The sequence below is a fragment of the Pseudoalteromonas sp. APAL1 genome, from assembly GCF_021532475.1.
In the GTDB taxonomy this organism is placed as follows: Bacteria; Pseudomonadota; Gammaproteobacteria; order Enterobacterales; family Alteromonadaceae; genus Pseudoalteromonas; species Pseudoalteromonas lipolytica_C.
Window position 1 is genome coordinate 1 of record NZ_JAKGAW010000010.1, and the last position, 57,671, is coordinate 57,671.

The following is a 57,671-nucleotide window of genomic DNA, read 5'->3' on the forward strand; positions in this document are numbered from 1 at the left end:
CCATTTAAAATGGTGGGTCATGATGGACTTGAACCATCGACCAATGGATTAAAAGTCCCCTGCTCTACCAACTGAGCTAATGACCCGCTCTGGTATTTAGTGCGTAAATCCGCCGATATAAGACCATTCGAAGACTGGTGGGTCATGATGGACTTGAACCATCGACCAATGGATTAAAAGTCCACTGCTCTACCAACTGAGCTAATGACCCGCTCTGTCGCTTAATGAAAGCTGCGTATATCCGCCGATTTGAATAATACCATAAAATGGTGGGTCATGATGGACTTGAACCATCGACCAATGGATTAAAAGTCCACTGCTCTACCAACTGAGCTAATGACCCGCTCTGGTATATTAGTGCGTAAATCCGCCGATATGACCATTCAAAGAATGGTGGGTCATGATGGACTTGAACCATCGACCAATGGATTAAAAGTCCACTGCTCTACCAACTGAGCTAATGACCCGCTCTGCTGCTTATTAAAAGCTACGTAAATCCGCCGATATAGAACCATTCAAAGAATGGTGGGTCATGATGGACTTGAACCATCGACCAATGGATTAAAAGTCCACTGCTCTACCAACTGAGCTAATGACCCGCTCTGATGCTTATAAAAGCTATACGTAAATCCGTCGATTAAAGATTACCATTCTAATAGAATGGTGGGTCATGATGGACTTGAACCATCGACCAATGGATTAAAAGTCCACTGCTCTACCAACTGAGCTAATGACCCGCTCTTTTTTCCGCAATTCGGCTGTTGTTACCAATCGCCTGCTGCGGGCGCTTATAATACTTATTTAAATGCTGAGTGCAACAGAAAATATCTCTTTTTTTAAGTTTTTATGTCTAGATGCCTAATTTTAGACCGCTTAAGTCAAAAAGCAGTCTAATCAGGTCAAATCTACATTTGCGACAGACGTTCTGTGGCTAATTTTGCAGCAGTCGTACTTGGGTACTGATTAATTAAATCATTAAAGGTTTTAAGTGCTTGCTCGCTTAAACCTTGATCAGCTAATAAGTTTCCTAACTTTAGCATCGCATCTGGGCGCTTGTTAGAATTAGGATACTCATTGACTACTTTTTTAAAGTGTTCAGTCGCACCCGCTTGATCATTTTGTATTGTTAACAACTGACCTAACCAATAATGTGCATTAGATGCATATACTGAATTAGGATAAGTCGTTAAGAATGTTTGAAACTCAGGAATCGCTTGCTCATAACGTTTATCTTTCATGATTAACGCTACAGCGCGCTCATAAGCCTCGTTTTCTGATAAGTCTGAACTAATCGCTTGCGTAGCCCCTACATCGGTATAGCTGTTTGTAGGTTGAGCTGGCGTAGCAGGTTGGCTATATGCTTGGCTTACACGGTTCTCGATTTCTTGGTACAACTCGCGTTGGCGCTGAAGTACTTTTTCAAGCTTATAGCTTTGCTCTTCCGTAATACCACGAACTTGGCTTACTTCGTCTTGTAATATATTAAGCTGCTGCTGAAGCTCAGCTTGTAATAAATTACGTGACTTCATCATGTTTTCTAACGCGACTAAACGCTTCTCAATGCTCGATTGTGAGCTTGCAGCTTCTGAAACAGGAGCGGGAGCAGCCCATAACTGGGTGCTCCCGCTTAAGATCATTGCTGCCAAAATAATTTTCGGCTTCATAATGACTCTTTATTAGTAAACTAATACTGCGCGACGGTTTTTCGCGAACGCTTCTTCAGTGCGAGACTTAACCATTGGCTTTTCTTCACCATAGCTCACTACTGACATTTGGCTAGCAGAAACACCTAAGCTTTGTAAATATTTTTCTACTGCTTGACCACGGTGCTCACCTAACGCGATGTTGTACTCAGGTGTACCGCGCTCATCTGCGTGACCTTCGATTAGTACTTTAACTGATGGGTTTTGTACTAAGAATTCAGCGTGTGCTTGTAAAAGCTCAGCATATTTGCTTTGAATTTTTGCATTATCAAAACCGAAGTAAATGATTTGCTCTTGACGTAACGCTTCGTATTTTTGACGAAGTGCTTCTTCAGCTTGCTGCTCTGGAGTAAGTGTTGCAACTTCAACTGTATCATTGTTGTTTGATTGCTCAACCATACCTTGGTTAGATTGGTTTGCAGCACCTTCATCAAGATCAGAAGAAGAGCTACATGCTGCTAATGTCATCACTGGCACAGCAATTAGCAGGCCTTTTAAAGTTTTATTAAGTTGCATTTAATTGATTCCTATATTGAGTAAACCAGTAAAATTACTGTAAATAAGGCGACCAAGCCGGTGCCTTAACTTGTCCGTCTAGTACAGGCAAACGTGCTTTAAAGCGACCATCCATAGAAACTAACGCTAATACCTGTTTATTATTATGAAGCGTGCTATAGATAATCATCGAACCGTTTGGCGCGATACTTGGCGATTCATCTAGGCGTGTTCTCGTTAACACTTGGAACGCACCAGTAGCTAGCTCTTTTTTAGCAAGATGGTATCGACCGTTTGTTCGATTCACCATCACTAATTCTTTTCCGTCAGGTGAAATAGAACCTGCTAAATTCATATCACCATCAAACGTCATTCTTTTAGCTCTGCCTGTTTTTAAATTTAACTTATAAATCTGGGCATTACCACCCCTTTCAGACGTAAACACAATATCTTCACCATTTGGGAACCAAGAAGGCTCTGTATCGATGCTGCGGTGATTTGTTAGGCGTGTTTCTTTACGCGTAGCAAGGTCTAAAAGGTATACTTCGGTTGCACCATTGCGGTCTTTCGAAAGTACTAAAAGTAGCTTTTTACCATCTGGTGAAAACTGTGGTGCACCATTGATACCTTGATGGCTTGTGATTAACTCGCGCTTACCAGTGTAAAGATCTTGGATGTAAATTTGGCTTTGACGATTCTCAAAAGTTACATACGCAAGTTTAGTCCCATCTGGTGACCACGCTGGTGACATAAGAGGTTCTTTAGAGCGAAGTAGAACTTGTTCATTATAACCGTCGTAATCTGCAACAACGAGCTGATAAGGTTTTGGCTCATCATCACGCACGATAACGTAAGCAATTTTTGTTAAAAATGCGCCTTTTTCGCCAGTTAGTGCTTCGTAAACCACATCACTAATGCGGTGTGCATAACGGCGAAAACCGGTTTCAGAAATCACACTTTCACGGGCGTCTAAAATATGATCTTGGCTTTGCATTAATTTGCCATTAGCCATCATTTTTGTTTGTCCGCCGGTGATTTGCCCACGAATAACATCAATAAGTTCATATTTTACAAGGTAGCGGCCACCTGGCTGTTGCTCTACTTGACCAACAAGCACAGCCTCAACGCCTTGGTTAACCCATGCGCCATAGTCAACATCAGCATCTTTGCCCGGTAACTGCGGCATGTTTGTTACATCGATTGGCTTAAACTTACCACTGCGCATTAAATCAGCTGCAATCACTTTATTTAATTCTTCAGGGATAGGACCAACACCTTGATATTTAAAAGGCACAACCGCAATTGGGCGAGCGCCATCGATACCATCGGTAATTACAATTTCTAAGGCAGCACTGGCAATGCCATGAAAGCCCAGTAATACAATAAAAAACGCAGTTTTTATCTGGTTAAACATATCATTCCTTTAAAATTTAGGTGCTATGGTTAAGTTTATATTTTTTAGTTGCTCAAATACGTCACGATCAGGTGATACTGGTAATGTATCTGCCATACGCACTGCGCGCATTGCAGCTTCACACACTAAGGTATCACCACCAAGCGATTTTACTTGAGTCACAAGGCCATTAAAACCAAGACGTATATTAAGGCGACACTCTTTGCCTTTCATCTTCTCATCTTTTAAGAAGTTTTGCTGAATGCGTGCCATTATTAACGCTTTGTATTTTTCAACTTCGCCTAGAACTTGTTGTTGACGTACCTTGTTACGTGCAGCTTGCTCTGCTGCTAACTGTTCTTGCAGCATTTGTTCTTGTAAAGCTTGTTGACGCTTACGTTCAGCTTCTTCAGCTTTACGTTTACGCTCAGCTTCTGCTTCAGCTGCTTTACGCTTACGCTCTTCTTCTGCTTTCTTTAACGCTTCTTCTTCAGCTTTACGTTTATCAGCGGCTGCTTTTGCTGCAGCTTCAGCCTCTTGCTTTTGCTTTTCAGCTTGTTTGGCTTTTGCACGTTCTTTCTCTTGAATTTCGCGTGCTTTTTTCGCTTGTGCTTCAGCTTCTGCTTTTTCTTTTTCCTTAGCACGACGCTGTTGCTCTAGCTTTTTAAGACGACGGTCTTCAGCTTCTCTTTGCTTACGCGCTTCATTAGCTCGACGCTCTAGCTCTTGAATACGTTTAGCTTCGGCTTGTTTTTTTGCTTCTTCTTGCTTTTTAAGCTCTGCAATTTTCTGCTCAACCTGTTGTTGATCAACGGTAACAGCAGACACTGCTTTTTCTGGTGCAGGTAACGCTGGATTAAGGTTTACTTCCATGACTTTAGGAGCTGGCATATGAAAGTTTGCACTCGCTACTAAAAAACCAACGATAGCAAGGTGCAAAATAACCGATTTTATTATTGATGCACGCATACTACTCCTCGAATGATTCAGTCATTAAACCAACAGACGGAACACCCGCGTTTTTCAAAAAGTCCATTAATAGCAATACTTCTTGATAAGAAACACGGCCAGAGCCTTTAATCATAACCGGAGTATCTGGATTTTTCTGCAGCTGTAGCTTTATAACCGCCGCCACATCAAGGGCCTCCATCGGCGCTTCAGGGTCAGTACCAATACTGACATAATATTTACCTTCGGCATCAATTGAAGCAATGATCGGTGGTGTATCTTTGGTATCAACAAGATCAGACTCTTCCATTTTCGGTAAGTCGACTTTTACACCATGGGTGATAAGTGGTGCTGTTGCCATAAATATGATTAGCAGTACTAACATTACATCAATGTAAGGTACTACGTTTATCTCCCCTACAGGGCGACGTTTCTTACGCTGATACATTCGCTTTAGCCTCTATTTGTGTAGCTGCTTGGCGGTGTAAAATATTAGCAAACTCTTCCATGAAGTTAATGTAATTACTTTCAAGCTTTTCTACTTTGTTTGCAAAACGGTTGTAAGCGATAACAGCTGGAATTGCCGCAAATAAGCCCATCGCTGTAGCGATGAGTGCTTCTGCAATACCCGGTGCAACCATTTGTAACGTAGCTTGCTTAACTTCGCCTAACGCGATAAACGCATTCATGATACCCCACACCGTACCAAATAGGCCGATATATGGGCTAATTGAACCTACTGTTGCTAAAAATGAAAGACTTGATTCTAGTTTTTCTACTTCGCGAGACAAAGCAACGCGCATAGAACGATGCGTTCCTTCCATCACAATACTTGCGCTTTGAATTGAATTTTTCTTATGGCGAGCAAATTCTTTAAAACCTGCGACGAAAAGTGCCTCAACACCAGAAGCGCCTCCAGGACGGGCTGACACTTCATTATATAGTTTACTTAAATCAACGCCTGACCAAAACTTTTGCTCAAAACGCTTTGCGCCATTAAGTGCATCAGAAATCGCTTTTTTACGTTGAAAAATAATTGCCCATGACATTACCGACATACCGACTAATGCCAACATTACTAGCTGGACAAGTACACTGGCTTCTAGAATAAGATCTAAAAAGTTAAGCCCTGATCCCACGTTAAACTCCTAAAATAGATTTCTATATAATTTGTTATATTTTTTACATGCGCACTGTTTGACCATAAATGAGGCCAAAAGTTGTGCCTAGTGTATATAGTCAGTTATAAACTGACAACGCTCTTGCTGTGAATTAGCGGCAATTAACGGTAAAAAGCAAATTGCTTAGCTATTTTTTAGTCATATTAAGTTTCACTCGTCTTTTTGTGCATATTTTTACCTTAATAAAAAGTCATTACAAAAATCCTAAAAAGCTAATAAAACCTCAAAAAATAGCGCTTTTATTCAAAAAACACGCATAAACACCCAAAAGCAGTTTTGCAAATCTACTACAGAATACTTAAACTAATCCTGAATGAAGTTCATAAAATTTTTAAAACCCACTTTATTCATGAGCTTAAATATAAAAACACCAAAAAGTGAACAAAAAGCACACAAATTAAATTTTCACTCACATTAGTTTTTTTTATCTGAAAATAAAATTTTTCTAGTTTGAAGAAAAATCCTTCATTGCGTATTATTTACCTATACCGAGCTAGCAACCTCATGAAAGAGTCTTTCATTAAGCTCAGTTTTTTGCATTATGATGTTTCGTATTGCTCCAGGTTAATTTGCACAGGATAAAACCTCGTTCAAATTGACCATAGTTTCCAAGATTACTTCCTTCAACTTGTTGTTTGCCCGCATCCTTATGCGGGCTTTTTTTTGCCTGAGCAAACGTCAACGAGAATACCTACAGCTAACTTAACAGCATGTGAATTACAGATGTTAAAATGATACTAAGCGGTAAGCGGTAAGCGGTAAGCGGTAAGCGGTAAGCGGTAAGCGGTAAGCGGTAAAACCTATCTTGCTAATAAATAAAACCAAGTTACCTAAATTAAAAAAGCAGCCCTTTTGAGCTGCTCGAAACTTATAAATAAAAAGCTTGTAACTAAGCTTTAGGTTTGATTATTTATCGGGTGTTAAACCAAAGTGAAGGTAGGCAATATCCGAGACAAGTCGTCCGCGTGGAGTGCGTTGAATAAAACCTTGCTGTATTAAAAAAGGCTCTATTACATCTTCTATGGTTTCTTTTTCTTCGCCTATGGCAGCAGCGAGGTTATCAAGACCAACTGGGCCACCCATAAATTTTTCGATAATAGCAAGCAAGTATTTACGGTCCATATAATCAAAGCCACTTTTATCAACATCAATCATATCGAGTGCTTGCTCAGCCACCGAAGCATTTACTTTACCGTCTGAGCGTACTTGGGTGTAATCACGCACACGGCGCAACAAACGATTTGCAATACGAGGGGTACCACGCGAGCGCTTGGCTATTTCTGCCGCGCCTTCATCACACATGGTTAAATTTAAAAAGCTGGCAGAGCGAGCAACAATTTTTGATAAGTCTTCAACAGAATAAAACTCTAAGCGCTGTACAATACCAAAACGGTCTCTTAGCGGTGAGGTAAGTGATCCTGCCCGTGTTGTTGCGCCTATTAATGTAAATGGCGGTAAGTCGAGTTTTATTGAGCGCGCTGCAGGGCCTTCACCAATCATAATATCCAGCTGATAATCTTCCATCGCCGGATATAAAATCTCTTCAACTTGTGGACTTAGCCGATGTATTTCATCAATAAAAAGTACATCACCTTCTTCAAGGTTTGTTAAAAGTGCAGCAAGGTCCCCTGCCTTTTCGAGTACAGGGCCAGACGTCGTTTTAATATTTACGTTAAGCTCGTTAGCAACAATGTTAGCAAGAGTCGTTTTACCAAGACCCGGAGGACCGAATATTAATAAGTGATCGAGTGCTTCACCACGGTGCCGTGCGGCCTCAATAAAAATTTCCATTTGTTGCTTAACATGCGGCTGGCCTGTGTAATCGTTAAGAAGCTTTGGCCGTATAGCACGGTCAACACTGTCTTCGTTACTTTGCTCAGATGCATCAATTAAGCGATCTGCTTCAATCATGGTTTACTCACAACATTGATTTTAGAGCTTCTTTAATTAGAACCTCGGTCGTCATATCTGGTTTATTAACTGCTTTAACCGCTTTTTGTGCTTGCGGTAATTTGTAACCTAACGCTTCAAGCGCTGAAACAGCATCATCGGCAGCATTATTTGCCACAAGTGTATTATTACTTGCAGGCTCAATAACCGCATTATCGCTAAATGGCGTAAATAAGTCATTACCCCAATTTTTAAATCTGTCTTTCATTTCAAGCACTAAACGCTCAGCGGTTTTTTTACCAACCCCCGGCAGTTTAACCAAAGTGGTCGCATCTTCATTATTTACACACGTTACAAATTGCTGCGCCGACATTCCCGATAAAATGGCAAGGCCAAGTTTAGGGCCAACACCATTGGCTTTTAATAGCTCTCTAAATAAAGCGCGTTCGGTTTTATTGTTAAAACCAAATAATAGCTGGGCATCTTCACGAACTACAAAGTGGGTATAAATAATCGCTTGTTCACCCACTGCCGGTAAATCATAAAAACAGGTCATTGGCATTTGTACTTCGTAGCCTACACCACTTACTTCAATAAGAATTTCTGGTGGCTGTTTTTCAACTAGTAAGCCATTTAATCGACCAATCATATTACTTCCTTAATCTTCCTCTTACGGTTTTGCTAGCGCTTCCCGCAAGTTTTATTAAATTTTGTTCTGAGTGAGCATGACAAATAGCAATAGCCAAGGCATCAGCAGCATCGGCTTGCGGAGTGCCCGGTAATTTTAATATGTTTTTAACCATATGCTGTACTTGCGACTTATCGGCTCCACCATTACCCACAACTGCTTGCTTAATTTGTCGTGCCGAATACTCATAAACTGGCAGCTCAGCCATTGAAGCACCAACAATTGCTGCACCTCGGGCTTGGCCTAGTTTAAGTGCCGAGTCTGGATTATGTGCCATGAACACTTTTTCGATAGCAAAGCTATCTGGAGAGAATTGTTCTACCAACTGGCTAATACCTTGGTAAATCATTTTTAAGCGCACCGGAAAATCGTGGTCGGCTAATTTAATGCAACCACTTCCTAAATAGGTAAACTTTGCACCTTGATGGGCAATCACACCATACCCTGTTAATCGTGAACCAGGATCAATTCCTAAAATAATCGCCAACTAACTGACCCGTCTATTATCATTATTATCTGCAGTTAATAATGCCAGAGCACTGTATAAATTACCAGTAACCAATTGCAATTCATAAAAATGCCCGCAATTGCGAGCATTTTTCACACAGCTTTCTCTTATGCCAACGAGCGCAATAAGCCTTGAGTATTTTTGCGCATTGTTCTGGCTATCATTAAATAACCCAAACATGCCACAAATAAGCCCCCTACCGCAGGGCCAATTAACCAAATATGCGGATGCAGTTTGCCTGCTAATTCAAACATCTGCCTTTGTACTATTAATAATGCAACATCACTAACAATGGCAGCGACTAAGCCTGCTGTGACCCCTAATAGTAAAAACTCATATAAGGTGGCATTTTTAATTAAGCGCCCTTTAGCACCTAAGGTTCGCAAAATAACAATCTCTTGCATACGCTCGCCTAAACTTGCTTGTACCTGTGAAATAAGCACTAGAGCACCACAGGCAACAACAATTGCCAACACAAACCCTATCGCTAACGATACTTGCTCTATGGTTGAGCGGATTTGCTTTATAAAGCTTTCAACATCAATCACATTAACCGTTGGGTACTGGCGCATTAGCTCATTAAACTCGCGCTTTTTATCTGCTTTTACATTTACCGATGAAATATAAGTAGCAGGGAAACTCGCCAATACATCAGGACTTAGAATAATAAAGAAGTTCGGCTTTAATGTTGTCCAATTAACCTTGCGCACACTGGTGATTTTGGCATCAAACGATTGTGCACCAATCAAAAAGGTTAATGTGTCACCTAATTTAACATCAAGGCGTTCAAGCATAGACTCTTCAACTGAAGCTTCAGCGACAGAATCTTTTGTGAACCATGTGCCGTCAATAAGCTCATTTTGACTTGGTAAATCTTCACGCCAAGTTAGGTTTAGCTCACGACCAATACCGGAACGGGCTTCTTCATCTTTCTTTTCATTGTCTTCTTGTGAGACTTCACGAGCTACCAACTCGCCATTAACGGCGTTTACGCGGCCACGGACAACCGGGTAAAAGTCAGAGGTTGGCATATCACGCTCTGCTAAAAAGCTCGTAATTGGCTCTAGTTCTTGCTCTGTTATATTCACTAAAAATGAATTGGGCGCATCAACCGGCAATTGCGATTGCCAGTCAGAGATCATGTCATTTTTAAGTACAATTAAAAACAGCAACAGTTTGATAGCCAAAGCAAAACTAATCAATTGCACAGCATTCACATTGGCGCGTTTTTGGATAGACGCAATCGCCAAAGACCAGCTATTACCAGGGCTTAAACCGAGCTTTCGACCGCCACCAAATATAACCTTTGATAAACCAAACAACACAGCAATTAAAAACGCTGTAGAGAGAAACAAAATAGCGCTTATTTTAATATTATTACTAAATAACCACATCAGTAAAAACACGGTAAGTGCAGACATAGCAAGGTGTATTTTACTGACCAATAAACGATCGCCTAAGTTACGACGCAGTACGCGCAGCGGCGGAATATCAAATAAATCGAGTAATGGTTTAATCGAGAACATAATTGCACAAATTAAACCTGTGCTAATTGCAATAATCCACGGTTTAGCCGATGCACTAGGAAGTACTGAGCCCATGCTTTGTGCTAGATAATCTGTTGCAATGGCTTGCAATCCATAACCAATCAGCAAACCAACGAGCACTGACATTGAACAAACAAGGCTCAAATGAAGTAGATATATTTTACGGATCATAGCGCGGCTACCGCCGAGTGTTTTCATCATGGCAACAGGGTCGTATTGGCGTTCACAATAGCGCTTTGCCGATACCGCGATAGCCACAGCAGCTAATATAATGCCAAGTAAGCCTGCTAATAATAAGTAGCTTTCGGCGCGGTTTAAGCTATTAGAAATAGGCGATTGACGGTCTTTAACGCCATACCAACGCTGGTTTTCTTTCATTTGAGGTTTTAACCAGCTATAAAAATTTTCGAGATCGCTTTCGTCCCCAGCATACAACTGGCGGTAAAACACTCGACTACCCGGCTGAATAACCTGAGTTTTTGCAATATCGTCTTCGTTAATTAAAATACGTTGGCTACTAGAAAACACATTAAACGGTGCATCGGGCTCTTCAGCTACAACATGACTGGCAACAAAAGTGGCGGCTCCTAACTCTACTTTATCGCCAACTTTAATATTAAGCGCATAGAACACCGACTCACTGAGCCAAACTTCACCGCGAGCTGGAATGTCTTCAGTTACCTGAGGCTCAGCAGTTAAGCTAGATTTTATCTTTAGCTCGCCTTTTAATGGATAAGTGTTTGATACCGCTTTAACCGAACCCAACTGCATTTCGTCACCAGCAAATAGCATGGTATCGAAATAGGTTATTTTTGCGGTGCGAATGTTATCTTGGGCGGCTTTATCTAAAAACTCAGCAGGTAAAGCATGGTTACTTGCTAAGACACGATCTGCAGCAATAAAGGCACTGCTTTTTTGCTCAATACTTTGACCGATACGGTCAGTAACCATAGATAAAGTTAAAACAGTCAGTACAGCTAAAGCTATGGCTGCACTGATCACTGTTAACTCACCGCGCTTAAACTCACGTGAAAACAGTTTTAGTGCTAATTTAGCCCACATTCGCTTGCACTCCTTCGCTTTCTTTTACTGTTACTAATTGCCCTGCTTCAATATGTAATATTTGCTGGCATTTTTGCGCAAGCTGCTCATCATGGGTTACTAAAATAAGTGTCGTACCGTGTTCTTGATTAAGTTCAAATAATAACGACTCAATGAGCTTACCGTTTTTACTATCAAGGTTGGCTGAAGGTTCATCGGCAAATAAAATTTTAGGTGTACCAATAAATGCACGAGCTATCGCTACACGTTGCTGCTCACCGCCCGACAATTGCGACGGGTAATGGCCAACACGATGACTTAGCCCTACTTTTTCAAGTAGCTCAAGTGCTTGTTGTTTAGCATTTTTGCTTCCAGCAAGTTCAGCCGGTAGCATCACGTTTTCTAGAGCTGTTAAACTTTGCACGAGCATGAAAGATTGAAATACAAATCCCACTTTCTCTGCGCGAAGTGCAGCACGTGCTTCCTCATCTAATTCGTGTAATGCAGCACCATCTAAATGAATACTGCCATTGGTTGATTGGTCAAGGCCGGCTAATAAACTTAATAAAGTAGACTTACCCGAACCAGATGTGCCCACTACCGCAACCGAATCTCCTGACTTGACATTAAAGCTGATGTCACTGAGGATGGTGAGGTCGCCCTCAACCGTGGTGACCGTTTTAGAAAGTCCTTTAACTTGAATAATGTTTAATTGAGAAAGCGCTGACATATGATGCATCCAATCCTACGTTTTATATTCGTTTTACTGTTAGTAATCAAACCACTTACGGCAGCAGCTGACAACACAATTTTAATTTTAGGTGACAGTTTAAGCGCCGCTTATGGCCTTAAACAAGAGCAAGGCTGGGTTAAATTGTTACAAGATAAGTACGATGAAAAAGACCAATCTGTATACTTAGTAAACGCCAGTATTAGCGGTGAAACCACAGGCGGTGCGTTAAGACGACTCGATGCATTACTAACCGAGTTTGAACCTACGCACGTGCTTATAGAGCTTGGCGGAAATGACGGTTTACGCGGTTTTCCAATCAAGCGCTTACAAGCTAACCTACGTGATTTAATTGCAAAAAGCCAAAAAATTGGGGCGAAAACAGCCGTAATGGAAGTACAAATTCCACCAAACTATGGCCCTCGTTATACCAAACTTTTTACCGACAGCTTTGAAACCATTGCCAATGAAACAAACTCAGAATTAATGCCATTTTTTATGATCGATATTGCTGGCCGACCAGAGCTTATGCAAAACGATAACTTACACCCTAACGCCGATGCTCAACCATTAATACGCGACTTTATGTACAAAACGATCAACGATTGGCTAGATTAACCGCTAGCCTGATCACTTTATAATTAGAGCTGGACAATAAACAGCCAAACAAACCGCAGGTATATTGATTTTTATAAAAAAAGCCGTACTATGGCTTGCAACGTCGGCATATAGCGCAGCTTGGTAGCGCACTGTCATGGGGTGTCAGGGGTCGCAGGTTCAAATCCTGCTATGCCGACCATTTTTCTAACCCCAAACTCCCGCTCTATTATTTATCCCTCTGTGCTTTAAACTCCTTAAAAATACTGTTCACATTCACTTTTGAGCCTAGCTTTGCAGCGATTAAAAACAGGCCCGCTAGTTTTCTGTGAACGAACAGAGCATCTACGGGTGGTGCGTGCCAATGCTCTGAAGCGGTGCTCATTTTTAGGCCGAGCTCTTTGATTCGTTTTGGTAAGTCGCTATTTGCAAAGTCATACTCACCTTGGTGACGCAGTGGCTCGCAGGCGAGGAGAAATATGTCAACGACATTATCTATATATTCTTGAGCAAGCCCTTGTTGAAAATAGCCAATTTGCTGTGCTGCTGTTGCAACACCTGCTCTATCGTTACTATTCGCGGCAGATAATAACTGTAAGTAACCAGCACTAATATGCTGAGGTAGTTCGCGGGTAGCGCCAAAATCTAAAAGTACTAAGCGTTGATTGTCGATTTGATATTGATAATTAGCAAAGTTTGGATCTGTTTGAACTAATTTAAAGCTAAATAGCTCCTGTAAAAATAAACTTAGTAACTGCTGAGCAGCTTTATTACGTATCGTTTGCTCTGCACTTGCCAGTGCTTCTAGCTCTTGTCCTTCAACAAAACTCATGACTAATACTTGAGAAGAGCTCAGCGAATCTACAATATTGGGAATCAGGTAGTTTTCATCACCCTTTAAACACTCGCTGTAGCGTTTTAAATACTTGGCTTCTAATTTGTAGTCTGCTTCGTTTATAAGTTGTTGTTTGGCTTCGTCTATTAGAGGCTGTATTTCTACCTCTTTGGGTAATAAGCCACTGAGCTTCAAAAGGTAAGCTAAGTTATCAACATCACTGGCGATGCCTTTTGCAATACCTGGGTATTGCACTTTAACTGCTAACTTCTCGCCCGATTCACGGTAGGCAATATGCACTTGCCCTATTGATGCCGCAGCAAATGGCCTAAGTTCAAAGTGTGATAATTGTTCTAGCCATGCATCTCCCCAGTGCTCTCGCATCACTTTGACTAATTGCTTTTGCGGCATAGGTGTCGCTTCTGCACGCAGCCTTGCTAAAATTGCAGATAACTCAGGAGTGAGTAATTCACCGCTATCCATAGATAACAGCTGGCCCAATTTCATTGCAGCCCCACGTAGGTTTGCAAGCTGTTCGGCAAAGCGCTGAATATTTTTAGGCTGTAACAATAACTCTTGTCGTGATGTTTGCTTGCCAGCCGCCCATGCTTTTGTGCCTTCAAACAACATATTACCTGCGACTTTACCAGCTAAAGAGCCAAGCCGAACAGCGCGTGAAAACCGTGATGTTGGAACAGACTTTTGTTTATTACTCATAATGTTTCACACTATTAACTTAATGCTTTGAATACGTTGATTGCTCGGTTTTAGATCCACTTTAGCTTTTACAATCTTTTGCCCATTTGCATAAAATTAAAAAAGCCGCATGGTTTCCCGATGCGGCTATTTATTTAGATTAACAACTTAATAAATCGTTTTATTGAGTGTTACTGCTTACCAGACATCAACTGTTCCATCAGTTGGCTAAAGTCAAAGCTCGCTGCTTTTTGCAGTGGTGGATATTCAGTCAATGACTTAATGTGTTCACCAAGTAGATGTTGCACAGGCTCATTTAGCCATTGCTTAGCTTGCACAATGTCTGAACGGTCTGTTAAGCCATCAAAGCTTTCAAACGGGTCCATACGTAAGTTATAGATGATCGGGAACTTTTGCTTCTCATACTGAGCGTAATAGTTTTCGCTCGTTTCGAAATGAAGTTTCCACTGCTTATAACGCACAGCCTTGATGCTTGATTCGTAATAATAAAGGAAACTATCACGCGCACTTTCGTCTGTTTTACCTAACCAATAATCTAAGTTGTTTACACCATCAATCGGTTGCTTATGCTCTTTAAGGGCTTTTTTCGCGATATTTGGTTCACCCGCTGCTGCTGCAAGGGTTGTGTAAATATCCATGTGCGATTGAATACCCGTTAGTATCGTATTTGCAGGGACTTTACCTGGCCAACGAACAATCATAGGAACGCGTACGCCCCTTCGTAAGTTGTCATCTTTTCACCACGGAAAGGTGTTGTACCGCCGTGTAATCGAGCGCTGTGCTCAGGGCCATTATCTGTTGAGTAAATAACGATAGTGTTATCAAGTACACCCATATCATCTAGCGCAGCCATTAACTCACCCACTTGCTGGTCATGTTCAATTAGGCCACTGCCGTATAAATCATGCTCTGTGGTGTACTCTTCAGCTAAATAACGACTTTCGTCACTTAAACGCGTATACATGTGCATACGACTTGGGTTAAACCAAACAAAGAAAGGTTTATCAGCTTTTTTTGCACGCTTGATAAAATCTAGGCTCGCAGCCATAAACTCTTTATCTACGTTTTTCATACGTTCGCGAGAAAGCTGGCCGGTATCTTCAATTTTTTGTTTACCTACTTTACCAAAACGTGGATCAACCGTTTTATCATCTACATTAGTTGCGTAAGTATGTAAAACACCTCGCGTACCATACTTTTTGAAAAATTCAGGGTCTTTTGGATAATCACGTTGCTCGAATTCTTCTTGCGTATTTAAGTGATATAAGTTTCCAAAAAATTCATCAAAACCATGAACGGTTGGTAAGTGCTCGTTGCGATCACCTAAGTGGTTTTTACCAAATTGACCTGTAGCGTAACCTTGCTCTTTAAGAACCTCAGCAAGGGTATAAGAGCCCGCTTTTAAACCAAGCTCTGCGCCTGGTCTGCCAACAGTTGTCATGCCACTACGGATTGGGTACTGGCCGGTAATAAGGGCAGCGCGACCAGCAGTACATGATGGTTGTGCATAATGATCGGTAAACATTGCACCTTCATGGGCAAGTTTATCAATATTTGGGGTTTTATAACCCATTGTACCTAGGCCATATGCACTGACGTTTTGCCAGCCTACATCATCGGGGAATATTATGAGGATATTGGGCTTATCTTTAGCAAAAGCGACAGAGCTTGCTAAATACAAAGCAGCAGATGCTACGGCGAGTAGTTTTTTCATAACAGCAGTCCTTCGTGTATTGTAATAAAATACTATGTGATTTAGTTTTAAAACTGATAGTACCTATTTTTAGTTTACTAAACATACTGCTTACCGCAATTAATTATTATCAAAAAATAAAAAAAACCGCATGGTTTCCCAATGCGGTTTCATAAAATGACTAAAAATTAAGCCTATTTAATTACTTCTAAGCCACCCATGTATGGACGTAATACTTTTGGCACGATAACTGAGCCGTCTGCTTGTTGGTAGTTTTCTAAGATTGCTACAAGGGTACGACCAACCGCTAAACCTGAACCGTTTAGCGTGTGAAGTAGCTCTGGTTTTTTCTCGCCTTGACGACGGAAACGCGCTTGCATACGACGTGCTTGGAAATCAACCATGTTTGAACATGATGAGATTTCACGATAGGTGTTTTGTGCAGGTAACCAAACTTCTAAATCGTAAGTTTTTGCTGCACCAAAGCCCATATCACCTGTACATAAAATCACTTTACGGTATGGCAGCTCTAATGCTTGTAAGATTTGCTCAGCGTGACCTGTTAGCTCTTCTAGCGCTTGCATTGAATCTTCAGGTTTTACTAGTTGTACTAATTCAACTTTGTCGAACTGGTGCTGACGAATAAGACCACGGGTATCACGGCCATAGCTACCCGCTTCACTTCGGAAACATGGTGTATGTGCTGTTAAACGAATTGGTAAGTCGCTTTCGTCGTAAATTTCGTCACGAGCACTGTTAGTAAGCGGCACTTCCGCTGTAGGAATTAAGCTGAAACCTGGTTGTTGCTGACCGTCGTCATCCACTAAACCTAAAGTGTGGAATAAGTCACCAGCAAACTTAGGTAATTGGCTTGTGCCGTACAAGCTTGCGCTATTTACTAGGTAAGGCACATACATTTCTGTATAGCCATTTTGCTCTGTGTGCGTATCAAGCATAAACTGCGTAAGAGCACGGTGCATACGTGCAACTTGACCGCGCATAACGGTAAAACGTGCACCACTGATTTTAACGCCCATTTCAAAGTCTAGGCCGTTAACATCTTGACCAACATCAACGTGATCTTTTACTTCAAAGTCGTAAGACTTAGGCGTACCCCACGTTGAAATCTCAACGTTTTGATCTTCGTCTTCACCAACAGGTACTGATTCATCAGGTAAGTTTGGAATAGCAAGTGCAATTTGCTTAAGCTCTTCTAACACTGCATCTTGCTCTGCTTTAACGCTGTCTAGTTGGTCGCCAAGATTACTAACTGAATCAAGCAGCTGTTGTGCTTTTTCGTGCTCGCCTTTCGCTTTTGCTTGGCCGATAGCTTTGGAACTTGCATTACGCTCGCTTTGAAGTTCTTGCGTTTTTACTTGTAATGTTTTGCGTTTTTCTTCAAGAGCAGTCACTGCTGCAATATCAAGCTCGAAACCACGCGTTGCTAAACGTGCAGCCGCTTGTTCAATATCTTGACGTAAATATTTAGAATCTAACATGTTCGATTTTTAACCTTTTTGCATTACCAGCTGAAGGCCCAGCCAAGCCATAAATATACACACCACCACGTTTAAGGTGATATTGAGGGCCATTTTAAAAAAGTGACCTTGTTGCAATAGCAACAACGAATCCATTGAGAATGTTGAAAAGGTGGTCAATGCACCTAAAAAGCCAATACCAATTAAGGTTTTAGCTGGGCTAACAGCGATTATTTCTTTTTCAATCAAGCCGTACAAAATGCCCATTAACAATGAACCAAGAATATTAACTGTCAACGTGCCAAAAGGGAATCCCCTACCCAGCAGTTTTAGCATGGTTTCGCTAAGAAAATAGCGTAAACATGCTCCCGATGCACCACCTAGCGCAATCATCATGTAAAGTTTCAAACTATTCATAACGTTTAATATCACTTTGCTCGTTGCGCTGAGTTAAATAGTCCAGCTTTTGTTTGATTTTTTGTTCAAGTCCACGTTCGGTTGGGAAGTAATACTGGCGATCATTAATTGCTTCAGGGAAGTACTTTTCGCCAGCCGCGAATGCACCTTCTTCATTGTGAGCATAACGATATTCAGCGCCATAACCTAAATCTTTCATTAAACTTGTTGGTGCATTGCGTAAATGCTCAGGCACAGGATAACTCGGCTCATTTTTAGCGTCTTGCAGCGCTTGATTAAACGCCATATACACAGCGTTACTTTTCGGAGCACTGGCTAAATAAATGGTGGCTTGTGCAATAGCGCGCTCACCTTCACTTGGGCCAACACGTTGAAAAATATCCCACGCATTGAGTGCGACTTCCATTGCTCGCGGGTCGGCATTGCCAATATCTTCTGTAGCAATCGCTAATAAGCGCCTAGCTACATAAAGTGGGTCACCGCCACCTGCCAAAATACGGCAGTACCAATATAGAGCGCCATCAGGTGAACTTCCTCGTACTGACTTATGGAAGGCTGAAATCAAGTCGTAAAACTCATCGCCACCTTTGTCGTATTTGGCTAAGTGAGTTGGCAGTACTTGGCTTAAAACATGTTGATCAACTAGGTATTTGCCCTGTTGCTCCGTGGTTAAATCAACCGCTTGTTCTAACAAGTTAAGTACTTTACGTGCATCGCCATCACTTGCTTGGCAAAGCGCCAGTTTGGCGTTATCGGCAATTTCAATGTGTTTTTGGCTAAGCTCTACGTCTTCACGCAAGGCGCGCTCAATCACGGTAAATAAATCGGTTTGCTCAAGCGCTTTTAAAACATACACACGGGCACGAGACAATATCGCGTTATTGAGTGCAAATGATGGGTTTTCGGTGGTTGCGCCAACAAAAATAAAGGTGCCATCTTCGATATGTGGTAAGAATGCATCTTGCTGAGATTTATTAAATCGGTGCACTTCGTCTACAAATAATAAAGTGCGTTGTCCTCGCCCAGCAAGGTTTGCTTTCGCTTCGCTTACTGCCTCACGAATATCCTTCACGCCTGCTGTAACAGCCGACATTTGTATAAGGCTTGCATCGGCATGGTTAGCAATAATTTGCGCTAAGGTAGTTTTACCAACGCCAGGCGGCCCCCACAAAATAAGGCTGTGGCATCGTCCTGCAAGAATCGCTTGGTAAAGAGGTTTGTCGGGGCTCAATAGGTGCTGCTGACCTATGTAGTCATTCAGTGTTTCTGGTCGCATGCGCGCCGCGAGTGGGCGCACATCAGGGCCAAAATTAAATCCGAGGTTACTCAAGCCTTAATCACCTTGGCTTTGGTCGTCAACTTCCACGCCCTCAGGAATGGTGAATTCAAATGTTTGAGCTGCAAGCGCTTCGTTTACTTTGGCATCTTTAAAGGTAAATAAAGATTGCTGACCTGAGGTGTCTAATACAGTTAGTGATGCAAGACCTTGCTCTTTAGCATTAAAGCTAATATCTAACTTTTCAACTTGGCTCTCAACGCCTTTGTTTGGCGTGACACTAAAGCCTGCCTCTGTTGCCACAACTTGGTATTTTGCCCACTGCTCAGGATCTTTTGAGGTCAACAATACAAACGGTGTTGAATCAATTAGGCTGTGGGTATTCATAATGGTTACTTGTTCAGCAAAGCTGTCGAAGTAATAAGTTTTGTCGCCATTTGATACAAACAAGGTGTCATCTGGGCTTTGTTGTTGCCAGCGGATCATCATAGGCTGCTGAAGGGCAATGTTCCCCTCACCTTGCATGATAGCTTCACCTTGAGAATCGGTCACTTGTTGCGAAAACTGTGCTTTAAAACTTTTAATCGCAGCCAGTTGTTGTTGCAACGCTTCGCTGTCGTCTGCAAAACTTTGACCGCTTAATAAACAGCCCATAATTAGGGCTAGGTATTTAATTTTTTTCATTAATTTGCTCCACCATTTGGCACTAAGACTTCGCGGGCACCGTTATGACCCGGTGCGCTAACAATGCCTGATGTTTCCATTTGTTCAACTAAGCGTGCTGCGCGGTTATAACCTACGCGAAGCTTACGCTGCACACTCGATACCGAGACTTTGCCGGTTTCAATTACAAATGATACTGCTTCATCGTAAAGCGGATCTGACTCTTCATCACCGTCTTCACTGGTTTCTCCAGGTAGTAAAATTTCTTCTGTGGCATCACCACTTAAAATTTCATCTATATAATTTGGTTTACCACGTTTTTTCCAATCATCTACAACCGCGTGAACTTCGTGGTCGTCGACAAACGCGCCATGTACACGCACTGGCACACTGGTACCCGGCGGTAAGTAAAGCATGTCACCCATACCCAGTAAGTTTTCGGCACCTTGCTGATCTAAAATGGTACGCGAGTCAATTTTACTTGAAACTTGGAACGCCATACGGGTTGGAATATTCGCTTTAATTAAACCTGTAATAACGTCAACCGATGGGCGCTGTGTTGCTAGCACTAAATGAATACCTGCAGCACGAGCTTTTTGTGCAATACGAGCAATCAGCTCTTCCACTTTTTTACCCACGATCATCATCATGTCGGCAAATTCGTCTATCACCACCACAATACTTGGCAATTTACCAAGCTCTTCAGGGCCATCGGCCATGCCATCTGTGTCTTTAAAAAGTGGGTCTAAAATAGGGTGACCCGCTTCTTTCGCATCAAGCACTTTTTGGTTGTAACCTTTTAAGTTACGCACCCCAAGCGCCGACATTAGCTTATAACGACGTTCCATTTCGCCTACACACCAACGTAAAGCGTTGGCTGCTTCTTTCATGTCGGTAACAACTTCACATAATAAATGTGGGATGCCTTCGTACACCGAAAGTTCAAGCATTTTCGGGTCAATCATGATCATACGAACATCATCAGGGCCCGATTTGTACAGTAAGCTTAATATCATTACATTAACGCCCACTGACTTACCTGAACCTGTGGTACCTGCAACGAGTAAATGCGGCATTTTGCCAAGGTCAGCACATACTGGCTCACCAGCAATGTCTTTGCCTAACACCATAGTCAGTGGTGATGGGTTTGATTCGAATTTAGGTGCGTTAATAACTTCACTTAAACGCACGATTTCACGATGTTTGTTAGGTAGCTCTAAACCAACATAGGTTTTACCCGGAATAACCTCTACAACACGAACACTCACAGCAGACAGTGAACGCGCTAAATCTTTAGCAAGGCCGGTGATTTTGGCTACTTTGATACCCGGCGCTAAATCAAGCTCAAAGCGAGTTACAACCGGACCTGGGTACACACCCACAACCGCAGCTTGAATATTAAAATCAAGTAGTTTGGTTTCAACTAAACGTGAGATACCATCGAGCTCTTCTTGTGATAATGGATTTTTCGCTTTATCTGGGCGATCGAGTAAATCTAGCGATGGTAATGGGTTAGCAGGCGGTTGCTCATCTAGTAAGGCTTCAAACTTTTCTTTTGCCGTTGGCGGTGGCTGGTACGCAGGTTTTGCCTTTGGCATTGGTCGCGCGGGCGATACAACCGTTGTTACAGGTTTTTCTGGCTCAACGACCGGGCTTTGATCAAGCGCATTAAGTGCCGATACAGTATCGAATGATTCGTCATCAAGCGCACTAAAGCCAATTTCTTGGTCAAGAATATCGTCAAGCTCATCAAAACCTTCAAATTCATCATCACTACTGCTTGGCTGTTTTTTCTGTGTTTGTGATGGCTTTGTTGCTGGCTCGTCTATGTCATCGAAACCTATAGCTGGGTTGCTATCTTGCTGTTCAAAGTTAGCGTCTGGCTCGGCTGACGTTGGTTTAACCGCTTCTCTTTCGCGATTTAACCATGCAGAAAACTGCGCGCGTAAGAAGTAGAATATTTTCATCACCCACTTACCAACAAAGTCTACAAACTGAACCCAAGAAACTCCTGTTAGTAGCGTTAGACCTGCAAAAAAGAAACACAACAATAAAATAGAGGTGCCAGTGAAATTAAAAGTAGGCATCATGGCTGTGGCAATCACATCACCTACTACCCCGCCCGATGAAAAATTATATATGTCATCAAAATTGATGCTACTAATTGCCGTGGCTGAGGTAATGAATAACGCAAAGCCAATGACTCTTAGAGCAAGCGTGGTGTAGTCAAGCTGTAAAATACGATGAGGTTGTTTAAACAGTAAATAGCCAAACAGCTGAATGGCTACCGGCACAAGATAAGCTAGCCAGCCAAAACTAAGCAAAAGGATATCCGCAATCCATGCACCTGCGGTGCCGGTAATATTCTTAACATTAACAAATTCACCGGTTTGCGACCAAGAAGGATCGGCTGGATCAAAACTGATTAATGCACATAAAATAAATACTGCTGCAAAGGTACTAATAATTAGCCCCGTTTCTAACAGTCTTTGAACACCATTTAGGCGCATAGCTCCCTATTCCTTATTATTCTTTACTCATCGATTAGCAGTGAAATACCTTAGCAGGAAATGCCGTTTGATGCACTTTATCTTAACCTTGATGGACTGATAATGAACAAGTTTTTGTTACTCAATGTGTATTTTAACAGTTTAGGCAATATATGGGCGAATAATGACCCCTTGCTCACCTTTTACTTCTTCCATTACCACATAGGTTCGGCTTTCACTGACATTAGGAAGTTTTAGTAGAATATCCCCTAAAACATTTCGATATTCCGACATGTCGTTTACCCGCGTTTTTAATAGAAAGTCGAAATTACCTGATACTAAATGGCATTCAATAATTTCATCGTGCTTTTTAACTGCAGCGTTAAATTCTTCAAATACATCGGGTGATGTTTTAGTGATAGTCACTTCCACATAAACCGACAATCCTTGCCCGAGTTTTGCTGGATCTACCACGGCTTTATAACCGAGTATGTACCCTTCCCTTTCGAGCTTTTTTACCCGCTCTAAACAGGGTGTTGCACTTAGGCCTACACGCCTTGCCAGCTCTACGTTAGAGATCCGACCATCGAGCTGTAATTCCATTAAAATTTTACGGTCAATTCGGTCGAGTAATTGGTGCATAAGACAAACCAGAGTTTTAAACTGTTAAAATTAATTTTTTAGATTATATCACTAGAATCCAACTTAAAAAAGGTGAGACACACTGGCATGTCATGAATATAATAGTCAAAAATTTTATCCCGTTCTATTAAGGCGAAAAACTATGATTATTGGTGTACCTAAAGAAATTAAAAACCATGAATACCGTGTAGGTATGGTTCCTGCGAGTGTTCGTGAACTAGTAAACCATGGCCACCAAGTGTTTGTTGAAACTGATGCAGGTATGGGCATTGGCTTCACTAACGAAGATTATGTTGCAGCTGGTGCTGAAATTTTACCAACCGCTGCTGACGTTTTTGCTAAAGCTGAAATGATCGTTAAAGTAAAAGAGCCTCAAGCTGTTGAGCGTGCAATGTTACGCGAAGACCAAATTCTATTTACTTACCTTCACTTAGCACCGGATCTTCCACAAACTGAAGACCTAGTTAAAAGCGGCGCAATCTGTATCGCTTACGAAACTGTAACTGACGCTCGTGGCGGTTTACCTCTTCTTGCTCCTATGAGTGAAGTTGCTGGTCGTATGTCTATCCAAGCTGGTGCACAAGCGCTTGAAAAATCAAACCACGGCCGTGGTATGTTACTGGGTGGTGTACCTGGTGTTGAGCCAGCAAAAGTTGTTGTTATCGGTGGCGGCATGGTTGGTCGTAGCGCAGCGCAAATGGCAGTTGGCCTGGGTGCTGACGTTGTTGTTCTTGACCGTAACATCGACGTATTACGTGCATTAGACGCACAGTTCGGTAACAAAGTTAAAGCTATTTACTCTACTGCTGATGCGTTAGAAAAACACGTATTAGAAGCTGATCTTGTGATCGGTGGCGTACTAATCCCAGGTGCAGCAGCGCCTAAACTAGTGACAGCTGAGCACATCAAAGCAATGAAGCCTGGTTCTGCTATCGTTGACGTTGCGATCGACCAAGGTGGTTGTATCGCTACTTCTAAAGCAACAACTCACGCAGATCCTACTTACATCGTTGATGACGTTGTTCACTACTGTGTTGCTAACATGCCAGGTGCTGTACCACGTACTTCTACGTTTGCACTTAACAACGCAACATTACCGTATATCATCAACCTTGCTAACAAAGGCTATAAGAAAGCGCTTCTTGATGATGCACATTTCTTAAAAGGCTTAAACGTGATCAAAGGCCAAGTTACTTATAAAGAAGTAGCTGAAGCTTTCAACATGGAATATGTTGACCCACGTACAGCGGTTGAAAATGCTTAATTAGCATTGTGAAACAAAAAAAGCAGCGAATCGCTGCTTTTTTTATGCCTGTTTGCAAATAAATCAGTTTATCTGCAAACAATGATATTACTGATTAACGACGCTTAGTTTGTTTAGCGCGTTGATTGTGCTTTTTAACCGCCTTACGGATTTGGTTAATTTTAGCACGCTTGTCTTTACGTTTTTCAGGAATAGCCGACAACTTAGTTTGTGTTTCGCGACCTAACTGTACAGTTTTACGTAAATAGTTAACGGTATCTAAATCAAGCTCAGCCCAACCACCTTGTGGTAAACGCTTATCAAGCTCTAACTTACCGTAACGAATACGAATAAGACGAGAAACTTCTACATCTTGCGATTGCCATAAACGACGAACTTCGCGGTTACGACCTTCTGTTAAAGTGACATTGAACCAACGGTTGATACCTTCACCACCCATAGGTTTGATGTTTAAGAATTTTGCAGGACCATCTTCAAGCTCAACGCCTTTTGTTAAAGTGCGTAGCGTTTCGTTAGTCACTTCACCAAACACACGAGCTGAGTACTCACGCTCTACTTCGTAGCTTGGGTGCATTAAACGGTTAGCAAGTTCACCATCGTTAGTAAACAACATTAAACCTGCAGTGTTGATATCTAATCGACCCACTGCAATCCAACGTTCGCCATCAACACGTGGTAAACGATCAAATACCGTACGACGGCCTTCTGGGTCTTTACGTGTACATAACTCACCTTCGGGTTTGTTATACATAAGCACACGACAAATACGCTCAGCTTTGTCTTCAATTTTCACAACGTGACCATCAACACGGATTACATCGCTTGCCTCTACACGATCACCTAAACGGGCAACTTTACCGTTAACACTTACGCGGTTGGCATCAATGTATTTTTCCATTTCACGACGTGAACCCACACCAGCACGGGCTAATACTTTTTGTAACTTTTCAGTTTCTAAATTACTCATTCAGATAGTTCTCTCACAGAAGGATCGCTCAATAACTGGTTGATTTTACTTTCCTGAAGCTCAGGTAGTGGTGGTAATTCATCTAAACCAGCTAATGAAAAATAGTCTAAGAAAGCAGCAGTGGTGGCGTACAAGGCAGGACGCCCCGGCACTTCTTTGTGGCCAACAACTCTTATCCACTCTCTTTCTAATAATGTTTTAATTATCCCTGAGCCAACTGTAACCCCCCGTACTTGTTCAATCTCACCACGGGTTATGGGTTGTCTATAGGCAATCAAGGATAAAGTTTCTAATAGTGCTCTTGAGTATTTCGGTGCTCGCTCTTGCCATAAATTTGCAAGCCAAGGTGCTAAACTTGCACATGCTTGAAACCGATAACCGCTGCCAACGGCAACAAGCTTAATGCCTCGAGTTTGATAATGCGTTTGAATTTGGTCAATTGCATTATTTATGCGTGGCATAGATACGCTTAAATCAGCTAATACTGTCTCTTTTAAATGACGCTTAGACACGGGCTTTCCGGCAACAAAAATCGCGGCTTCTATGATTTCGACTAATTGTTCATCACTGATACGTTTTGCGGCCATTGCAACTAAAGGTCATTTTTACTCACTAACGCTCTATTATGACAGAAGTCGACCAAGGTTGGAAAAATTATTATAAAAAAGCCAGCGTAAAACACTGGCTTTAGGGGTATTTAATAGCTGCTTTATAAAATTAGCTCTTGTTAAGCATCTCTAACGCGTCGTCTTCGGCAACTTCACTGCCATATTTATTAATGTAACTAATAAACTCATTGCGGCTTACACGTTTATCTTTGTTGCTATCCATATAGCCAAAGTGATTTGCAATGTCGTCGTCATCCGCTTCTTCAATAGAAATATAGCCATTTTTATCGTTATCTAACGATTTAAAGTCATTTTCGATTGGGTCAAATTTAGCGATTTCAGCTTTAAATGCTGATTCAGATACCTCACTATCAGTTGCCACCTTGCCTGTATTTAACTGCATGTAAGCATTAAATTCAGTACGGCTGATTTGATCATCCATATTGGTATCGATATTTGAAAAGTGCTCCCAAATAGCATCGTCGTCAGCTTCTACTTTAGAGATATAACCGTCGTTGTCATTATCTAGGCTGCCAAAATCGCTGTCGATTTTTTCTAAAGAGTTACTCGCAGAACAGGCTGATAGGCTTAATGCTGCTAAAATTGTTGATGCTAAAGTTAACTTATTCATAAGACATTTCCTTGTAGTCGATTAGATTCACTTCGACTGTTACAAGTTGAATGCCAAAATGCCTTATTGTCTAAAATCAAGCACTTACAACCTAGTTAAGTTAAGGTTAAGCCTATGATTTAGCAAGCTTTTCATTAATTACTGTAATTTTTTCATAAAAAAAAGCGCTCTAAAGAGCGCTTTTTCAATCTAACTATAATGTTGCTATTAGATAGCTGCGTTTTGGTAACGCTTAACGAAATCTGTTACTGCTTCGCCATTACATTTTAAAGTATTTAAGTTACCAATTTTTTCACGCACAGGTGTTAAACCTTTTTTAAGTGCAGTGATACAAAGTTGAGTCTCTTTTTGCTCATTTTTAGCAAACACTTCAACAGCTGCCTTTGTTGCAGCTTCTTGTGATTGTGCTTTTTTAGCAATTTCACGGATGTCAGTACCGTTACATAAAATGCTCTTTGAAAAACGTGACATTGAAATGCCATGCTTTGCTGCTTCTTTACGTGCAGCGGTAAACCCTTCGTTCGCACTTAAGCTACATAACTTTGATTCAATACGGTTATCAGCTGAAAAGTAGTGCGGGTTGCTTGCTAATGAGCCAAATGAGATACATGCAAGAGAAAGCATCACTAATTGTTTTTTCATGGTTTACCTTTAAATAGTACATAATATGAACGGGTGATTTGTGCGCATTATATAACCAAAAATAAGTAGATCAACTGAATTATTTATTTAATTTAATTATTAATACTGAGTTAACAATGTTTTTAAAATAAGCAGCAATTGATCAACATTTATTCAATTTGATTTTCGTAATTTGCTCATGAATAAGCCCTATTTTGATGGTAGAATTGCCCTAAACGAATAAACAAAAATTCAGATAGGTAATCCATGAAGGTAATCTCATTTAACATTAACGGCCTGCGCGCCCGTTTACACCAGTTGCAAGCGGTGATTGATAAACATCAACCAGATATCATTGGCTTACAAGAAATCAAAGTGCATGATGAAGCCTTCCCGCTTGAGGATGTACAAAAAATGGGTTATCACGTTTATTTCCATGGTCAAAAAGCGCATTACGGCGTGGCAATGCTATGTAAGCAAGAACCTAAATCGGTTGTAAAAGGTTTTGCAACCGATACAGATGAATCACAACGTCGTATGATCAGCGTAACAGTGACTCAAGAAAATGGTCGCGATCTTACTGTGATGAATGGCTACTTCCCGCAAGGCGATAATATTGCCCATGAAACCAAGTTCCCATATAAGCGTCAATTCTATAAAGATCTAATGACTCACTTAGAAGATAATCACACACCAGAGCAAGATGTTATTGTGATGGGCGATATTAATATTTCACCAACCGATCTCGACATTGGTATTGGAGAGCCTAACCGTAAACGCTGGTTAAAAACAGGTAAATGTTCTTTTCAACCAGAAGAGCGTGAATGGCTAAGCACGTTATTAAACTGGGGCTTTAAAGATACCTTCCGTGAACTATACCCAGAAAAAACCGAACAATATTCGTGGTTTGATTACCGCTCAAAAGGTTTTGATGACAATCGCGGTTTACGTATTGATGTGATCTTAGCAACCCCAGCGCTTGCTGAGCGTTGTATTGAGTCAGGTATCGATTACGAATTACGTGGTATCGAAAAACCATCTGATCATGCGCCAATTTGGTCAACATTTAACGCATGATAGAGACGATGCAATGGCAGCTCCCTTTGTGGAGCTGTGTGGCTTTAGTACTTTGGCTAAGCTTTGATAAGCAAAGCGCATCCCAATTATTGGCAACACCAATAAGACAAGTGGGTGTGCTCGCGTGTGCTTTAGTACTTGCAATATTATGGCGCATTAAAGCGGGAATATTGCCGGGCCTCGAATTGCATATATTAGGGGTCACCGCAGTGACCCTGATTTTAGGTTGGCGACTGGCTATTTTTGCAAGCAGCCTTGCAAGTCTACTGCTGGTGTTAGTCGCTCAGTTACCACTGCCCTTATTGCCTGTGCATTTACTATTTACGGCATTTATACCTATCACGCTGAGTTACTTGTGTTTTGTACTTTGCTATAGCTATTTACCAAGACACTTTTTTATTTATATCTTTTTATGCGCATTTTTAACCGCGGCTGTTATCGCTTGTATCAAAATACTTACCAGTGGTGTGTTTTATTACTTATTGGGTGATTACAGTTTTATTGAGATTTCAGAAAACTATCTCATTCTATGTGCCATAATTTGGTTTCCAGAAGCAATGCTCAATGGCATGGCTATTACCTTGTTGATCACCTATCGCCCGCACTGGGTTAAAACCTTTTATGATAAGGACTATTTAGACTCATGAGTCTTCACTATCACTGCCCGCTTTGCAAACTTGAACTTACGCTAACCGATAAAACTTACCGCTGTGACAACAACCATAGTTTTGATATCGCTAAAGAGGGTTATGTCAATTTATTACCCGTGCAAAATAAAAAGTCGAAACAACCAGGTGATAACCTTGAAATGGTGCAAGCACGCCGAGCTTTTTTAAGTGCGGGGCACTACCTTTTTTTACAGCAAGCTTTAGCTGAGTTAGTAGCATCACTTAAACCAAATACAGTAATTGATTTAGGATGTGGCGAAGGCTTTTATACCCAAGCAATAGCAGCGCAATCGAGTGCCGAAGTATATGGTGTTGATATTTCGAAGCCGGCGGTAAAATACGCGGCTAAGCGTTATGAAAATGCAAATTTTAGTGTTGCCTCGATTAGCCAAGCCCCTTTTGCTGACGCATCTGCCGATGTGCTTGTCAGTGTGTTTGCCCCCTTATTTGCACAAGAACTTGCTCGACTTGCCAAATCGCAAGGCAGTCTAATTGTCGCAAGTCCAGGACCTTGGCATCTTAAAGAATTAAAAGCGTTTATTTATGCGGATGTAAAACCACATACAGAGATAGAGCCACCAGCAGGGTTTAGTAAAGAGTCAATAAACTTGCTAGAGCAACAGGTGCTATTGCCTGTTGATGAGATTAAACATTTAATTATGATGACGCCGTTTGCTTGGAAGTTTCGCCCAGAGCATTGGCAGCAGATAGAGCAACAAGGCCCACAAAAAGTAACGTTATCGTTTTATGTGAGCCAGTTTATTCGTGATTAAAAGTGTTCTTTTGTGAACGCTTTATCCATCTTTTCGAACATATCTTTTAAAAGTTGAGCTAAATCTGTGTAGCATGGTTTTTCAGTTGTGAGTTGTGACTGATAGCCATGCGCCTTCATTTTACTATGCAGCTCGGTATACCAACTTAACATAGCTGGTTCTAAACGGGTTTGAGCGCGACGACCTAACCACAGCAAGCCTTGAAAAGGTAACGACAGAAAAAATAAAGCGATAGTAATAGCTTGAGGGAAGTAATCACTACCTAAATAGTTTACTTGCATGAACACTGTGAACATAGCCAGAATAGGCATGACTGTGATCGCCAAGTCTGTGGCTTTGATCACTCTGAATTCAGCAAACATTGGAGCTAGCTCTTGTCGCATTGGCCATTTTTTCGCGTACTGACGACCTGTTTGCACTTGTGACATGACACCTTTTTGCATCATCACTCCTCGGGTTTTCATACTGTTTCACAACTGAGTGTAACACACTCCCGGATACAATCCCTGCAAAACCTGTCCTCGTTTTTATAACAATTTATGTCATTGACACTAACGTTAATAGTCTAAATGAGATAAAATGTTATCGGCTTAAGTCAACGAGACTTTAGTATAATTACAGCCCACCTTTGTTAAGTGTAGCAACAAAATACTTATTTACTATACTGGCAAAGAATTCTAATTATCAAGCCTTAATATACACTGACTGATATCGTACTTTTAGGACCTAGCTATGCCAACGCCCCTTTACCCACCACACCATGTTTTAGTACTGAACTGTGGTAGTTCAAGTTTAAAATTTGCCATTTTAGATGCCACCACTTCTGACGAAGTTATTTCAGGTTTAGCTGAGCGCCTTGGCTCAGACACACCTTCAATCAAATATAAATATAATGGTGAAAAAAAGCTGATTGAACTTGCTAAAGGTCAAGCCCACGATGCGGCGATTGCTGAATTGGTTAAGCTAGTCAATAACTTAGGTCTTGCAGATAATTTAATCGCTGTAGGTCATCGTGTGGTGCACGGTGGCGAGCATTTCACTGAATCTGTACTTATCGACGATGATGTACTTGCAGCTATTGAAAAAACAGCGGCACTTGCACCACTTCATAACCCAGCAAACTTATTGGGTATTCGCACTGCAAAGCAAGCGTTCTCAGCGCTGCCACAAATTGCCGTGTTTGATACTGCGTTTCACCAAACCATGCCTAATATTGCTTACTTATATGCTTTGCCTTACTCGCTTTATAAAGAGCATGGCGTAAGACGCTATGGTTTTCATGGTACCAGTCATTACTACGTTGCTGGTGAAGCAGCAAAATTATTAGGCAAAGTGCGCGAGCAAACTAATGTGATCAGTGCACATTTAGGTAATGGTTGCTCAGTGTGTGCGATTAAAGATGGCAAGAGCGTAGATACCAGTATGGGTCTTACGCCGCTTGAAGGCTTAGTGATGGGTACTCGCAGTGGTAGCATCGATCCGGGTTTATTCACTTTCTTAACGCAGCAACTTAATTACACTGCTCAAGAAATTGATGATTTACTCAATAAGCAAAGTGGCTTGCTAGGTATTAGTGAATTATCAAATGACTGCCGCACTATCGAAGAAGCCGCCGTTGAAGGCCACCCGCAAGCAAACCTTGCACTCGATATCTTCTGTTACCGCTTAGCTAAACAAATAGCTGCTTTTTTAGTTCCTCTACAACGTTTAGATGCACTTATTTTTACCGGCGGTATCGGTGAAAACTCAGATATTATTCGTGACAAAGTCATCACTCAATTAGGCTTTTTAGGCCTTGAGTGTGATGAAGATGCAAACTTAGCGGCACGTTTTGGTAAAGAAGGTCTAATTTCAAAAGGCCAAGCGCATGCGAAAGCGTTTGTGATCCCTACCAACGAAGAATGGGTGATTGCTAACGATGCTGCCCGTATTGCACAGGAGGCTTAAGTAAATGGCACATAGAATTATGTTGATCCCTATTTCAACGGGGGTTGGTTTAACGTCTGTTTCTGTTGGTTTAGTCCGCGCGCTTGAGCAAAAAGCGCTAAAGGTAAACTTTTTTAAGCCAATCGCACAGCCTCGTTCTGGCGATACAGGCCCAGAAAAGTCAACGCAAATTGTCACCCATGGTTCGCCAATTAATCCACCTACACCATTTGAGCTTAGCTATGCAGAGCAAATGATTGGTGATGGTAAAGGCGACGACTTACTAGAAGAAATCGTAGAGCGCTTTGAAAGCACTATTAAAGAAGACGAAATTGCGATTATCGAAGGTATGGTGCCAACACGTCGTCAGCCTTATGCTGGCCGTGTAAACCGCGAAATCGCGCAAACACTGGGTGCTGATATTGTTTTTGTATTAACACCAAGCAACGATAGCAATGACCAAATTGAAGACCGTTTAGAAATCGCCTCTGGCAACTATGGCGGTGTTAACCACCCTCGCGTGCTAGGTTGTATTTTCAACAAAGTAAATGCTCCTTTAGATGACGAAGGTCGCGCACGTGCAGACCTTGTTGAGGCCCATGAGCCTGAGCAACTTGAAAACGAATTAAACCGTTTAGCATCACTGCCGATTTTCAGAAAGCACCCATTTAAGTTATTAGGTTCAATTCCGTGGGATTTCGACCTAGTAGCGCCGCGTGTGCGCGATTTATGTGAATACTTAAAAGCCGAAGTCATTAACGAAGGCGACATGGCTCACCGTCGTTTACGTCGTGTCACTTTCTGTGCGCGAACGGTTTCAAACATTTTAAGCCACTTTACCCCGGGTGCATTACTGGTAACACCAGGCGATCGCTCTGATGTATTAGTTGCGGCTTGTTTATCGGCCATGAATGGCACCAAACTTGGGGCGATTTTATTAACCGGTGGCTTTAAGCCTGAAGAACGCATTATGAAATTGTGCGAGCAAGCCATGGATACAGGCCTGCCAATTCTTGCAACAGAGGAAGATACTTGGCGCACGTCACTCTTGCTGCATAACTTCAATATGGAAGTACCATGTGATGATGACCAACGTATCGATAAGGTGAAAGATCATAACGCCAGCCATATCGACTCTGATTGGTTAGACAGCCTTGCGAAAAGTGTTGGCCGTACTCGTAAAATGTCACCGCCTGCGTTTCGTTTCTTACTAACAGATAAAGCTCGTCAAGCGAATAAAACCGTAGTTTTACCTGAAGGTAATGAGCCGCGTACGATTAAAGCTGCCGCAATTTGTGGCCAACGTGGTATTGCTAAAACAATCCTGCTTGGTGACAAAGAAGAGATTTTACGTATTGCAGAGCAACAAGGTGTAGAGCTCAACGATAACGTTACAATTATTGAACCGAGTGATGTAATTAACGATTACGTTGCGCCGATGGTCGAAATTCGTAAAAACAAAGGCTTAACTGAAGTTATTGCCCAAGAGCAGCTACTCGACAATGTGGTACTTGGTACCATGATGCTTGAGCAAGGTAAAGTTGATGGCTTAGTTTCGGGCGCTGTTAACACCACTGCAAACACCATTCGCCCACCGTTACAGTTAATTAAAACTGCACCGGGCTCGTCGTTAGTCTCATCGGTATTCTTTATGCTGTTACCTGATCAAGTACTGGTTTATGGTGACTGTGCAATTAACCCAGACCCAACCGCAGAGCAGTTAGCCGATATTGCAATTCAATCAGCAGACTCAGCCGCCGCGTTTGGTATTGAGCCTCGTGTTGCAATGATCAGCTACAGTACGGGTACTTCGGGTTCAGGTGCTGACGTAGAAAAAGTGCGTGAAGCCACTAAGCTTGCCCAGCAAAAGCGCCCTGATTTAGTGATTGATGGCCCACTTCAGTACGACGCTGCAATTATGGAAAACGTTGCGATTAAGAAAGCTCCTGGCAGCCCTGTAGCAGGTAAAGCGACGGTGTTCGTATTCCCAGATTTAAATACCGGTAATACAACCTATAAAGCCGTGCAACGTAGTGCTGACTTAATTAGTATTGGCCCAATGCTGCAAGGTATGCGTAAGCCAGTAAATGACTTGAGCCGTGGTGCATTAGTAGACGATATTGTTTACACCATTGCCCTTACGGCGATTCAAGCTAAGCAAGTTGAAAGCTTAGAAAATTAACCCTTCAAAAATTAGGCTAATTTATAAATTCTTTATAAATTAGCCTATTACCTTCTTTATACTGAGCTATTCCCATATTTATCCACAGAATCTGTGGACAAGATTTAAAGGCTAAACTGAGCAAATCCCCAGCAATCAAAATTATTGCGCTTTATCTTAACTTTGTTTACCTATACTATAAATTCAAAGGCTTCAAAGATAGGATCACAGATGTCAAAACAAACGTTACAACTTCATAGTGAAGAACTTACCATTCATAGTTTAGATGTTGATGCAACGATTGATCCTGCCCTACTCCAACAAGCTATTTTCTTTATTGCTAAAACCGCCGATGAGCTATCAATTGTATGCCCAAGTACCTTTTCAATAGACAGTTTAGATCAAGAAACTGATTGGCTAGCACTTGAAGTGATTGGCCCTCTTGGCTTTTCTTTAACGGGTATTATGGCGAACATTTCTGGTGTGCTTGCTAAAGCGTCAATTTCGATTTTTGCTTTATCAACGTACGATACCGATTATGTCTTGGTGAAAAAGCAAAGCATGGCAAAAGCCATTACAGCACTTAGAAAAGACGGTTACCATGTGATAGGTGACGTTAAATAAGCCATGAGTATCGACGTTCAATATTTGCCTGAGCGCAGCCTAAGAAAAGCGCGTTGTATGGCAATCAAAAGCCCTTTTACAGGTCGTGTTAAAAGTATGGCTGAACACCCAGAGCCTTTTTTTAGGTATGCCACCGTTGGTCCTGGGATTTGTGTAGAACTAACGAGCCACAATATTATTGCCCCTTTCGATGGCACACTATTACAAGTTAAAAATGCAGGAAAAGAATATATTTTACAGGCCAAAAATGGTTTGAAAATATTATTAAATTTATCGTTTTCATCTATAGAAGAGCATATTAGCCACACCAACATTGCTAAGCTAAATGGCAGTAAAATTAGCCAAGGTGAGCGATTAGCCTATTTTGACCTACGCGAGCTAAGCAGCCCTATGCTAGGCACAGTTTGCGTGCTCAACAGCCATAATCTTGGCCCCCTTTATTATTCACTATCTCAGGTCATTGCTGGGGTAGATACTTTACTCACTGTAACTAAAAAGTAGAATTTATGACTATCATGTATGGTATCAGCAATTGCGATACAATTAAAAAAGCGAAAAAATATTTATCTGATAATAATCAAGAGTTTACTTTCCATGATTACCGTAAAGACGGCATCAGTGCAGAGCTAGTTAATGAATTTGCAGCGCATATTGATTGGCAAGATTTAGTTAATAAACGCGGCACAACTTATCGCCAGTTATCTGATGAACAAAAACAAAATCTCGATAAAGAATCAGCATTAGCATTATTAGTTGAGCAACCTGCGATGATCAAGCGCCCGGTACTTGTGCATAATGGCCAATACCACTTAGGTTTTAAAGCAGCTCAATACGATGAGATTTTTGCCTAATGACTCACGCTGTTATTGAACTTGCTCAAGCACTTATCCAGCGTGAATCAGTGACCCCTGAAGATGCTGGTTGCCAAGCGTTAATGAACGAGCGCCTTGAAAAACTTGGCTTTAATATTGAATCACTGTTTTTCACTGATACCTTAAATACCTGGGCTCGCAAAGGAAACACATCACCGCATTTTTGTTTTGCTGGTCACACAGATGTTGTACCAACAGGTCCTGAAAAAAATTGGCAGCACCCGCCTTTTTCGGCACTGGTAAAAGACGGCATGCTACACGGACGCGGTGCAGCCGATATGAAAGGCTCCTTAGCAGCTATGGTTGTTGCCACTGAGCGCTTTATTGCAAAACACCCAGATCATAAAGGGTCTATCTCATTTTTAATTACATCAGATGAAGAAGGCCCGTTTATCAACGGCACAACCCGTGTTATTGATACCCTTGAAGCCCGTGGTGAGAAGATTGATTTATGCTTAGTTGGCGAACCATCGTCGCGAGATAAACTGGGTGATGTAGTAAAAAATGGTCGTCGCGGCTCATTAACAGGCTTTTTAACCGTTAAAGGTGTACAAGGTCACGTTGCTTATCCACATTTAGCACAAAACCCAATTCACTTAGCTGCACCGGCGTTAACTGAACTTAGCCAAACCGAGTGGGATCAGGGTAACGAGTTTTTCCCTGCAACAAGCTTTCAAGTTTCAAATATAAATGGTGGCACCGGAGCTGGCAATGTGATCCCAGGCGAGCTCGACATTCAATTCAACTTTCGCTTTAGTACCGAAGTAACCTATCAACAGCTACAACAAAGAGTTGTTGATATTGTTGAAAAACATAACCTTGATTATGAACTAAGTTGGATTGTTAATGGACTACCGTTTTTAACCGATCACGGTCCGTTAGTTGATGCTACAGTTCACGCTATTAAGCAGGTAACCGGACGCGACACAGCGCTTGAAACCACCGGTGGTACATCTGATGGCCGTTTTATTGCGCAAACAGGTGCCAAAGTTATTGAGCTGGGCCCTCGTAATGAAACCATTCATAAAGTAAACGAATGTGTTAGCACAGATGATTTAATTCAGCTTGCAGATATTTATGAAATCATTTTAGAGCAACTGCTTACATGAACCAAACCGAGCTTAAAAAATGCGCCACAGGGTTAAGTAGCTCACATTTAGTTGGGCTACAAAACCACCGCTTGCATGGTGATATTGTCGATGACTTTTTAGCCCTTCAACAAGGCGCGAAAGAAGCAGGTATTGATTTGGCGATAGCCTCAAGCTTTCGCGATTTTCAGCGTCAAAGTGCTATTTGGAATGCTAAATTTCAGGGTCTTCGCCCAGTTTATACTCTTGAGCAAAAAACGGTAGACTTACAACGTTTAACTGATACTGAAAAGTGTCACGCGATTATGCTTTACTCTGCACTACCGGGGGCAAGCAGGCATCACTTTGGTACCGACCTCGACATCTACGATACCCGCCCTATTGACGATGATTATCAACTGCAATTAACACCTGATGAGTATTCGACCACAGGACCATTTACTAAGCTTGCGGTATGGCTTGATAATAACCTTGAAAAGTATGGTTTTTATCGCCCCTACCAAGAATATAAAGGCGGGGTTGCCCCTGAGCCTTGGCATATTAGCCATATCAGAGCTTCAGCAAAGATGATGCAGTATTTGTCAGTTGAAACATTACAGCAATGTATTGAACAAAGTGAGCTTAGCGGCAAACAAGCGATTTTAGCTGAACTTAACACGCTTTATGAGCGCTACGTATTAAATATCAATGACCCTAAATCTAAAGACTGCGCTTTTTAGCCATTAAAAACACCAAAACAGCGCCAAGAATTAAGGCGCTGGCTATTATTAAACGCGTTGTCAGTTGCTCATCTAAAAATAGCACCCCCGCTATTGTAGCAAGCACTGGGACTGTTAGTTGTACCACACCCGCTTGGCTACTTTTTAGTTTTGGTAGTGCAACATACCAAATACTGTAACCGACTCCTGATGCAAGTGCTCCTGAGGCTATAGCTAAGCAAATCCCGGTAGCTGAGACTGCTTGCCAATCTAAAGCAGCTACAAGGACTAAAATCGGCACAAGTATTAAACTTCTTAAAAAGTTAAAACTAGTTGCTTGCAGCGGTGATCTGCATGATTTTCCACGAATGCTGTAAATTCCCCACGCTACGCCACTTATTGCCATAAGCATAGCGGGTAAAAAAGAGGGCACTGTTGCAGAGGGCAACATTAAATAAATAAAGCCAGCAAAGGCTACAAACAACGCCCCCCACTGCACTTTACTAAGCGGCTCTTTGTTAAAAACACTGTGGCCTATCATAGTCAGTTGCACCGCAGAAAATAAAATAAGTGCGCCCGTGCCGGTATTTAACTCAACGTAGGCAACTGAAAAGCAGAGCGCGTAAACAAATAAACTAAGCGCACTAATATTGTTACCTTTATCGGTTAAAGGCTTAGCTCTTTGCGATTTTAATTGCCACTGCAACAGTATAAGCAGCATCAATGCCCCACTTACCAAGCGTAAGGCAGTGAAACTTAATGGGTCGATATCACCACTTTGTAATGCCATACGACACAGCAAGGAGTTAGCTGCAAACGCACACAGTGCAATTAAAGTATAGAGTACAGTACTTAACAAATGTGGTGTTCCTTTAACATTAAAAAACACTAGACCAGTAAGTTGTCTATTAACTTACGATTTTTTACATAATTTATCATAGAAGGTTAAGCCGCGTATGCTAATCTGAGTACATTGTTTAAAAGGAGTGTTCAGTGCATCGACGTTTATTTATTGGCGCTGTTTTACTGTTATCAGGCTGCAGTACCATAGGTATTACTGATCTATTCCAAGATTATGCGACGCAGCTAAGACCTGTGCGCCAAGCTGTATCTCAAAATAATATAGAAAATGCGCAGCAATTGTTGCCGAGCAATAGCCGTGGCCACAGTAACTATTTATTGAATCAGCTTGAAACTGCTCGTCTTGAATTTTTAGCGAAACAGAATTCTCAGGCCAATGAGACCTTTGAAACTGTTTATCAAAACATGGAAAAAAAGCGTCAAGCAGCCAAAATACAACTAAGCACAAGTCTTGAACAAACAAATTCATTATTAACAAATGATTCAGTGATTGGTTATGAGCCTGCTGCCTATGAAATGACCATGTTACATAGCTACAAAGCACTGAGCTACGTATTTGATAACCAGCTTGAATCAGCATTAGTTGAAGTTAGACGCGCAAATAAAGTGCAAGAAGATGCATTAAAAGACAACCAAGCTGTACTTGATGAACAAGCAGAAAATGCAGCTGAGGGTTATCCCGATATGGCCGAGTTAATTGGCAATATTAAAAATGGTTTTCAAAATGCCTTTACGTTCTATTTGTCGGGCCTGCTTTATGAGGCGGATAAACAGTTTGATGATGCCTATATCGACTATAAAAAAGCGCTCGAAATAAATAGCGATAATAGCTACCTACAACAAACTGTTTTACGACTTGCTAAAAAACAAGGCTTTGAGCAAGACTTTGAAGAATTTAGTAAACGCTTTGGTGAACTTAAGCAGCATAAGCCAAACACGGGCCAAGTAATTGTAATTGCAGAGCAAGGTTTAATACCAGCAAGACAAGAGTTTCAATTACGCTTGCCTATTTATTCGTCCCATGGAGATGCGCGTTTTTATAGTATCGCTATGCCTGTATATCGCGGCGCACCTTATGTAAATAACGACAAGAACATTACATTGGATGGCGACAACTTCATCCTTAAACCAATCGTTAGGCTCGAGGCACTAGCAGCGAAAACACTTAAAGATCAAAGTACAGGAAGAATTACCAGACAAGTAATGCGCTTGGTTGCAAAAGAAAAGATGCGTGCTGAACTGGCAAGAAGCGGCGGCGATGTGGGTAATATTTTAGCCAATATATATAACATGGCCTCTGAACAAGCAGATACAAGAAGTTGGCTTACCTTACCAAGTCAATTAAGTATTGCCCAAAATACCATGACAACTGGTGAACATGTTTTATCTGTACCAGGTCGTGGCGAAATAAACTTTTCGGTTAGTAAGCAAGGGTTAACCTTAATTTTCCTAACCTCTATTAATAGCTACTATGACACACATGTCGTTCAACTTTAGGAGCAATGATGAAATATTTAGTGCCACTATTAACCATTTTACTTGTTGCGGCCTGCTCCTCACGCCCGACCACTTCTGGCATTGGTGTTGAGCAAACTGCAAAACAATATAACCAACAATTGATCGTTAATAACCCAGAACTAGGGCAAAAACTTGCAATTACAGATGTAAAAACACGCCAAACAAACGGCTTAACAGATGTGGTTGTAACATTGGCAAGCCAATATAAAAAATCACAGTATTTACAGTACCAATTTACTTGGTATGACGCTGATGGTTTTGTTATACGCGGCAATCACTCTCCTTGGCAACCCATTACCTTATTTGGATTTGCTAAAACACAGTTACCGGGCTTAGCCCCGACAGCAAATGCTGTCACCTTCTCGCTTGCAGTGCGTGAAGTGTCAACAGAAGCACAAGAATTTGAAGATTAAGGAAACCATGATGAAATTACTTTCTGTTAAATCGGCTGCGGCCATTGCGATAACTAGCACTTTGCTGCTTTCTGGTTGTGCCAATAAAGCGGTGGTTAGCTACGGCGATGCTCAGGCTGTTGAAACAACTGATATCAATTTTGGATCAACCGATCTACAAAAAGTAGCAAGTCAAATGACAGACTCGTTACTTGCTTCACCTGTGGTTGGCACAATGACAGCAAATACTCGCCCTGTCGTGTTTGTAGAGCGTATTAAAAATAAAACCAGTGAACACATTGATACCGAATCAATCACCGATTCAATCTCAACACAATTACTACGCAGTGGTAAGTTTCGCTTTGTTGATATGACACGCGTTGAAGCGGTACGTGAGCAACTTAATTTTCAAAACGATGACCCGCTAGTTAACCCAAGTACAGCGATTGCATTTGGTCAACAAGTTGGGGCTCAGTACATGTTATACGGCAACTTATCGAGCATTGTTAAGTCAAATGCTGATAAGGCTGATGTGTATTACAAATTTACTATGCGTTTAATGGATTTAAAAAGTGGCCTAGTTGAATGGGCTGATGAAACTGAAATCCGTAAAACACGCGAGAAATCAACTTTTGGCTGGTAGTCAGGAGGATGTATGAAATACTTAGTAACAATCCTGGTAAGCTGTTTATTACTCAGCTCGCCTAGTTACGCTGATTATCAGCGTAATAAAGCAGTGCCAGTACAGCAGGTGTTATTTGGATCTGTGCAATCGGTACGAACGATTACTGATCAAGAGCTAGTTAGAGATAAAACTAATGGCTGGGAAACCTTTGGCGGTGCATTACTCGGGGGTGTTATTGGTAATCAGTTTGGCGGCGGCAGTGGTCGTACCGTCGCAACTATTTTAGGTTCAATGATTGGTGGCTCTGTTGCTCACAACCGTCAACAAAACAGTCGCGTTATACAATATCAACTCGTTGAATTAATGATAAAAGTAGAAAGCGGTGAACAATACATGGTTGTTCAAGATAAAGACAACCAGATGCTGTTTAATCAAGGCGATAAAGTTCGCCTTGTGTACCTCACCGATAACACGGTGCGTGTTGATAAAGCTTATTAAAAAAGCGAGCCTCGGCTCGCTTTTTTTAGCTTTGTCGATAATCAGCGAAGAATCGCTGCATTTTACTCATCGCTTCTGTTAAATCATCTTTGTTTGGTAAAAACACCAATCTGAAATGATCAGGATCTGGCCAATTAAAAGCACGACCATGCACAAGTAAGATTTTCTCGGCTTTGAGTAAATCTAAAATCATGCGTTCATCGTCTTTAATATTAAAGTGCGCCGTATCTACTTTCGCAAATGCGTAGAGTGCCCCTTTAGGCTTTTTACAGCTAATGCCGTCTATAGCATTCAATCCACGCCAAGCTATGTCGCGTTGCACATACAAGCGACCACCAGGGTTAATCAAATTGTCAATTGACTGCACACCACCTAAGGCTTGCTGAATAGCATATTGTGCCGGTACATTGGCACATAAACGCATTGATGCCAGCATATCCAAGCCACGGCTTAAATCGTCCATCATGCTAGTGCGGCCGCTTAACACCATCCACCCCATTCGCAAACCTGCTGCGCGGTATGTTTTAGCTAAACCATTAAAGGTGATAATTGGCACGTCATCGCATAAGGCCCCAATTGAGCTGTGAGTTGCGCCATCGTATAAAATCTTCTCGTAAATTTCATCGCTCAATAACAGCAACTTATGTTCGCGAGCAATGGTTATAAGCTCCATAAGCAAGTCATCGCTGTAAACTGCACCTGTTGGGTTATTTGGGTTAATAAGTACCAAAGCTTTTGTTTTCGATGTAATTTTACTTTTTATATCAGCAATATCAGGAAACCAATCCTGCTCTTCATCACATAAGTAATGAACTGGGTTACCGCCCGCCAACTTAACTGATGCAGTCCATAATGGATAATCAGGTGCAGGGATCAAGACCTCATCGTCATTATCGAGTAATGCTTGTGTGGTCATTTGAATTAATTCACTTACCCCATTGCCAATATAAATATTATCGACATCAAGATTGTGTAAGCCACGCTGCTGATAGTGTTGATAGACAGCCACACGGGCTGAGTAGAGGCCTTTAGAGTCACAGTAGCCTTGGGCTGAATATAAATTACGGATGATATCTTTATGCATATCTTCAGGCATATCAAAGCCAAAGGCGGCAGGATTACCGATATTTAACTTTAATACTTTTTGGCCTTCATCTTCCATTTTTCGAGCTTGTGCAAGCACAGGCCCACGGATGTCATAACAGACACCGTCTAGTTTGTGACTCTTTTTTATTTGTGACATGGTTACCTCTACTAATGAGCCTTTAGACTACCCCAGTAAAGGGCCACCATGCTAGTGGATTTTTGAAGTTACAACTGAAATAAATTCAAGTTTTTAACGGCCAGTAAACCAAGCCTGTAATTTTTCAACTGAACCTATAACTTGCTCATCTAAATAGCCAGCTTTTTGCTCAGCCGTTGCGAAATCACTTTCGTTTAAAGCATGTTCAATCGCTTGAGCAACTTCTGACAAACTTTGCGCGCCAAATTGTGCCGCATTTGACTTTAAGCTATGTGCATGGCGTGCTGCAGCTTCTGTATCGGTGCCTATGTTAGCTAACACCTCTGAACCTAGTCGCTGAAACTCACTACAACAAAAGCTCAAGGTATCTGCAAACTGATCACCTAAAAGCGATTCCATTCCTTCAAGTGCACTTTCGTCTATGGTGATTGTCGTCATTTTTATCCCTCAATCAAAAACATAAAACTAGAACCGCAACTTTAGCTGTTCTTAGTCAAAAAGCAAACCTGCTTTGTAGGTTAAGCTCATGTATACTATGGATACTTTTACCGTATTCCGAGTTTATATGGCTAGAGAATTATGCTCCCACTGTGGCTTTTCTACTAAAACTTGCTTATGTGATTCTATAAACATAATCAATAATAGACTAAAAATCATTATATTACGCCACCCAAGTGAGGAAAAAATTACTAAAAACACGGCGCATTTATTGAATTTAGGCTTAGCCAATTGCCAAATTATTGCTGGAGAATCTGAGCAAGACTTTGTTTCGCTGCAAACTTTGCCAAAATCTAGCACTGCTGTTTTATACCCAAGCCATGATGCATGGTGTCTTGATGAGCAAAGCTCAGAAGTGAATATATTTAAACAAACACTAACACATCTGATTGTTATAGATGGCACGTGGAAAAAAGCATTTAAAATGCGCCAACTTACCCCTAGTTTACAACAGTTTAAGACCGTTAGTTTTAAGCAACTACCTCAAAATCAGTATTTAATACGAAAAGCTCCCCGCGAAGATAGCTTGTCAACATTGGAGGCTGTAGCCCATAGTCTTCACTTAATTGAACAGCTTGACGTTACGCCATTGTATAAATTACTCGCAGCATTAGTTGACAAGCAAACTAAGCACATGCCAGAAGATGTAAGGGCTCGATATCTTTAATGCGTGTTTCTAAACGATTGAGTGCAGGTTTTAATCGCCAAGGCCCCGACTACCGCTTTGATGATCAAGTTGATTTCAATGACATTCGTGACACGTTTGGGTTTCGTACTATGTTAGTGGGTAGCTGGGTGAACAAACAAGAGCGTCTACTCGCGGCTAATTTAATTTATGATGCCCTAGCCGATCTTGCTCAAATATTAAGCTTACCGCCAACAGCTATTGGTCTGCGGGGTAAGCTTAATTTCGCTTTTGGTCATGGCGGCCAAAAAGGCGTACAAGCACATTATAATGCCCATAGCCAAACGTTAGCACTGGCTAAAAATGCCGGGGGTGGCGCACTTGCACACGAATGGTTTCATGCCTTTGATCATCATATCTGCCAACATTTATTTGCGAATAGAAAAAGCATGCAGTTTTGTTCTGCCTTATGGCTCGAACAGTCACCAGATTTAAGTCACCCACTTAATCAGCGCTTAAATGATTTTTATCATCAGGTTTTTTTAGATAACTCAGGTGCAAACCCAAATGAGTATGTAAAACAATCTATTGCTTTTGATCAGCAAGTAAAACAGCTATATATGAGCATGCCTGAGGAACTCGCAGCTCGCTGTTTTGAAAAGTGCATTGCCATGCACCCTGATATAAAAAATAGCTTTTTAGTAAGTGGTTTATCAACAAGTGGCTTAATCTATCCAGATGAGCAGCATGCGATGCGCTGCTTTGCAGCACTGCTAAATTACTTTAATCAACTAGGTTCGCTGTTGCATCAAAACTAAGTTCAACTTTCTGCACCTCACTAATCCAAGCTAAATAATCATCAGCACAAAGCGGCTTTGAAAAATAATACCCTTGTCCAAACTGGCAGCCATAACTTTGCAGCATAGTTAGGCTTTGCTGATCTTCAATTCCTTCTGCAACCACCTGCGCGCCTAGTGTGGCAGCAATGTCGCAAGTTGCCCGACAGATACTCTGATCATTTACTGAAAACGGTAGATTTAACACAAATTGTTTATCTATTTTCACTTCATCAAAGCCAAGTTGACTTAAATAAGCAAGTGAAGAATAGCCTGTTCCAAAATCATCAATCGCAAGTTTTAAGCCAATTAAACGATAGTCATCGAGAGTGGCTTTAATCTTTTTACTCTCCTCTAATGTAGCTGACTCAGTCAGCTCCAGCATAACCGACTCGGCACGCACATTTTGTTCATTTAAAATGGTGATTAACAGCACAGGTAAGTCTTTATTTAATAGATCTTTAGCCGAAATATTAATGGAAATAACGTGATCGGGTATCAGTGTGCAAAACTTCGCTTGCCACTGAATTCCATTTTCGACCACCCATTCAGTGAGCTGATTGATCACCCCCGCAGACTCTGCAATTGGAATAAACACATCAGGGCTCACTGCACCAAATACTGGATGATGCCAGCGTAAGAGAGCTTCACAGCCCACTACTTTGCCTGTTTTCAAACAAACCTGTGGTTGAAAGTGTAAGCTTAACTGATTTTCATCTATCGCCATTTTAAGTCCTGCGGCAATCGATAATCTTTGTTCAGAAAGCCGCGCACTCTCAGAGTCGAACATTCGCCAACGCTCACCTTGTAAACGTTTTTCAGACATTGCTTGTATGGCACATTGTAAGATTTGCTTCGCGGTATTGCCGTGCATCGGATAATAGGCAACACCAATATCAACACTATCGACTAAATTAATATCTTCATGGGTGAGCCCTTCTTCAAATACCCCATGGATCAAACATGCAAACTGCTCTATATGACTGAGTTCTAATTCTCCTATCACTAAGCAACCAAACGTACTGTCATCAACATGAGCAAGCCATGCGCTTCTACTGGCTTGAATTTCAAGCTTTAATGCATTCATGGTCTGTAGCTGAGTATTTAAGATACTTAATCTTTCATTGATACAAATATTTGCTTGCTCAAAACCAAACGTAGAACGTGCATTTGAAAGAACATGTGGTTTAAATAATAAGACGGAAAAGTGCTGTTTCTGCGATACTTTTTTCATCATTTGTGCGAGCAAAAATTGCTTATTAGGCAGTTTAGTCTCCGCATCATGCAGCATCGAATAATTAAATGCCGCTATTTGCTGACGGTCTTTAAGTAACAGCACGGAACATATCGCCAGTGATGTGATAAGCAAAATGGTGTTATGAACACCATGGTAACCAATACCAATACCAAAACCATTCCAAATGAATAAACTAAGCACCTGAGTCACAATCGTCATTAACATAAATACACGTAGATAGGTACGGCTATTTTTTCGCTGCATTACACTAAAAAATACAGCAGCTGCAAAACTTAAAAACCCAATACATGAAACTATAAATAACCATTGATGATTAAACTGAGGCAATAGTGATGACAACACGGCCGCGCTGACTAAACAGGCCATCATTACTTGCCACGCTTTTTTAAAGCGGGGTCTATAGGTATGGATTGCCAGAAAGTGATATAAGAAATAGCTCGCAAAATATAATGCAAACTCATTAACAGGCCATTTTGCTTCCCAATCTATGCCGTTAACGAAATAGCTTATTAGCCCGTTATCAATCAAAAATCCGATACTAACCAGTACGAAGTAAGCATTCAGCAGCAGGTATTTTGGTTGCTGCGATACCACAAAATAAATAGCGCATACAAACATGCATATAATCAGCACACCTAAAATAGCGCCATAGCTTAAAATGATTTGATGTAAGTTTATTTCAAAGGTTTTTGCAGCAACTACCCCAACTTCTATAGTCAGCGCCCTATCGTGCTCAAAGTTAACCAGTGCCCAGCGATGACCTTGACTATGCTCTATTAACCAATGTGGTCGCACATTCGATAAGCTTTCAAGTGAGGCGAGCCGCTGATTATTGGTAGCCTGAGAATTTTCATCTAACAGATAAAACTTTACCCAGGTTAAATTTGGCTCACCTAGATAAACAACGTAATTTTTATTGTCGGGTAGTTGCAATAAATCGATTATTAACCAGTGGGATGTTTGCGGGGCAAGGCGGATTGAACTGCTTTCGAGAGCATTTAGCTGTTCTGCATTTTGAAGTGATTGTTCCAGCGATTGACTTAATTTGGCAAGAGGCTCGGCAGAGTCAAGCAGCCAAATCGATGAACTCTCATTGGCAGCAAAGGTACTAAAGCTGTGTAAAAATACACAACACATTGTTATGAGCAGCGTTCTAACAACCCGATGGATGTGCTTGCCAATAAAATGCATTTTAGCTCCGTGCTTTAAACACCAGCTAAAAGTATGGGGGTAATACGCTTAAATTGCCAATTATGCAGACTTTAATTAGGTAAAAAGTTTAGGCGTATGGGCGTGTGGCACTAAAAGCCACACAATACTTTACTTATTATCATCACTTATTCGACTTGCAACTGCTGAGTTTTGATCCTTATATTTTGCATCTTTACGTGTGTTGTAAGGATTCTCAGCAGGACTTGTCATGGTTTCAAAACTCATAGCGCCAATCTTCATCATTGGGCGTAGCGCTAATGGCAATTTACCTGAGTTATAAAACTCCAAAACAATATTTCCTGACCAACCGGGATCAATACGGTGTGCTGTTACATGTACCATCAAGCCAAGTCGTGCTAACGATGAACGACCATCTAACCAACCTACAATATCAGCAGGTAAAGTTACTTTTTCATAGGTAATTGCCAAAGCTAATTCACCTGGATGAAGGAAAAAAGCTTCTTCTTCAGCAAGCACAATTTCATCACTCATAATGGATTCCATCGCCTTGTTTAGCTGATCTTTTGGACCACTTAAGTCAACATAAGCTGCGGTATGATCTTGGAAAACTCGAAATTTATTGCCCAAACGCAAGTCCACCGTCACACCTGAAATCATTTCTTTACTCGGTGTAGGCTCAATAACTATACGGCCTTCGTCAATATACTGCTGAATATGGGTATCTGATAATCTCATTTATTATTCTACCTAAAACAACTTAAACATATGATTTTAAGCTGAAAAAACACGCTAAGCTTAAACTTAAAAACACAAAGAGTTTATTGTGTAGCAGTTAAGCAAAATGGAATGGACATAGTGTGACATATATTACACAAATCAGCAGCGTGTTGCGCTAATAAATCTCGATTAAATAAGTCTTCTCAGGTAACAACATCAGCTGTTTCTGATTTATCTGAAGTCATGAGTTTTGTTCTAATTGCCGAATTACAGGGAAAGTGAGGATGAGTTGTTATGGATTACGTTATTTTATCCGTAATAACATTGCCAGCATGTGTTGTTGCTATTTTAATCGCCAAACACTACGCTAAAAAACAAGAAATTTGGCACGGCTTTCTCGTCTTCATTGGCTCATTGTTACTAACAAGCTGGTCGGTGGTTGGCCTAGTCGCAAACGAAACTTTCTTTTTCCCGCTACCTTCATTACTCACCATGGTCTTTTATCTTTATTGTTATGGTGAAACCGACATTGTGTTTATGCCCAATTTATTAATTAACCCCGGCATTGCTATTTTCTGCTATTTTTCAGCTTACTTTTTCAGTCGCAATAAACTTTTTAAGCGCTGTGTATCCTTTTTATATTTACTAAAATAAAAAGCCGCTCATTGAGCGGCTTTGGTTCTCATTAGGGTTCATATGAGATTAAAAGCTATAACGTGCACCGATTGTATAACGAGGTCCGTATTGACGAGCAAATAAGAACTGCTCTTCATAACGGCCATAACCACGTTCAGTTTCGTTGTTAAGGTTTATACCTTCAAAGAAAACTGTCATGTTTTCATTAATGTCGTAGTTAACGCTTAAGTCCCATTGACCAAACGTATCGCCAAATTGTGGCGGCGCATCAGATGAGCCTTGCGCTTGACCAACACCAATCAAGTACGAATCACGCCAAGCGTAAGTAACTTTAACTGACAAGCCGTCTTTATCGTAGAATGCTTGGAAGTTAGCAGAATCACTCAAACCTGATAAAGGCGCTTGCTGTGTTAAACTATTAACATCAAATTCAACATCACCATCTACAAATGTAGCGTTAACACCTAAACCGAAACCACTTTCACCAAACAAGTGCTGTACAGCAACTTCAAAGCCATCTACCGATTTACTATCAGTATTTTGTGGCTGAGAAATATTCCATACCATTAGTGGGTCTGCACTAGTTGGTTCAATAGCACCATCCGCATTACCATAACCAAGTGCCAGCATTTCATTAAATATTGTCTTACTAGTTACTTCATCATTTCGTGCTTCCAAAGAAGCAATGGCTTCTTGGTAACGAGGACCATTTAGAATGTCATGTAGACCTTCTATCGTTGTTTCAGTAATTTGCGTTTGAATAAAGTTATCAACGTCTTTTTTGAAGTAGCCAACTGATGCGTAGCTGCCTTCGCCATAGTAATACTCAAGCGATAAGTCTAAATTCGTTGACTCAAACGGCAACAAGTTAGTATTACCTTGACCACCTGTACGCGAACCTGGTTTTGGACTACCAGTTAAGCTTCGACCACCAGCAAGGTTACCAAGCGGTGCACGAGCCATGGTTTTACCCCAAGAAACGCGTCCAACAAGTTCATCTGTGATCTCAACTTTTACGTCGATATTCGGTAACCAGATATCATAATTACCTTCTTCTTGGTAAAAGTTATCTGTACCGCCTGTTTCGTACTGCATGATCCACTCTGACTCACTTACCCAGTTAACCTGTTTTTCTATTTTCTGACGAACAGTACTGGTGACATCGGTCTCTTCATAGCGTAAGCCTGCGTTAATTTGAACAAAGTAGTCAGATAACTCAAACTCCCAAAGTGTATTGATGTAGAAGCTTTGCGTTTTTTCTTCGACATAGCTTTCACTGTCGATACCATCAAAAAATGGGTCAATTGAGTATTGATTATCGCCCAATAAATCTTCGTTTAAAAAAGCAAGCTGACGAGCTAACGCCTCTTCAAAGCTATAGGTGTAATAGTAATTTGGTTCAAGGGCACTACCACCACCAGCGAACTGATCTAGCATGTCACCAGTATCATTATAAGTGAACATACCGTCTGGGAAGATCTCTGTGAATGATGGGTTAAAGCCAGGACCACCACGTCAGCCACTCCATGCAGTAAAACCACCCATAGTTTGTTTGGTATTGGCAGCACCAAATTTCACTTTAACAAGTGGAATTTCAAAGCTGTCATTTAACCACGTAGCATGAAGCTGCGCTTGCTCTACATTAGACTCACCCGGCGAATAAATAAACTGGCTGAAGTTCGAATCAATTTCACTTGGATCAAGTACCGTAGTGCCATTATTCCAATTAACATATGCATGCGGGATTTCACCAGTACGATAGTCATACACCTTGCTACGGAGTTGGTCAGAACCAAGAATGATCTGGCCATTCGAACCTAAACCGTCATCTGCACCATTGTCTGTTTCATTTTTCGAATCGTGATAATCGAACTCAACTTCCCACGCATCGTTGATTTGCCACTCTAAATTTAAACCAATTGAGCGTGCTTTTACTTCTGTAGTGCCACGGCTTGCAGTAAATGAACCATCGTTACCACTAATATCGGCATAAAGTGCAGTACCATTTTCATCTAGCTCATAGCTATTAATGTTTGTACTAAAGTCGTTCCAGATACCCCAGCCTGTTGTTTCAACACCTGTAATTGCACGGCTTGCCGTGTAATCAACCGTTGCAGTGAAGTTTTCAACTGGTGCATATTGTAAAGTCACTTGGCCGTTAGTACGCTCACGTTCAACATCAGCAATGCTGTAGTTCATATCTTTTGGAAAGAAATGGTTACCAACACGGTTGCCTTCACTATCTACTGGGCGTGGGTCAATGTAGTCACCTTCATCTAATGTTGGTAAATCTACATTCGCTTGCCAGCCTTGAATGTTTGCGCTTTGTTGTTGGAAATCACGCTCTTGATGTGAGAATGAAACGGCAAAGCCAACTGAATTATCAACATATGTATTACTGTACATCGCTGAGAATTCAGGAGTTACATCATCCCCTTTTTCATTTGACGAGTCGTGAATAGCCTTAATAGACGAACTAAATTTTTCACCAGGGCTATTTAAAGGGCGAGTCGTAATAATGTTTACTGTTGCCCCAAGACCACCACTTGGTACATCTGCTTGACCTGATTTTGCAACTTCAAGTGCACTTACCCCGTCAGCGGCGATATTTTCAAGGGCGTAAGAACGTGTATAACCAGTACCCGGCATTTGACGGCCGTTAAGCATTACGAGGTTAAACTCAGGGCCAAAACCACGCACTGTGATTTCGCTGCCTTCGCCGTTTGAACGACTAACAGATACACCGGTAATACGTTGTAGTGACTCGGCTAAGTTAGTATCTGGGAATTTACCCATTTCTTCTGCCGAAATCGCATCAACTACACCTGTAGCATCGCGTTTCATATCCATGGCGCGGATCAAACTGCCACGAATACCTTTTACTTCAATAATTTCTATTTCTTTGTCAGCTTGCTCATCTTGCGCGTAAGCCATCGGCATAGTGCCAAACCCTGCGGTTAAGATCATCGCCACTGAAGCTGCAAGAGGCGTTTTAATAAATTTTGTGCTTTTCATGATTTACCTGCTTTTGCAATTTGTTGCCATGGTATGTAGGTGCCAGTTTGGCACCCACCATTGTTGCCAGTGTTAATTAAGGATTCGCAATGACTGCATTATCGATACGGTAAACCGCACCTTCACCCATGCCCCATGAAGGGAACACCATAACAACGTCGATTGCACTAATATCAAGGCCTGCACTTAGTAAATCGGCAAGTGTATATGTGTATGTTTGCCATTCACCAACCACTGGCTCGACACCTTCTTGGCTTGCACTTAGTGGAAGCTCCACAGCTTGCCCTGCGTCGTTTGATTCGATTTTAAATAACCACTGCGCATCTTGGTTACTTGCGTTTGAAACGATTTTCATTTCAAAACGAACTACACCTTGAGATAACATGTGTGATGCATCAAAACTCACGCCATCTGCTGCTAAGAAACCCATTACAGTTGGTTGAGCACCAATTTGAAACTCAGCAACTGAGCCGTGTGCTTCGTCGTCTGTTTCTACAGTTGGTGTACTACCAGCACAACAATCCCAAATGCTCCATTGGTCTGCTACGCTATCTGCAAATAAAGTGAGATCTGATTGCGGCTGCGGTGCATAAATACGTGCATTATCTATGCGGTACACAGCACCCTCACCTTGACCCCAAGCAGGGAAAATCATGATGACATCAATAGCACTCACATCTAAACCAGCTTGTAGTAGTGTGCTTACAGGGAATGTGTAGGTTTGCCACTCACCCGCAACCGGATCAACACCTTCAGTACTCGTATTAAGGTTAACTTCAACCGCTGTTGCCCCTTCATTTGACTCTACCTTTAACATCCATGGTGCATCAGGAGTTGATGGTAGCGATGTTATTTTCATCTCAAATTGCAACATACCGTCATCAACAAGCGAAGTCGCATCAAATTGAGTACCACTACCACCTGATGAGGTGCGGTTAATAAAGCCCATTACTGTTGGCGTTGCACCAATAGAAAACTCAGCAGTTACACCATGCTCTTCGTCATCAACTACTTCAATAGGTGTTGAGCCCGCACAGCAATCCCACAGAGGCCAGTCTAGGTTAGTCTCATCAGTGAACAGTGTTAGTGAAGGTAATGTTGTTGAACCACCGTTAGTGATTTCAACATTATCAACACGGTAAACTGCGCCTTCACCTTGACCCCATGCAGGGAAAATCATTACAACATCAATCAAAGATACATTTAAGCCTGCGTCAGCTAATGTTTGTAATGGGAAGGTATATGTTTGCCACTCACCAGCTACAGGACTAACACCTTCAGTGCTAGCACTTAGGTTTAGCTCAACGGCTGTTGCGCCTTCATCACTTTCAATTTTGAAAAGCCAAGGTGCATCAGGAGTAGAAGGTAATGAAGTCACTTGCATATCAAAACGCACATAACCGTCTTCTAGCATAGCGCTTGCGTCATAAGGAGTGGCTTGGCCGTTTTCATCGGTAATAAATGCATCACGGCTAATGAAACCATTTACCGTTGGTGATGCCCCCACAACAAATTCAACAACATCACCGCGCTCAGCATCTTCAACAAGTGCAGGAGTTGAACCACCACAACAATCCCATGCAGGCCAGTTAGGGTTAAAGCTGCTATCAAAAATAGTAAGCGGCGTTACTGTACCATCACTAGGTGGTGTAGGTGAAGGAGCTTTACCTTGTACTAATGCATCTTCTAAATTATCGTAACCAGGACGAACTGTTTCACAGCCTTTGCCTGTATCAGGGTCTTGTGCACATTCGTAAACACGAACATAGTCAACTTCAAAAGTTTGACCATTTTCAAATGCACTTGCGTCAATGCCCGTTGCATTAACGTTTTCTGGCCAGTCACCGCCTACAGCAAAGTTTAAGATTAAATAAAACTCTTGATCATAAGGAGATGCATCCCAGAAAGTTGTTAACTCACCGGTTGTTTGATCAAAGTACTCTGTGTACCAACCTTTGTGTTTAAGTGCCAGAGCTTCGCCTTTAGCATTGTAAAGTAACTCTGATTTGCGCTGTGTTGCATATAGATAGTCGTCTACATACCAACGAATTTCACCTTCTTGCCATTCAATTGCATAGGTATGAAAATCATCCGCTGGGTTAGTGCCTTGATCAAATGTATAAGCCTTACCGCTTTGATCATTATTCGGCCACTCTTTACCATAGTGAAGCGTACCGTAGATATTTGACTCAACACCGTCATCTGTTGGGACTTTCAAGTTAACCGACTCAACGATATCAATTTCACCAGAGCGTGGCCAACCACCATACACTTCATCTGTTGGCATCATCCAAAATGCAGGCCATGAGCCTTGACCACTTGGAAGTTTGGCACGGACTTCGAAGCGTCCATATTTAAAATCAGCTTTGTAACGTGTGTTAATGCGCGCAGAGGTATAAGGTTTTGCAGCACCCTCTTCTGCAGGTAATGCAACGATGTTTAGAATACCATCAGCTACGAATGCATTTTCTTCACTGTCGGTATAACATTGCTTTTCATTGTTACCACCGCCAGCGCAATCTATTTCAAAATTCCATTTGCCCTCATCAATGGAATCGCCATCAAAGTTGTCTTCCCATACCATAACCCAATCTGAAACGGGCTCACTTGGGTCAATGGTATCGATTTTTGTGTCTGTGGCAGAGCCACCGCAGCCTGCTAACGTCGCCACAGATAGTGCCATAGCGAGTTGCGTTAAGTGTGTTTTTATTTTGTTCATTGCATTGAACCCTAACATTCTGTGTTTGTTAGTTTACAGCTGATATTAATAGCAAATATTAGTTTCAGCCAATTTGTAAGCGCTTACAATTGAGGTCAAATAAAAAAGAACAAAAATGTAAGCGCTTACATAGAGTATGACAAGGTTACTAAAACGTCAATAAATTATTAACAAATAAACCGAGTTTATTCCTAAATTTATCAATCATGCTTCAGTAATGCGTAAATACAGGAGGATGCCAAATAAAATGAGATTATTTAATTACAAACTAATACAAAATACACACTAATTAATGACTAAATTTCAATAATTAGTCTTCTGTAATAACAATATCTACTTTGCTGGTCTGGGCTTGTTGATAATATAAACTACTAGCAAGGACCCTAGCTGCCGTTTTATAAGTACAACTTATTTCAGCCGCACTATCCTGCGCTATCAGATCACCTTGCTCTGAGCTCTCACGAATTTCAATTGCCAATGGGATATTAGCCAGCACAGGCACACCATGGCGATGAGCCAATGTTACAGCGCCATCTTTGCCAAAAACATGGTTTGGTTGCCCACAATGACCACATAAGAAGTAACTCATGTTTTCAATTAAGCCAAGCACGGGGACGTTCACTTTATTGAACATAGCAATGCCCTTTTGCGCATCGGCTAAGGCTAAATCTTGAGGAGTAGTAATGATAACCGCACCACTTGCAGGTACTTTTTGGCTCATGGTCAATTGAATATCACCCGTGCCTGGTGGCATATCAACGATTAGATAATCAAGCTCTCCCCAAGCAGTTTCGTTCATTAATTGATTAAGTGCTCCTGATGCCATAGGACCACGCCAAACAGTTGCATCATCACTTGGTACTAAAAAGCCGATCGACTGCGCCTTGAGGTTATGTGCCTCAAAAGGAAGTAAGTTTTTATTATCCTCTGTTTTAGGCTCAGCTCCTTGTAGACCCAATAGCAGAGGAATAGACGGACCATAAATATCGGCATCTAAAATACCAACCTGTGCACCCTCTTGCTGTAAAGCCGAAGCAAGATTCACTGCCGTCGTTGATTTTCCTACTCCACCTTTGCCTGACGCAACGAGTACAATATGTTTTATTTGCTTAAAACTGTATACGTTCGGTAACTTGACCTGAGCTGTAATTGACACAGGCACAGATAGTTTATCACTGACAAACTTTTCAATTTCGTTGATTTCGCCACAGCCAGCAAAAGGTAGGCTTAATTTGACTTGCCAGCTTTTATCGCTGTTTTGATTTAGCTCTTCGAGCCAGTCTTGCTCAATGCCAATAGCAAATGCGCTACTACGATAGGCGGCTAAGGCAGCAATGATAGGCGCTTTTTCAGCCGATTTACTTGAGAATAGTTTTGACAGTCCAAACATAGCAATAAATTAGCGTTTCTTTGATGAAAAGTGCTGCGGAATTATGTAACATTCAAGGCATTAAAACCAGACAATTAGATAATATCATTGCTTTAGCTTGTATATAAACAACTGGCAATGGATTAAATAATGATATTCGTGCATGTTTGCATCGAACTAATCTCAATTCGGAATGATTATGGCACAGCGAAAGATCCTGATTACTAGCGCATTACCTTATGCCAATGGCCCGACTCACTTAGGTCATTTACTAGAATACATCCAAACTGATATTTGGGCGCGTTTCCAAAAACAACAAGGTCATGAAACCTACTACGTTTGCGCGGATGATGCTCACGGCACACCAATTATGCTTAATGCGCAAAAGCAAGGGATCACGCCAGAAGAGATGGTTAAAAATGTCAGTGTTGAACGTCAACGTGACTTTGCTGATTTCAATATTGAGTTTGATAACTATCACAGCACGCACAGTGAAGAAAACCGTCACTTTAGCGAGCTAATCTACAACCGTTTAAATGAAGCAGGTCACATTAAAAAGCATACTATTTCTCAACTTTTCGACCCAGAGAAAGGTATCTTCTTACCTGATCGCTTTGTAACAGGTACTTGCCCAACGTGTAAGTCTGAAGATCAAAACGGCGACAGCTGTGATTCTTGTGGTGCTACATACAGCCCAACTGAACTTATCAACCCACGCTCTGTAATGTCGGGCGCTGAGCCAATCTTAAAAGATTCGGAGCATTACTTCTTCGACCTTCCTGCTTTTGAAGACATGCTTAAAGAGTGGTTACACTCAGGTACGATTCAACAAGAAATGGCGAACAAGCTTGATGAATGGTTTGCTGATGGCTTACAGCAGTGGGATATCAGCCGTGATGCACCTTACTTCGGTTTTGAAATCCCTGGCGCACCGGGTAAATATTTCTATGTATGGTTAGATGCGCCAATTGGCTACATGGCGAGCTTTAAAAACCTGTGCGACAAAAAAGGGATTGATTTTGATGCATTCTGGCGCGAAGACTCAGATGCAGAGCTTTACCACTTCATTGGTAAAGACATCATCTATTTCCACAGCCTATTCTGGCCGGCAATGTTAGATGGTGCAAAATTCAGAAAACCTACTAACGTTTTTGCACACGGTTTTGTGACTGTAAATGGCGCGAAGATGTCTAAATCAAAAGGCACCTTTGTTAAGGCGCGTACTTACCTTGATAACCTAGATCCTGAGTATCTTCGTTATTACTACGCGGCAAAATTAAACAACGGTATCACTGACCTTGATTTAAACCTTGAAGACTTTGCACTGCGTGTAAACTCAGACTTAGTAGGTAAAGTGGTTAATATCGCCAGTCGTTGTGCAAGTTTCATCACTAAGAAATTTGATGGCAAGCTTAGCGACACCGTAATGGACGAAGCGCTATTAGGTGAGTTCCAAGCAGCTTCTGCAAGCATCGCAAATCACTATGAAAACCGTGATTACAGCCGTGCAATTCGTGAAATCATGGCCCTTGCTGATAAAGCAAACCAATTCATTGATGCTAAAGCGCCGTGGGTGTTAATTAAAGACGAAACAAAACAACAAGAAGCACACGATGTTTGCTCACTTGGTTTGAATATGTTCCGCGTACTTATCACTTACTTAAAACCTGTTCTGCCAGGTATGGCAGCAAACGTTGAAGCCTTCTTAAACGACGGTTTAACATGGCAAGGCGCGCAAACAGCGCTTGTTGGTCACGCAATTAATAAGTTCAAACCGTTAATGCAACGTGTTGAAATGGATAAAGTAAACAAAATGATTGAAGAATCAAAAGAAAGCCTAGTTGCTGAAAAAGACAAGATTGATCCAAACAGCCCACTAGCTAAAGAGCCAATCAGCCCTGAAATCGAATTTGACGACTTTGCTAAAGTTGATTTACGTGTAGCGAAAATTGCGAAAGCAGAACATGTTGAAGGCGCAGATAAGTTATTAAAACTAACTTTAGATTTAGGTGGCGAAACGCGCCAAGTATTTGCAGGTATTAAATCTGCGTATGCTCCTGAAGACATCGAAGGCAAGCTAACGGTTATGGTAGCGAACCTTAAGCCTCTTAAGATGCGTTTTGGTATGTCTGAAGGCATGGTATTAGCAGCAGGCCCTGGCGGTAAAGAAATTTATATTCTTAACCCAGATGAAGGCTCAGAGCCTGGTATGCGTGTAATGTAATTACACAATTACTAGCTTATAAATGAACCGTTGTGTTTAAGACACAACGGTTTTTTTGTTTAGCTAAGGTGCTAAGTATAAATCATGCAAAACCCGCTCTTTTCGAGGTAAGTAATAATCATCATAATCGAGTGATACAAGCACTCTTTTAGCTTTACCTAATAACTCACTGCGAGGCACTAAGCCAATTACTCGCGAGTCTGCACTATTATCGCGGTTATCGCCCATCGCTAAATACATGTCCTTGGGGATAACGACAGGGGCAAAATGCTGCATCACCGAAGGCGTTTTTGATATTTGAATAGCGTGCTGAACACCGGCAAGGTTTTCAATGAGTATCTGCTGCTCTTGCTTATCATCAGTTAATGCGTAATCAAGTGCTTTACCGTTAATGATCAATCTATTATCTACTAATGTCACTGTATCGCCCGGCACGCCAATAACACGCTTTATTAAGCGATTATTTGCAGCTTTAGAGTCAAATACAATGATATCACCGGCTTTTGGCTCATCTGTGCGCATTAGCGAAATATGACTAAATGGCACACGCAGATC

General features: G+C 41.4%; 53 protein-coding genes, 7 tRNA genes and 1 pseudogene (1 of these 61 running past the window's edge). 21 read left to right on the forward strand and 40 right to left on the reverse strand.

Annotated features, from left to right (window positions below):
- Positions 1-10: 10 nt before the first annotated feature.
- The 17 genes from L1264_RS06720 to L1264_RS06800 form a co-directional block, all read right to left on the reverse strand.
- Positions 11-86: transfer RNA gene (locus L1264_RS06720), tRNA-Lys, on the reverse strand.
- Between the two features lie 49 nt (positions 87-135).
- Positions 136-211, reverse strand: a tRNA-Lys gene (locus L1264_RS06725).
- A gap of 56 nt (positions 212-267) precedes the next feature.
- Positions 268-343 (reverse strand) — tRNA-Lys (locus tag L1264_RS06730).
- Between the two features lie 48 nt (positions 344-391).
- Positions 392-467 (reverse strand) — tRNA-Lys (locus tag L1264_RS06735).
- Between the two features lie 56 nt (positions 468-523).
- A tRNA-Lys gene (locus tag L1264_RS06740) sits at positions 524-599 on the reverse strand.
- Between the two features lie 62 nt (positions 600-661).
- Positions 662-737 (reverse strand) — tRNA-Lys (locus tag L1264_RS06745).
- 168 nt (positions 738-905) lie between these two features.
- Entirely contained in the window at positions 906-1,664 is a 759-nt protein-coding gene (gene ybgF / locus L1264_RS06750) for a tol-pal system protein YbgF (protein ID WP_135925058.1), read from the reverse strand.
- Positions 1,665-1,676: 12 nt separating this feature from the next.
- Positions 1,677-2,219 carry a peptidoglycan-associated lipoprotein Pal gene (pal, locus tag L1264_RS06755; RefSeq protein ID WP_135925061.1) on the reverse strand — a complete coding sequence of 181 codons (543 nt, stop codon included), beginning with the start codon at positions 2,217-2,219 and terminating at the stop codon, positions 1,677-1,679.
- A 34-nt stretch (positions 2,220-2,253) separates the two neighbouring features.
- Positions 2,254-3,612 (reverse strand): Tol-Pal system beta propeller repeat protein TolB, encoded by a 1,359-nt coding sequence (gene tolB, locus L1264_RS06760; protein ID WP_199527560.1) that lies wholly within the window; start codon positions 3,610-3,612, stop codon positions 2,254-2,256.
- A 9-nt stretch (positions 3,613-3,621) separates the two neighbouring features.
- A complete protein-coding gene (gene tolA / locus L1264_RS06765) occupies positions 3,622-4,560 on the reverse strand; it encodes a cell envelope integrity protein TolA (RefSeq protein ID WP_135925066.1) in 939 nt (312 codons plus the stop codon).
- Position 4,561: 1 nt separating this feature from the next.
- Positions 4,562-4,987, reverse strand: a complete 426-nt coding sequence (gene tolR / locus L1264_RS06770; protein ID WP_135925068.1) for a protein TolR — start codon at positions 4,985-4,987, stop codon at positions 4,562-4,564.
- On the reverse strand, positions 4,974-5,678 hold the full coding sequence (tolQ, locus tag L1264_RS06775) for a protein TolQ (protein ID WP_199527561.1): 705 nt from the start codon (positions 5,676-5,678) through the stop codon (positions 4,974-4,976). The genes tolR and tolQ overlap by 14 nt, the downstream gene beginning before the upstream one ends.
- Before the next feature lie 948 nt (positions 5,679-6,626).
- On the reverse strand, positions 6,627-7,631 hold the full coding sequence (ruvB, locus tag L1264_RS06780; protein WP_135925074.1) for a Holliday junction branch migration DNA helicase RuvB: 1,005 nt from the start codon (positions 7,629-7,631) through the stop codon (positions 6,627-6,629).
- 7 nt (positions 7,632-7,638) lie between these two features.
- Positions 7,639-8,259 (reverse strand): Holliday junction branch migration protein RuvA, encoded by a 621-nt coding sequence (ruvA, locus tag L1264_RS06785; RefSeq protein ID WP_199527562.1) that lies wholly within the window; start codon positions 8,257-8,259, stop codon positions 7,639-7,641.
- 1 nt (position 8,260) lies between these two features.
- The gene (ruvC, locus tag L1264_RS06790; protein ID WP_054561285.1) at positions 8,261-8,785 is read right to left on the reverse strand and encodes a crossover junction endodeoxyribonuclease RuvC; all 525 of its coding nucleotides are present in this window, start codon (positions 8,783-8,785) and stop codon (positions 8,261-8,263) included.
- 128 nt (positions 8,786-8,913) lie between these two features.
- Entirely contained in the window at positions 8,914-11,415 is a 2,502-nt protein-coding gene (locus L1264_RS06795) for an ABC transporter permease (protein WP_199527563.1), read from the reverse strand.
- Entirely contained in the window at positions 11,405-12,124 is a 720-nt protein-coding gene (locus tag L1264_RS06800) for an ABC transporter ATP-binding protein (RefSeq protein WP_135925082.1), read from the reverse strand. The genes L1264_RS06795 and L1264_RS06800 overlap by 11 nt, the downstream gene beginning before the upstream one ends.
- On the opposite strand from L1264_RS06800, the gene L1264_RS06805 reads away from it, so the two are divergent.
- Both L1264_RS06805 and L1264_RS06810 read left to right on the forward strand, forming a co-directional pair.
- Positions 12,125-12,742: an arylesterase gene (locus L1264_RS06805; RefSeq protein WP_235403833.1), complete on the forward strand. Its 618-nt coding sequence runs from the start codon at positions 12,125-12,127 to the stop codon at positions 12,740-12,742.
- A 104-nt stretch (positions 12,743-12,846) separates the two neighbouring features.
- Positions 12,847-12,923 (forward strand) — tRNA-Pro (locus L1264_RS06810).
- A 27-nt stretch (positions 12,924-12,950) separates the two neighbouring features.
- Here the strand turns inward: L1264_RS06810 and L1264_RS06815 are convergent.
- The 9 genes from L1264_RS06815 to lrp all read right to left on the reverse strand — a co-directional run bounded on the left by L1264_RS06815 (position 12,951) and on the right by lrp (position 22,931).
- Positions 12,951-14,273, reverse strand: a complete 1,323-nt coding sequence (locus L1264_RS06815) for an ABC1 kinase family protein (RefSeq protein WP_199527565.1) — start codon at positions 14,271-14,273, stop codon at positions 12,951-12,953.
- A 170-nt stretch (positions 14,274-14,443) separates the two neighbouring features.
- Positions 14,444-14,974, reverse strand: coding sequence for a hypothetical protein (locus L1264_RS06820; protein ID WP_235403834.1), 531 nt, complete (start codon positions 14,972-14,974; stop codon positions 14,444-14,446).
- A complete protein-coding gene (locus L1264_RS06825; protein ID WP_235403835.1) occupies positions 14,971-15,987 on the reverse strand; it encodes a sulfatase-like hydrolase/transferase in 1,017 nt (338 codons plus the stop codon). Before L1264_RS06825 ends, L1264_RS06820 begins: the two co-directional genes overlap by 4 nt.
- 173 nt (positions 15,988-16,160) lie before the next feature.
- Positions 16,161-17,465 (reverse strand): serine--tRNA ligase, encoded by a 1,305-nt coding sequence (serS, locus tag L1264_RS06830; protein ID WP_135925091.1) that lies wholly within the window; start codon positions 17,463-17,465, stop codon positions 16,161-16,163.
- 9 nt (positions 17,466-17,474) lie between these two features.
- Positions 17,475-17,861 (reverse strand): fluoride efflux transporter CrcB, encoded by a 387-nt coding sequence (gene crcB / locus L1264_RS06835; protein WP_074989576.1) that lies wholly within the window; start codon positions 17,859-17,861, stop codon positions 17,475-17,477.
- Positions 17,854-19,191 (reverse strand): replication-associated recombination protein A, encoded by a 1,338-nt coding sequence (locus L1264_RS06840; protein WP_199526702.1) that lies wholly within the window; start codon positions 19,189-19,191, stop codon positions 17,854-17,856. The genes crcB and L1264_RS06840 overlap by 8 nt, the downstream gene beginning before the upstream one ends.
- A 3-nt stretch (positions 19,192-19,194) precedes the next feature.
- On the reverse strand, positions 19,195-19,821 hold the full coding sequence (gene lolA / locus L1264_RS06845; RefSeq protein WP_138557372.1) for an outer membrane lipoprotein chaperone LolA: 627 nt from the start codon (positions 19,819-19,821) through the stop codon (positions 19,195-19,197).
- Positions 19,821-22,310, reverse strand: coding sequence for a DNA translocase FtsK (locus L1264_RS06850; RefSeq protein ID WP_199526703.1), 2,490 nt, complete (start codon positions 22,308-22,310; stop codon positions 19,821-19,823). The genes lolA and L1264_RS06850 overlap by 1 nt, the downstream gene beginning before the upstream one ends.
- 141 nt (positions 22,311-22,451) lie before the next feature.
- Positions 22,452-22,931: a leucine-responsive transcriptional regulator Lrp gene (gene lrp / locus L1264_RS06855; RefSeq protein ID WP_063704651.1), complete on the reverse strand. Its 480-nt coding sequence runs from the start codon at positions 22,929-22,931 to the stop codon at positions 22,452-22,454.
- 142 nt (positions 22,932-23,073) lie between these two features.
- Between lrp and ald the strand changes: the two genes are divergently transcribed.
- A complete protein-coding gene (gene ald, locus L1264_RS06860) occupies positions 23,074-24,195 on the forward strand; it encodes an alanine dehydrogenase (protein ID WP_135925100.1) in 1,122 nt (373 codons plus the stop codon).
- 94 nt (positions 24,196-24,289) lie between these two features.
- Here ald and rluB read toward each other — a convergent pair whose 3' ends face one another.
- The 4 genes from rluB to L1264_RS06880 form a co-directional block, all read right to left on the reverse strand.
- Complete coding sequence (gene rluB / locus L1264_RS06865; protein WP_135925103.1) at positions 24,290-25,162, reverse strand: 23S rRNA pseudouridine(2605) synthase RluB; 873 nt, start codon at positions 25,160-25,162, stop codon at positions 24,290-24,292.
- The gene (gene scpB / locus L1264_RS06870; RefSeq protein WP_135925105.1) at positions 25,159-25,749 is read right to left on the reverse strand and encodes an SMC-Scp complex subunit ScpB; all 591 of its coding nucleotides are present in this window, start codon (positions 25,747-25,749) and stop codon (positions 25,159-25,161) included. Before scpB ends, rluB begins: the two co-directional genes overlap by 4 nt.
- Positions 25,750-25,879: 130 nt before the next feature.
- Positions 25,880-26,401 carry an EF-hand domain-containing protein gene (locus tag L1264_RS06875; RefSeq protein WP_199526704.1) on the reverse strand — a complete coding sequence of 174 codons (522 nt, stop codon included), beginning with the start codon at positions 26,399-26,401 and terminating at the stop codon, positions 25,880-25,882.
- Between the two features lie 207 nt (positions 26,402-26,608).
- The gene (locus L1264_RS06880) at positions 26,609-27,043 is read right to left on the reverse strand and encodes an exonuclease III (RefSeq protein WP_135925109.1); all 435 of its coding nucleotides are present in this window, start codon (positions 27,041-27,043) and stop codon (positions 26,609-26,611) included.
- A 246-nt stretch (positions 27,044-27,289) separates the two neighbouring features.
- Between L1264_RS06880 and xthA the strand changes: the two genes are divergently transcribed.
- Genes xthA through L1264_RS06895 form a run of 3 tightly spaced genes read left to right on the forward strand, consistent with a single transcriptional unit; the run spans position 27,290 to position 29,540 of the window.
- Entirely contained in the window at positions 27,290-28,099 is an 810-nt protein-coding gene (gene xthA, locus L1264_RS06885) for an exodeoxyribonuclease III (protein ID WP_199526705.1), read from the forward strand.
- Positions 28,096-28,746 carry an energy-coupling factor ABC transporter permease gene (locus L1264_RS06890; protein ID WP_135925113.1) on the forward strand — a complete coding sequence of 217 codons (651 nt, stop codon included), beginning with the start codon at positions 28,096-28,098 and terminating at the stop codon, positions 28,744-28,746. Before xthA ends, L1264_RS06890 begins: the two co-directional genes overlap by 4 nt.
- Entirely contained in the window at positions 28,743-29,540 is a 798-nt protein-coding gene (locus L1264_RS06895) for a putative RNA methyltransferase (protein WP_135925116.1), read from the forward strand. Before L1264_RS06890 ends, L1264_RS06895 begins: the two co-directional genes overlap by 4 nt.
- On the opposite strand, the gene yfbV is transcribed toward L1264_RS06895, so the two are convergent.
- Complete coding sequence (gene yfbV, locus L1264_RS06900; protein ID WP_138557370.1) at positions 29,537-29,983, reverse strand: terminus macrodomain insulation protein YfbV; 447 nt, start codon at positions 29,981-29,983, stop codon at positions 29,537-29,539. The genes L1264_RS06895 and yfbV overlap by 4 nt on opposite strands.
- Before the next feature lie 289 nt (positions 29,984-30,272).
- On the opposite strand from yfbV, the gene L1264_RS06905 reads away from it, so the two are divergent.
- The 7 genes from L1264_RS06905 to L1264_RS06935 all read left to right on the forward strand — a co-directional run bounded on the left by L1264_RS06905 (position 30,273) and on the right by L1264_RS06935 (position 36,930).
- Positions 30,273-31,487: an acetate kinase gene (locus tag L1264_RS06905; RefSeq protein ID WP_199526706.1), complete on the forward strand. Its 1,215-nt coding sequence runs from the start codon at positions 30,273-30,275 to the stop codon at positions 31,485-31,487.
- 4 nt (positions 31,488-31,491) lie between these two features.
- Entirely contained in the window at positions 31,492-33,648 is a 2,157-nt protein-coding gene (gene pta, locus L1264_RS06910) for a phosphate acetyltransferase (RefSeq protein ID WP_199526707.1), read from the forward strand.
- 210 nt (positions 33,649-33,858) lie between these two features.
- The gene (locus L1264_RS06915) at positions 33,859-34,251 is read left to right on the forward strand and encodes an ACT domain-containing protein (RefSeq protein WP_199526708.1); all 393 of its coding nucleotides are present in this window, start codon (positions 33,859-33,861) and stop codon (positions 34,249-34,251) included.
- Between the two features lie 57 nt (positions 34,252-34,308).
- Positions 34,309-34,752, forward strand: a complete 444-nt coding sequence (locus L1264_RS06920) for a PTS glucose transporter subunit IIA (protein WP_235382508.1) — start codon at positions 34,309-34,311, stop codon at positions 34,750-34,752.
- Between the two features lie 5 nt (positions 34,753-34,757).
- On the forward strand, positions 34,758-35,102 hold the full coding sequence (locus L1264_RS06925) for an ArsC family reductase (protein WP_199526709.1): 345 nt from the start codon (positions 34,758-34,760) through the stop codon (positions 35,100-35,102).
- On the forward strand, positions 35,102-36,232 hold the full coding sequence (gene dapE, locus L1264_RS06930; RefSeq protein ID WP_199526710.1) for a succinyl-diaminopimelate desuccinylase: 1,131 nt from the start codon (positions 35,102-35,104) through the stop codon (positions 36,230-36,232). Before L1264_RS06925 ends, dapE begins: the two co-directional genes overlap by 1 nt.
- Complete coding sequence (locus L1264_RS06935) at positions 36,229-36,930, forward strand: M15 family metallopeptidase (RefSeq protein WP_199526711.1); 702 nt, start codon at positions 36,229-36,231, stop codon at positions 36,928-36,930. The genes dapE and L1264_RS06935 overlap by 4 nt, the downstream gene beginning before the upstream one ends.
- Here L1264_RS06935 and L1264_RS06940 read toward each other — a convergent pair.
- Entirely contained in the window at positions 36,911-37,768 is an 858-nt protein-coding gene (locus tag L1264_RS06940) for a DMT family transporter (protein ID WP_235382498.1), read from the reverse strand. The two genes, L1264_RS06935 and L1264_RS06940, sit on opposite strands and share 20 nt — an antisense overlap.
- A 134-nt stretch (positions 37,769-37,902) precedes the next feature.
- Between L1264_RS06940 and L1264_RS06945 the strand changes: the two genes are divergently transcribed.
- Genes L1264_RS06945 through L1264_RS06960 form a run of 4 tightly spaced genes read left to right on the forward strand, consistent with a single transcriptional unit; the run spans position 37,903 to position 40,803 of the window.
- Positions 37,903-39,267 carry a COG3014 family protein gene (locus L1264_RS06945; protein WP_199526712.1) on the forward strand — a complete coding sequence of 455 codons (1,365 nt, stop codon included), beginning with the start codon at positions 37,903-37,905 and terminating at the stop codon, positions 39,265-39,267.
- A gap of 8 nt (positions 39,268-39,275) precedes the next feature.
- Complete coding sequence (locus L1264_RS06950) at positions 39,276-39,701, forward strand: YcfL family protein (RefSeq protein ID WP_135926286.1); 426 nt, start codon at positions 39,276-39,278, stop codon at positions 39,699-39,701.
- A 10-nt stretch (positions 39,702-39,711) separates the two neighbouring features.
- Positions 39,712-40,323, forward strand: coding sequence for a penicillin-binding protein activator LpoB (gene lpoB / locus L1264_RS06955; RefSeq protein WP_425343237.1), 612 nt, complete (start codon positions 39,712-39,714; stop codon positions 40,321-40,323).
- A gap of 12 nt (positions 40,324-40,335) precedes the next feature.
- Entirely contained in the window at positions 40,336-40,803 is a 468-nt protein-coding gene (locus L1264_RS06960; protein WP_199526714.1) for a glycine zipper 2TM domain-containing protein, read from the forward strand.
- A gap of 25 nt (positions 40,804-40,828) precedes the next feature.
- On the opposite strand, the gene L1264_RS06965 is transcribed toward L1264_RS06960, so the two are convergent.
- Both L1264_RS06965 and L1264_RS06970 read right to left on the reverse strand, forming a co-directional pair.
- Positions 40,829-42,046, reverse strand: a complete 1,218-nt coding sequence (locus tag L1264_RS06965) for a pyridoxal phosphate-dependent aminotransferase (protein WP_135925153.1) — start codon at positions 42,044-42,046, stop codon at positions 40,829-40,831.
- 93 nt (positions 42,047-42,139) lie between these two features.
- Positions 42,140-42,484: an Hpt domain-containing protein gene (locus tag L1264_RS06970; RefSeq protein ID WP_135925156.1), complete on the reverse strand. Its 345-nt coding sequence runs from the start codon at positions 42,482-42,484 to the stop codon at positions 42,140-42,142.
- A gap of 127 nt (positions 42,485-42,611) precedes the next feature.
- On the opposite strand from L1264_RS06970, the gene L1264_RS06975 reads away from it, so the two are divergent.
- Together L1264_RS06975 and L1264_RS06980 are read left to right on the forward strand one after the other, a co-directional pair.
- The gene (locus L1264_RS06975; RefSeq protein WP_138557380.1) at positions 42,612-43,211 is read left to right on the forward strand and encodes a tRNA-uridine aminocarboxypropyltransferase; all 600 of its coding nucleotides are present in this window, start codon (positions 42,612-42,614) and stop codon (positions 43,209-43,211) included.
- Entirely contained in the window at positions 43,211-43,987 is a 777-nt protein-coding gene (locus tag L1264_RS06980; protein WP_199526715.1) for a CLCA_X family protein, read from the forward strand. The genes L1264_RS06975 and L1264_RS06980 overlap by 1 nt, the downstream gene beginning before the upstream one ends.
- Here the strand turns inward: L1264_RS06980 and L1264_RS06985 are convergent.
- Together L1264_RS06985 and dcd are read right to left on the reverse strand one after the other, a co-directional pair.
- The gene (locus tag L1264_RS06985; protein WP_199526716.1) at positions 43,953-46,454 is read right to left on the reverse strand and encodes an EAL domain-containing protein; all 2,502 of its coding nucleotides are present in this window, start codon (positions 46,452-46,454) and stop codon (positions 43,953-43,955) included. The genes L1264_RS06980 and L1264_RS06985 overlap by 35 nt on opposite strands.
- Before the next feature lie 129 nt (positions 46,455-46,583).
- On the reverse strand, positions 46,584-47,171 hold the full coding sequence (dcd, locus tag L1264_RS06990; protein ID WP_130051745.1) for a dCTP deaminase: 588 nt from the start codon (positions 47,169-47,171) through the stop codon (positions 46,584-46,586).
- A 276-nt stretch (positions 47,172-47,447) separates the two neighbouring features.
- On the opposite strand from dcd, the gene L1264_RS06995 reads away from it, so the two are divergent.
- Positions 47,448-47,807, forward strand: coding sequence for a hypothetical protein (locus tag L1264_RS06995; protein WP_235403836.1), 360 nt, complete (start codon positions 47,448-47,450; stop codon positions 47,805-47,807).
- Between the two features lie 48 nt (positions 47,808-47,855).
- Here L1264_RS06995 and L1264_RS07000 read toward each other — a convergent pair.
- From L1264_RS07000 to apbC, 3 genes and pseudogenes are all read right to left on the reverse strand, one after another.
- Positions 47,856-50,804: pseudogene (locus L1264_RS07000) on the reverse strand (TonB-dependent receptor).
- 76 nt (positions 50,805-50,880) lie between these two features.
- A complete protein-coding gene (locus tag L1264_RS07005; protein ID WP_199526718.1) occupies positions 50,881-53,523 on the reverse strand; it encodes a glycoside hydrolase family 16 protein in 2,643 nt (880 codons plus the stop codon).
- A 310-nt stretch (positions 53,524-53,833) separates the two neighbouring features.
- Complete coding sequence (apbC, locus tag L1264_RS07010; protein ID WP_135925172.1) at positions 53,834-54,913, reverse strand: iron-sulfur cluster carrier protein ApbC; 1,080 nt, start codon at positions 54,911-54,913, stop codon at positions 53,834-53,836.
- A gap of 178 nt (positions 54,914-55,091) precedes the next feature.
- On the opposite strand from apbC, the gene metG reads away from it, so the two are divergent.
- Entirely contained in the window at positions 55,092-57,116 is a 2,025-nt protein-coding gene (gene metG, locus L1264_RS07015) for a methionine--tRNA ligase (RefSeq protein ID WP_199526719.1), read from the forward strand.
- A gap of 63 nt (positions 57,117-57,179) precedes the next feature.
- Here metG and lepB read toward each other — a convergent pair whose 3' ends face one another.
- A protein-coding gene (gene lepB, locus L1264_RS07020; protein ID WP_199526720.1) for a signal peptidase I crosses the window boundary here: on the reverse strand, positions 57,180-57,671 show its 3' portion. The gene runs 168 nt beyond the window's last position; the window shows 492 of its 660 coding nt (coding positions 169-660); its start codon lies beyond the right edge, outside the window — the gene reads right to left on this strand; its stop codon occupies positions 57,180-57,182.

Coding starts and splice junctions, on each gene's coding strand:
- ybgF (WP_135925058.1), bottom strand. CDS start 1,664: ATGAAGCCGAAAATTATTTTGGCAGCAATGATCTTAAGCGGGAGCACC.
- pal (WP_135925061.1), bottom strand. CDS start 2,219: ATGCAACTTAATAAAACTTTAAAAGGCCTGCTAATTGCTGTGCCAGTG.
- tolB (WP_199527560.1), bottom strand. CDS start 3,612: ATGTTTAACCAGATAAAAACTGCGTTTTTTATTGTATTACTGGGCTTT.
- tolA (WP_135925066.1), bottom strand. CDS start 4,560: ATGCGTGCATCAATAATAAAATCGGTTATTTTGCACCTTGCTATCGTT.
- tolR (WP_135925068.1), bottom strand. CDS start 4,987: ATGTATCAGCGTAAGAAACGTCGCCCTGTAGGGGAGATAAACGTAGTA.
- ruvB (WP_135925074.1), bottom strand. CDS start 7,631: ATGATTGAAGCAGATCGCTTAATTGATGCATCTGAGCAAAGTAACGAA.
- ruvA (WP_199527562.1), bottom strand. CDS start 8,259: ATGATTGGTCGATTAAATGGCTTACTAGTTGAAAAACAGCCACCAGAA.
- L1264_RS06795 (WP_199527563.1), bottom strand. CDS start 11,415: ATGTGGGCTAAATTAGCACTAAAACTGTTTTCACGTGAGTTTAAGCGC.
- L1264_RS06800 (WP_135925082.1), bottom strand. CDS start 12,124: ATGTCAGCGCTTTCTCAATTAAACATTATTCAAGTTAAAGGACTTTCT.
- L1264_RS06805 (WP_235403833.1), top strand. CDS start 12,125: ATGATGCATCCAATCCTACGTTTTATATTCGTTTTACTGTTAGTAATC.
- L1264_RS06815 (WP_199527565.1), bottom strand. CDS start 14,273: ATGAGTAATAAACAAAAGTCTGTTCCAACATCACGGTTTTCACGCGCT.
- L1264_RS06820 (WP_235403834.1), bottom strand. CDS start 14,974: ATGATTGTTCGTTGGCCAGGTAAAGTCCCTGCAAATACGATACTAACG.
- L1264_RS06825 (WP_235403835.1), bottom strand. CDS start 15,987: ATGAAAAAACTACTCGCCGTAGCATCTGCTGCTTTGTATTTAGCAAGC.
- serS (WP_135925091.1), bottom strand. CDS start 17,465: ATGTTAGATTCTAAATATTTACGTCAAGATATTGAACAAGCGGCTGCA.
- crcB (WP_074989576.1), bottom strand. CDS start 17,861: ATGAATAGTTTGAAACTTTACATGATGATTGCGCTAGGTGGTGCATCG.
- lolA (WP_138557372.1), bottom strand. CDS start 19,821: ATGAAAAAAATTAAATACCTAGCCCTAATTATGGGCTGTTTATTAAGC.
- L1264_RS06850 (WP_199526703.1), bottom strand. CDS start 22,310: ATGCGCCTAAATGGTGTTCAAAGACTGTTAGAAACGGGGCTAATTATT.
- lrp (WP_063704651.1), bottom strand. CDS start 22,931: ATGCACCAATTACTCGACCGAATTGACCGTAAAATTTTAATGGAATTA.
- ald (WP_135925100.1), top strand. CDS start 23,074: ATGATTATTGGTGTACCTAAAGAAATTAAAAACCATGAATACCGTGTA.
- rluB (WP_135925103.1), bottom strand. CDS start 25,162: ATGAGTAATTTAGAAACTGAAAAGTTACAAAAAGTATTAGCCCGTGCT.
- scpB (WP_135925105.1), bottom strand. CDS start 25,749: ATGGCCGCAAAACGTATCAGTGATGAACAATTAGTCGAAATCATAGAA.
- L1264_RS06875 (WP_199526704.1), bottom strand. CDS start 26,401: ATGAATAAGTTAACTTTAGCATCAACAATTTTAGCAGCATTAAGCCTA.
- L1264_RS06880 (WP_135925109.1), bottom strand. CDS start 27,043: ATGAAAAAACAATTAGTGATGCTTTCTCTTGCATGTATCTCATTTGGC.
- xthA (WP_199526705.1), top strand. CDS start 27,290: ATGAAGGTAATCTCATTTAACATTAACGGCCTGCGCGCCCGTTTACAC.
- L1264_RS06890 (WP_135925113.1), top strand. CDS start 28,096: ATGATAGAGACGATGCAATGGCAGCTCCCTTTGTGGAGCTGTGTGGCT.
- L1264_RS06895 (WP_135925116.1), top strand. CDS start 28,743: ATGAGTCTTCACTATCACTGCCCGCTTTGCAAACTTGAACTTACGCTA.
- yfbV (WP_138557370.1), bottom strand. CDS start 29,983: ATGCAAAAAGGTGTCATGTCACAAGTGCAAACAGGTCGTCAGTACGCG.
- L1264_RS06905 (WP_199526706.1), top strand. CDS start 30,273: ATGCCAACGCCCCTTTACCCACCACACCATGTTTTAGTACTGAACTGT.
- pta (WP_199526707.1), top strand. CDS start 31,492: ATGGCACATAGAATTATGTTGATCCCTATTTCAACGGGGGTTGGTTTA.
- L1264_RS06915 (WP_199526708.1), top strand. CDS start 33,859: ATGTCAAAACAAACGTTACAACTTCATAGTGAAGAACTTACCATTCAT.
- L1264_RS06920 (WP_235382508.1), top strand. CDS start 34,309: ATGGCAATCAAAAGCCCTTTTACAGGTCGTGTTAAAAGTATGGCTGAA.
- L1264_RS06925 (WP_199526709.1), top strand. CDS start 34,758: ATGACTATCATGTATGGTATCAGCAATTGCGATACAATTAAAAAAGCG.
- dapE (WP_199526710.1), top strand. CDS start 35,102: ATGACTCACGCTGTTATTGAACTTGCTCAAGCACTTATCCAGCGTGAA.
- L1264_RS06935 (WP_199526711.1), top strand. CDS start 36,229: ATGAACCAAACCGAGCTTAAAAAATGCGCCACAGGGTTAAGTAGCTCA.
- L1264_RS06950 (WP_135926286.1), top strand. CDS start 39,276: ATGAAATATTTAGTGCCACTATTAACCATTTTACTTGTTGCGGCCTGC.
- lpoB (WP_425343237.1), top strand. CDS start 39,712: ATGAAATTACTTTCTGTTAAATCGGCTGCGGCCATTGCGATAACTAGC.
- L1264_RS06960 (WP_199526714.1), top strand. CDS start 40,336: ATGAAATACTTAGTAACAATCCTGGTAAGCTGTTTATTACTCAGCTCG.
- L1264_RS06965 (WP_135925153.1), bottom strand. CDS start 42,046: ATGTCACAAATAAAAAAGAGTCACAAACTAGACGGTGTCTGTTATGAC.
- L1264_RS06970 (WP_135925156.1), bottom strand. CDS start 42,484: ATGACGACAATCACCATAGACGAAAGTGCACTTGAAGGAATGGAATCG.
- L1264_RS06975 (WP_138557380.1), top strand. CDS start 42,612: ATGGCTAGAGAATTATGCTCCCACTGTGGCTTTTCTACTAAAACTTGC.
- L1264_RS06980 (WP_199526715.1), top strand. CDS start 43,211: ATGCGTGTTTCTAAACGATTGAGTGCAGGTTTTAATCGCCAAGGCCCC.
- L1264_RS06985 (WP_199526716.1), bottom strand. CDS start 46,454: ATGCATTTTATTGGCAAGCACATCCATCGGGTTGTTAGAACGCTGCTC.
- dcd (WP_130051745.1), bottom strand. CDS start 47,171: ATGAGATTATCAGATACCCATATTCAGCAGTATATTGACGAAGGCCGT.
- L1264_RS06995 (WP_235403836.1), top strand. CDS start 47,448: ATGGATTACGTTATTTTATCCGTAATAACATTGCCAGCATGTGTTGTT.
- L1264_RS07005 (WP_199526718.1), bottom strand. CDS start 53,523: ATGAACAAAATAAAAACACACTTAACGCAACTCGCTATGGCACTATCT.
- apbC (WP_135925172.1), bottom strand. CDS start 54,913: ATGTTTGGACTGTCAAAACTATTCTCAAGTAAATCGGCTGAAAAAGCG.
- metG (WP_199526719.1), top strand. CDS start 55,092: ATGGCACAGCGAAAGATCCTGATTACTAGCGCATTACCTTATGCCAAT.